The 42,294-nt window shown below is 63.3% G+C and carries 39 protein-coding genes and 2 pseudogenes; 24 read left to right on the top strand and 17 right to left on the bottom strand.

Annotated elements, in window-relative coordinates:
- Positions 1–329 (bottom strand): annotated as a pseudogene (locus XI09_RS16680) (DUF2147 domain-containing protein); the annotation flags it as partial.
- Positions 330–533: 204 nt separating this feature from the next.
- Positions 534–1,316 (bottom strand): transporter substrate-binding domain-containing protein, encoded by a 783-nt coding sequence (locus XI09_RS16675; protein ID WP_271567782.1) that lies wholly within the window; start codon positions 1,314–1,316, stop codon positions 534–536.
- A 114-nt stretch (positions 1,317–1,430) separates the two neighbouring features.
- On the opposite strand from XI09_RS16675, the pseudogene XI09_RS16670 reads away from it, so the two are divergent.
- A pseudogene (locus XI09_RS16670) lies at positions 1,431–1,933 on the top strand (DUF1993 domain-containing protein).
- An 8-nt stretch (positions 1,934–1,941) separates the two neighbouring features.
- On the opposite strand, the gene XI09_RS16665 reads toward XI09_RS16670, so the two are convergent.
- The 6 genes from XI09_RS16665 to XI09_RS16640 all read right to left on the bottom strand — a co-directional run bounded on the left by XI09_RS16665 (position 1,942) and on the right by XI09_RS16640 (position 8,131).
- A complete protein-coding gene (locus XI09_RS16665) occupies positions 1,942–2,409 on the bottom strand; it encodes a hypothetical protein (RefSeq protein WP_271567781.1) in 468 nt (155 codons plus the stop codon).
- Between the two features lie 253 nt (positions 2,410–2,662).
- Positions 2,663–3,652: a hydroxyacid dehydrogenase gene (locus XI09_RS16660; protein WP_271567780.1), complete on the bottom strand. Its 990-nt coding sequence runs from the start codon at positions 3,650–3,652 to the stop codon at positions 2,663–2,665.
- 34 nt (positions 3,653–3,686) lie between these two features.
- A complete protein-coding gene (locus tag XI09_RS16655) occupies positions 3,687–4,787 on the bottom strand; it encodes an ABC transporter ATP-binding protein (protein WP_092181765.1) in 1,101 nt (366 codons plus the stop codon).
- Between the two features lie 6 nt (positions 4,788–4,793).
- Positions 4,794–5,705 (bottom strand): carbohydrate ABC transporter permease, encoded by a 912-nt coding sequence (locus XI09_RS16650; RefSeq protein ID WP_092181768.1) that lies wholly within the window; start codon positions 5,703–5,705, stop codon positions 4,794–4,796.
- Positions 5,705–6,643 (bottom strand): carbohydrate ABC transporter permease, encoded by a 939-nt coding sequence (locus XI09_RS16645; RefSeq protein WP_271567779.1) that lies wholly within the window; start codon positions 6,641–6,643, stop codon positions 5,705–5,707. Before XI09_RS16645 ends, XI09_RS16650 begins: the two co-directional genes overlap by 1 nt.
- A 147-nt stretch (positions 6,644–6,790) precedes the next feature.
- Positions 6,791–8,131, bottom strand: a complete 1,341-nt coding sequence (locus XI09_RS16640; protein WP_271567778.1) for an ABC transporter substrate-binding protein — start codon at positions 8,129–8,131, stop codon at positions 6,791–6,793.
- A 516-nt stretch (positions 8,132–8,647) separates the two neighbouring features.
- On the opposite strand from XI09_RS16640, the gene XI09_RS16635 reads away from it, so the two are divergent.
- A complete protein-coding gene (locus XI09_RS16635) occupies positions 8,648–9,433 on the top strand; it encodes a Spy/CpxP family protein refolding chaperone (RefSeq protein WP_271567777.1) in 786 nt (261 codons plus the stop codon).
- A 111-nt stretch (positions 9,434–9,544) separates the two neighbouring features.
- Entirely contained in the window at positions 9,545–9,922 is a 378-nt protein-coding gene (locus XI09_RS16630; RefSeq protein WP_271567776.1) for a response regulator, read from the top strand.
- Positions 9,923–10,033: 111 nt separating this feature from the next.
- Here XI09_RS16630 and XI09_RS16625 read toward each other — a convergent pair whose 3' ends face one another.
- The 3 genes from XI09_RS16625 to glk all read right to left on the bottom strand — a co-directional run bounded on the left by XI09_RS16625 (position 10,034) and on the right by glk (position 11,670).
- The gene (locus XI09_RS16625) at positions 10,034–10,189 is read right to left on the bottom strand and encodes a hypothetical protein (RefSeq protein WP_177233960.1); all 156 of its coding nucleotides are present in this window, start codon (positions 10,187–10,189) and stop codon (positions 10,034–10,036) included.
- A 146-nt stretch (positions 10,190–10,335) separates the two neighbouring features.
- The gene (locus XI09_RS16620) at positions 10,336–10,539 is read right to left on the bottom strand and encodes a hypothetical protein (RefSeq protein ID WP_271567775.1); all 204 of its coding nucleotides are present in this window, start codon (positions 10,537–10,539) and stop codon (positions 10,336–10,338) included.
- A gap of 144 nt (positions 10,540–10,683) precedes the next feature.
- On the bottom strand, positions 10,684–11,670 hold the full coding sequence (gene glk, locus XI09_RS16615; RefSeq protein WP_271567784.1) for a glucokinase: 987 nt from the start codon (positions 11,668–11,670) through the stop codon (positions 10,684–10,686).
- Positions 11,671–11,940: 270 nt separating this feature from the next.
- Between glk and pncA the strand changes: the two genes are divergently transcribed.
- From pncA to XI09_RS16550, 13 genes are all read left to right on the top strand, one after another.
- Entirely contained in the window at positions 11,941–12,567 is a 627-nt protein-coding gene (pncA, locus tag XI09_RS16610; RefSeq protein WP_271567774.1) for a bifunctional nicotinamidase/pyrazinamidase, read from the top strand.
- Between the two features lie 16 nt (positions 12,568–12,583).
- Positions 12,584–13,699, top strand: coding sequence for an alpha/beta fold hydrolase (locus XI09_RS16605; protein ID WP_271567773.1), 1,116 nt, complete (start codon positions 12,584–12,586; stop codon positions 13,697–13,699).
- Between the two features lie 137 nt (positions 13,700–13,836).
- Positions 13,837–15,870: an NAD(+) synthase gene (locus tag XI09_RS16600; RefSeq protein WP_271567772.1), complete on the top strand. Its 2,034-nt coding sequence runs from the start codon at positions 13,837–13,839 to the stop codon at positions 15,868–15,870.
- Positions 15,871–15,908: 38 nt separating this feature from the next.
- The gene (locus XI09_RS16595; protein ID WP_271567771.1) at positions 15,909–16,292 is read left to right on the top strand and encodes a GrlR family regulatory protein; all 384 of its coding nucleotides are present in this window, start codon (positions 15,909–15,911) and stop codon (positions 16,290–16,292) included.
- Between the two features lie 148 nt (positions 16,293–16,440).
- Entirely contained in the window at positions 16,441–17,622 is a 1,182-nt protein-coding gene (locus XI09_RS16590; RefSeq protein ID WP_271567770.1) for a DUF1236 domain-containing protein, read from the top strand.
- Between the two features lie 463 nt (positions 17,623–18,085).
- The gene (locus tag XI09_RS16585) at positions 18,086–18,901 is read left to right on the top strand and encodes a sugar phosphate isomerase/epimerase family protein (protein WP_271567769.1); all 816 of its coding nucleotides are present in this window, start codon (positions 18,086–18,088) and stop codon (positions 18,899–18,901) included.
- 30 nt (positions 18,902–18,931) lie between these two features.
- Complete coding sequence (locus tag XI09_RS16580) at positions 18,932–20,569, top strand: ABC transporter substrate-binding protein (protein ID WP_271567768.1); 1,638 nt, start codon at positions 18,932–18,934, stop codon at positions 20,567–20,569.
- Between the two features lies 1 nt (position 20,570).
- Positions 20,571–21,554, top strand: coding sequence for an ABC transporter ATP-binding protein (locus XI09_RS16575; protein ID WP_271567767.1), 984 nt, complete (start codon positions 20,571–20,573; stop codon positions 21,552–21,554).
- On the top strand, positions 21,551–22,543 hold the full coding sequence (locus XI09_RS16570) for an ABC transporter ATP-binding protein (protein WP_271567766.1): 993 nt from the start codon (positions 21,551–21,553) through the stop codon (positions 22,541–22,543). Before XI09_RS16575 ends, XI09_RS16570 begins: the two co-directional genes overlap by 4 nt.
- Entirely contained in the window at positions 22,543–23,472 is a 930-nt protein-coding gene (locus XI09_RS16565) for an ABC transporter permease (protein WP_271567765.1), read from the top strand. The genes XI09_RS16570 and XI09_RS16565 overlap by 1 nt, the downstream gene beginning before the upstream one ends.
- The gene (locus tag XI09_RS16560; protein WP_271567764.1) at positions 23,469–24,329 is read left to right on the top strand and encodes an ABC transporter permease; all 861 of its coding nucleotides are present in this window, start codon (positions 23,469–23,471) and stop codon (positions 24,327–24,329) included. The genes XI09_RS16565 and XI09_RS16560 overlap by 4 nt, the downstream gene beginning before the upstream one ends.
- A 309-nt stretch (positions 24,330–24,638) precedes the next feature.
- The gene (gene ilvD, locus XI09_RS16555; protein WP_271567763.1) at positions 24,639–26,489 is read left to right on the top strand and encodes a dihydroxy-acid dehydratase; all 1,851 of its coding nucleotides are present in this window, start codon (positions 24,639–24,641) and stop codon (positions 26,487–26,489) included.
- Positions 26,490–26,709: 220 nt separating this feature from the next.
- Positions 26,710–27,033 carry a hypothetical protein gene (locus XI09_RS16550; protein WP_271567762.1) on the top strand — a complete coding sequence of 108 codons (324 nt, stop codon included), beginning with the start codon at positions 26,710–26,712 and terminating at the stop codon, positions 27,031–27,033.
- Between the two features lie 494 nt (positions 27,034–27,527).
- Here the strand turns inward: XI09_RS16550 and XI09_RS16545 are convergent, their stop codons facing one another.
- Both XI09_RS16545 and XI09_RS16540 read right to left on the bottom strand, forming a co-directional pair.
- The gene (locus XI09_RS16545; RefSeq protein WP_271567761.1) at positions 27,528–28,811 is read right to left on the bottom strand and encodes a tyrosine-type recombinase/integrase; all 1,284 of its coding nucleotides are present in this window, start codon (positions 28,809–28,811) and stop codon (positions 27,528–27,530) included.
- Positions 28,812–28,823: 12 nt separating this feature from the next.
- Positions 28,824–29,429: a hypothetical protein gene (locus XI09_RS16540; RefSeq protein WP_271567760.1), complete on the bottom strand. Its 606-nt coding sequence runs from the start codon at positions 29,427–29,429 to the stop codon at positions 28,824–28,826.
- Positions 29,430–29,538: 109 nt separating this feature from the next.
- Between XI09_RS16540 and XI09_RS16535 the strand changes: the two genes are divergently transcribed.
- Together XI09_RS16535 and XI09_RS16530 are read left to right on the top strand one after the other, a co-directional pair.
- Entirely contained in the window at positions 29,539–29,733 is a 195-nt protein-coding gene (locus tag XI09_RS16535) for a helix-turn-helix domain-containing protein (protein WP_247362011.1), read from the top strand.
- Positions 29,730–30,056 (top strand): hypothetical protein, encoded by a 327-nt coding sequence (locus XI09_RS16530; protein ID WP_271567759.1) that lies wholly within the window; start codon positions 29,730–29,732, stop codon positions 30,054–30,056. The genes XI09_RS16535 and XI09_RS16530 overlap by 4 nt, the downstream gene beginning before the upstream one ends.
- A gap of 334 nt (positions 30,057–30,390) precedes the next feature.
- Here XI09_RS16530 and XI09_RS16525 read toward each other — a convergent pair whose 3' ends face one another.
- Positions 30,391–30,552 (bottom strand): hypothetical protein, encoded by a 162-nt coding sequence (locus tag XI09_RS16525; protein WP_271567758.1) that lies wholly within the window; start codon positions 30,550–30,552, stop codon positions 30,391–30,393.
- A gap of 797 nt (positions 30,553–31,349) precedes the next feature.
- Here XI09_RS16525 and XI09_RS16520 point away from each other — a divergent pair.
- From XI09_RS16520 to XI09_RS16505, 4 genes are all read left to right on the top strand, one after another.
- Complete coding sequence (locus XI09_RS16520) at positions 31,350–32,339, top strand: HlyD family secretion protein (protein WP_271567757.1); 990 nt, start codon at positions 31,350–31,352, stop codon at positions 32,337–32,339.
- Positions 32,326–35,061, top strand: coding sequence for a ribosome-associated ATPase/putative transporter RbbA (rbbA, locus tag XI09_RS16515; RefSeq protein WP_271567756.1), 2,736 nt, complete (start codon positions 32,326–32,328; stop codon positions 35,059–35,061). Before XI09_RS16520 ends, rbbA begins: the two co-directional genes overlap by 14 nt.
- A 1-nt stretch (position 35,062) precedes the next feature.
- Positions 35,063–36,190: an ABC transporter permease gene (locus XI09_RS16510; RefSeq protein WP_271567755.1), complete on the top strand. Its 1,128-nt coding sequence runs from the start codon at positions 35,063–35,065 to the stop codon at positions 36,188–36,190.
- Positions 36,191–36,436: 246 nt separating this feature from the next.
- Positions 36,437–37,009, top strand: coding sequence for a hypothetical protein (locus XI09_RS16505; RefSeq protein ID WP_271567754.1), 573 nt, complete (start codon positions 36,437–36,439; stop codon positions 37,007–37,009).
- 125 nt (positions 37,010–37,134) lie between these two features.
- Here XI09_RS16505 and XI09_RS16500 read toward each other — a convergent pair.
- A protein-coding gene (locus XI09_RS16500) for an IS3 family transposase (RefSeq protein ID WP_271567753.1) occupies positions 37,135–38,288 on the bottom strand; the annotation gives its coding sequence in 2 pieces (ribosomal slippage) (positions 37,135–38,039 and positions 38,039–38,288; 1,155 coding nt in all).
- Between XI09_RS16500 and XI09_RS16495 the strand changes: the two genes are divergently transcribed.
- Both XI09_RS16495 and XI09_RS16490 read left to right on the top strand, forming a co-directional pair.
- On the top strand, positions 38,287–38,520 hold the full coding sequence (locus XI09_RS16495; protein WP_271567752.1) for a hypothetical protein: 234 nt from the start codon (positions 38,287–38,289) through the stop codon (positions 38,518–38,520). The two genes, XI09_RS16500 and XI09_RS16495, sit on opposite strands and share 2 nt — an antisense overlap.
- A gap of 923 nt (positions 38,521–39,443) precedes the next feature.
- Positions 39,444–39,728 (top strand): hypothetical protein, encoded by a 285-nt coding sequence (locus XI09_RS16490; protein ID WP_271567751.1) that lies wholly within the window; start codon positions 39,444–39,446, stop codon positions 39,726–39,728.
- Positions 39,729–40,654: 926 nt separating this feature from the next.
- Here XI09_RS16490 and XI09_RS16485 read toward each other — a convergent pair.
- Complete coding sequence (locus XI09_RS16485) at positions 40,655–40,867, bottom strand: hypothetical protein (protein WP_271567750.1); 213 nt, start codon at positions 40,865–40,867, stop codon at positions 40,655–40,657.
- A complete protein-coding gene (locus XI09_RS16480) occupies positions 40,864–41,460 on the bottom strand; it encodes an ATP-dependent DNA ligase (RefSeq protein WP_442869600.1) in 597 nt (198 codons plus the stop codon). Before XI09_RS16480 ends, XI09_RS16485 begins: the two co-directional genes overlap by 4 nt.
- Positions 41,461–42,294: the final 834 nt, after the last annotated feature.

Below are 42,294 nucleotides of genomic sequence, written 5' to 3'. Positions count from 1 at the left end.
GTCGGCGGTGAAGCCGGCGGGGGCGGCGGAGCGGGCGGCGGCGCTGCGGCTGCGGACGGCGCTGCAACGGGAGCAGGTGCCGGCACAGGAGCAGCCGGGGCTTGCGGATCGGCCTTGGCCTCTTGCGGCGCCTGCTGGCCCGGACTTGTCTCGTTCTTCTTGGCCTTCTTGGCCTTGCCCTGGCCCGTGTTGTCATAGACGCCGGGAATCGACACCGTGCCCCGGTCGGGATCGATGCGGATGGTGCGCCCGCCATATTCGAAAGTGTACTGCGCTTGCGCAGCGGTGCTCACCAACAGGAATGCGGCCGTGGCCAACAGCTTCCTCATTTCGCGTCTCCTGAACAGATGGTCCCCGGACCGACGCTTACGCCCCGGCTCGATCGCAAAAAGTGATCTAGATCACTTTCATCCGTATGAGTCGTGCTCCGGCAGGTTCGGGTTCAATGAACCCGGAACCCGTCCACAACTTGGCCGAAGCAGCGACAGGAGGACGCGGCCTGGAGCCCGTTCCGATGGAGCCGGAAAAACGCTCTAGTCGAACCAGGCGGCGTAGATCTTCCTGTAGCTGCCGTCCTCCATGGAAATGTGCAGCCACTGGTCGACGAAGGCCTTCAGCGCCATGTCGCGCTGGAGCCAATAGGCCTTCTCGGAGAAGTCGAACGGTTTTTCCGGATGCACTGCGCACAGCACGCCGGCATGCTGCTTCTGCTGGTAGCGCGTCTCGGAAGCGTCCGTCATCATCAGGTCGGCATTGCCCTTGGCGATCTCGTCGAAGATCACGGTGTTGTCGGGGAAGACGGTGATGTCGGCATCCTTGATGTTGGCACGCGCGAAGCGCTCGTTGGTGCCGCCGGGATTGACGATGACGCGGGTGCCCTTCTTGTCGATGTCAGGGAGCGTCTGGTACTTGCCGACGTCGGCGCAGCGCGCGATCGGGGTCTTGCCCTCGCGCATGATCGGTATCGAGAAGAAGCCCTTCTTCTGCCGGTCGAGCGTGACCGAGACGCCGCCCATCGCGATGTCGAACTGGTCGGCCTCGAAATCCTTCATCAGCTTCGGCCAGGCCGTCGGCACGAATTCGACCTTGACGCCGAGCGCCTTGCCGAGCGCCTCCGCCATGTCGACGTCGAAGCCGCTGAACTGCTGCGTGGCCTTGTCCAGATAGGTGAAGGGCTTGTAGTCGCCGGTCATGCCGACGCGCAGCGTGCCGCGCTTGACGATCTCGTCGAGGCGCGAGGGCGCCGCCTGCTGTGCATGGGCCGAAAGGTTCACCAGCAACGCCACAGCCAAAGCCGACAGGAATCGAACGGTCATCTCTTCTCCACCCAAGCCCGAGCTGTCATTGTGCAGCTCTTCGGACGTGGATTTAGACCAGATGCCAGTCGCTGGCGAGACGGAATTGGGAGGAATCTTAAAGTGACGATCTCGATGCACGAGGCCTCGGTCGGCCTCTTCGTTCCGTACTTGCGCAATCTGTCCGCGCTGCTGGACAAGGGCGTGGCCTACGCCGAGACCGCAAGTTCAACCCGGCGGTCCTGCTCGGCATGCGGTTGGCGCCGAATATGTACGATCTGGCGCAGCAGGTCGGCGAGGCCTGCCGTCATGCCACGGTCGCTCCGGCCTTGCTGGCGCAGCGCGAGCCGGTGACGCTGCCGGCGCTGGAGCACGACATGGCCGGGCTCCAGGCGCGCATCGCAACGTCAATTGAGTTCATCGAGGGCCTGCCGCGGGCCGAGATCGATGCGGCTGCGGAGCAGAATGTCTTCTTCAGGCTGAAGAACGGGACCGAGCTGCCCTTCACCGGGCGGACGCTGCTGCTGACGTTCAGCGTGCCGCAGTTCTTCTTTCACGTCACGACCGCCTACGACCTGTTGCGTCACGCAGGCGTTGAGCTCGTGAAGCGGGATTTTCTCGGCCCGCGCGAGCACTAGATCGCGCTTTAGGCTTCGCCCTTGCGCTCGAACTCGGCGAGCGAGCTGCGGCCGGCGATCTCGCTGCGCAGCAGCTCGAACCGCCGATGCGCCTCGTCCTCGTGCGTGTCGACGAAATGCACGGCGGCGTCGCTCGTCATGGGGCCGCTGATGACCGGCGCGGACTGCTCGCCGATGGTCTCGTGGACGTAGTACTGGCCGTCATCGCCGCGGTGGACCGTCCATTTGAGGCGGATCGCAACCATCGGCCCGGGACCGACCTTGCTGTAGCCGTCGGCATCGGTGTGCTCCGGCACCAGCGGCTGCTCCTCGACCACCGGATGCTCATCGGCAACCGGATGCTCGTCGACGACCGAATCCTCATCGGCAGCCGCCGTTTCCGTTTCGGCGTCGCGGACGACGAGAACGGGCTCGGGGTGCTCCAGGATGCTGGCGATGGTCGCCAGCGCGTGGTCGGTCGGGTCGATTTCTGACAAGGGTCCATCCTCCAGCTCGACGCGGCCGGCAAGTTTGTCCCACTGCCGCCGCGGCTCGGCTTATTACGCGGGTTTGATTGAGGCTGAGTTGGGGCTCGATCTGCACCAAAATGGGACGCATTCTGGCGTTCCGAAGGCGGGCGGACTAACGCATGATCCGGAAAAGTGCGCAGCGGTTTTCCGAAAAGCTCAAACAATAATCTAAAGCGCGATGACGATTCATCGCGCTTTAGCCGCCCGCCTTGCGGTCTGCTCAGCCCAGCACGTCCTGATTGATCACGTTCTGCCGGATGGGATCGCCGTCCAGAACGCTCAGGATGTTGCGCGCGGTCTGCTCGCTCATGCGGCTCACCGACTCGACCGTGACGCCGGCGACATGCGGCGCCATAATGACGTTGGGCAGCGCGAACAGCGCATTGCTGACCGGCGGCGGCTCCACCTCGAACACGTCGATGCCGGCGCCGGCGAGCTTTCCGGACGTGAGCGCGTCGTACAGCGCCGCTTCCTTCACGATGCCGCCGCGCGCGGTGTTGATGAGATAGGATCTCGGCTTCATCCGGCCGATCCGGGCTGCGTCGAACAGGCCGACCGTTTCCGGCGTCTTCGGACAATGGATGGTGACGAAGTCGGCATGGGGCAACGCAGCGTCGAGATCGGCGACGGGCTCACAGCCGGCGGCCTTGATCTCGGCGGCGGGCTTGTAGGGATCGTAGACTTGTACCTTCATTTCCATCGCCAGGCAGCGCTTGGCGGTGCGGCTCCCGATGCGGCCGAAGCCGATGATCAGCACGGTCTTGCCGTAGAGATCGAACGGCAGCATGCCGAGCCGGTCGGCCCATTTGCCGTCCCTGACGCAGGCGTGCATCTCCTGCGCGCGTTTTGCCAGTGTCAGCATCATGAACAGCGCCTGTTCGGCGACCGAGGGTGAGTTCGCGCTGCCGGCGACCATCAGCGGCACCTTGCGGCGGGAGAGGGCGGGGACGTCGACCGCGTCGTAGCCGACGCCGATGCGGGTCACGACCTTCATGTCCCCGGATGCCTCGAGCTCGGTCTCGCCGAACGCGGTGGCGCCGAGCGCCACGCCATGGACCGGGGCATGGCTCTTCAGCAGGGCCTCGAAATCCTTCGCCGAGATCAGGTTCGCAAATTCGACGAGCTCGATATCGTCTCGCTGGGTGAGGAGGGCGCGGGCCCCTTGCGACAAAGTTTGTGTAACGAAAATCTTCTTCTTGTTGGTCGCCATCGCTCCCCGCCTGCTCGCGTTTCTTAGGCCGGCGTCACAACACGACGCCGGAGTCTTCGTTTAGCAGGTGCATATTGTTGAGGTCCATCGCCAAACGCATGGGTGCCCCGTCCTTGGCGCCGGCATTGGGATCGACGCGGCCGCAGACCGGCGTGCCTTCGAGCCCGAAATAGACCAGGGTCTCCATCCCCATCGGCTCGGTGACGTCGAGCACGGTGTCGAAGGTCTCGACGCCCGGCCCCAGATGCGCATGCGCCTCGGTGAGGTGCTCGGGCCGGAGGCCGAGCAGCAGCTTGTCGGTGCGCGGCAGCGCGTTGTAGCGCGCGGCGCGGGCCGGCGGCAGCGCAAAGGCGATGCGATCGGTGAGGCGGATCTGGAGCGTGCCGCCGACGTCCTCCAGCCGGCACGGGATGAAGTTCATCGCCGGCGAGCCGATGAAGCCCGCGACGAAGCGCGTCGCCGGCTTGTGGTAGAGCTCGTTCGGCGTGCCGATCTGCTCGATGCGCCCCTTGTTCATCACCACCACGCGATCGGCCAGCGTCATCGCCTCGACCTGGTCGTGGGTGACGTAGACCGTGGTGGTGCGGACCTTCTGGTGCACCTTCTTGATCTCGATCCGCATCTGCACGCGCAGCTTGGCGTCGAGATTGGACAGCGGCTCGTCGAACAGGAAGACCTTTGGATTGCGCACGATGGCGCGCCCCATCGCGACGCGCTGGCGCTGGCCGCCGGAGAGCTGCTTCGGCTTGCGGTCGATCAGGTCGGTGATGTCGAGGAGCCGTGCGGCTTCCGTCACCCGCGCCTTGATCTCCGCCTTGGGATAGTGCTTCAGGCGCAGCCCGAACGACATGTTCTCGGCGACCGTCATGTGCGGGTACAGCGCGTAGTTCTGGAACACCATTGCGATGTCGCGGTCCTTCGGCGGCACGTCGTTGACGACGTCGCCGCCGATCATGATGTCGCCGTCGCTGATGTCCTCGAGGCCTGCGATCATGCGCAGCGTCGTCGACTTGCCGCAGCCCGAGGGCCCCACCAGCACGATGAACTCATGGTCGGCGATATCCAGGTCGATGCCGCGCACGGCTTCGACATCGTCGTAACGCTTGACCACCTTCCGCAATGCAACGTCAGCCATGAGACATCAACCCTTTGTCGCGCCGGCGGTCAGGCCGGCAATGTAGTAGTCCATCAGGAAGGCATAGATGATCAGCGGCGGCGCCGCGCCGAGCAATGCGCCCGTCATGATCTGCCCCCAGTTGAAGACATCGCCCTTGATCAGCGTGGTGGTGATGCCGACCGGCAGCACGAGCTGATCGATCGACGTCGTGAACACCAGGGGATAGAGGAACTGTGCCCAGGACACCGTGAAGGCGAAGATGGTCGCGGCGATCAGGCCGGGCAGGGCGACGGGGATGAAGATCCGCGTCAGGGTCTGGAGCCAGGAGGCGCCGTCGATGATCGCAGCCTCATCGAGCTCCTTCGGGATCGAGGCGAAATAGCCGATCATGATCCAGGTGCAGAACGGCACCGTCAGCGTCGGATAGACGAACAGCAGCACGTACCATCGGTTGAGTAGCGTGATTCCAGTGATGTCCTGGACGGCAGCGAGCATCTTGAACAGCGGAATGAACAGCAGGCTGTCGGGAATCAGGTAGGTGAGAAACACGCCGGTGGCGAGCGTCGTCGAGCCCCAGAACTTCATCCGCGCCAGCGCAAAGGCCGACGGGATGCTGATCAGCATGGTGATGATCACGACCACGATCGAGACCATCGACGAATTCCAGAAGAACCGCAGGAACTGGTTCGAGGTCAAAAGCTCGACATAGTTCGACAGCGTGGGGTGGAACACCCACCAGGGATTGGTCGCTGCCGATATCTCCGCGCTGCTCTTGAGCGACGTGATCAGCATGTAGAGCGGCGGCGTCAGCGAGAAGATCGCGAACAGCACGAGGAAGAAGTAGGACCAGCGCAGCGCCCAGGCGCGGTCGCGGCTCATGCTGCCATATTTGACCTTGCGCGTCGGTCCTGACTTGTCGATTGCGAGCGTGCTCATCAGGCTTCGTTCCCGCGTTTGGAGACATCGCGTAGGATGAAGATCGCCGCGACGGCGAGGATCGGGACCATGAACAGCGAGACGCTGGCGCCGAGCGGAATGTCGCTGCCCTCGATGCCGACCTTGAAGGCCCAGGTCGCAAAGATGTGGGTTCGATCCAGCGGACCGCCCGACGTCAGGATCCGGACGATATCGAAATTGGCGAAGGTGACGATGAGCGAGAACAGGGTGGTGATGGCGATGATGTTGCGCATCATCGGAAGGGTGATGAACCAGATCTTCTGCCACCAATTGGCACCGTCGATCGCGGCAGCCTCATAGAGCTGGTCCGGCACCGATTTCAGCGCCGCCAGGTACATGATCATGAAGAACGGCGCGCCGTACCAGACGTTGACGAGAATGACGGAAAAACGCGCCCACAAGGTATCGCCGAGCCAGTTGATGGGGCCGATGCCGAAGAAGGAGAGCGTGTAGTTGAAGGCGCTGTAGGACGGATCGAACAGCCACAGCCAGGCCAGCGTGCTCATCGCCGGCGGGATGACCCAGGGCACCAGCAGCATGCCGCGCCATTTGCGCTGGCCCTTGGCCGGAATGTTGTGCACGAAATGCGCGACGATGAAGCCCATCAGCGCCTTGAAGAACACGGCGGTGATCGCGAAGATGCAGGATTGCTTCACCACCATCCAGAACGTGTCGCGATTGAACAGGAAGGTGAAGTTGCCGAAGCCGACGAATTTCTGCATCGACTTGTTCAGGGAGGCGAGGTGGATGGAATAGACGGCGGGATAGAGCACGAGCAGCGTGATCAGCAGGATCAGCGGCAGCGTCAGGAAGAACGCCACCGTCGATTTGCGTCCCATGGCATTGCGGAGGCCGGTGCGTTTGCGGGCGCCCGCTGGACGAACCACGCGACCTTGCTCAACGACGACGTCAGCCATGACATAACTTCCTTGAAGACAGCTTCCTTGAAGGATGTTGAACGGGAAGCCGGCCCTGTCGGTCGGCTTCCCTGCGGCGGCAGATCCGGAACCAGGAGTGCCCGGCGGCTCACGCGCGAGGCGTGAACCGCCATCGCACACCCCCGGCTAACTCCGCATGAAGCCTTCGCACTCGCCCTCTGCCCAGGCGAGCGTGGTCTCCATCTTCTCGCCTTGCGAGAAACGCAGCGCCATCTTTGTCAGCGTCGCCTGGAAGTAGATCTGCTGCGCGACCTTTGGCGGTGCCGGCGAGGCTGCAATCGACAGCGTCTGATGGTTGTACGGGTTCGGATAGTGATAGAGCGTGCCTTTCGGCGGTCCTTCCTCCTGCCACGTCTTCAGCGTCGTCATGTTGGCATAGGCGGGCAGATCGTAACCGCCGCTTGCCGCGACGAACTTTTCGATCGACGACGGCTGTGACAGGTAGGTGAGGAGGCTCTTGGCGGCTTCCTTGTTCTTGCTGAAGCTCCAGAGACCCCAGAAGTAGGGAAGATAGGGCGCGTAGCGGCCCTTCGGCCCGGCGGGGAAGCCGTGGGTCCAGCATTGTTCGGCGATCTGAGGTGCGTCGCGCTTGGCGACGGCCCAGGCGCTCGGCGGGTTCAGGATCATCGCGCCGCGGCCCGAGATCAGCCATTTGTTGTTCGAGGCGTCATCCCAGGACGGCGCGTCCGGCGGCAGGAAGGCAATCAGCTTCTTGTAGTATTCGAGGGCCTGGCGAACCGCGTCGGTCTTCACCGTGACGTCGCCCTTGGCGTTGACGAGCTCCGCTCCGAACGACTGGAAGATTGCGCCCGCAGTGTCGACGCTGTCGGTGGTTTCGCCGAGCCCGATACCGAAGGGGAACCCGCCCTTCTGGCAGGCCTCGGCCGCCTTCAGGAACGTGTCCAGGGTCCAGTTGTCGGCTTTCGGCGGCCCGCCCACCGGATACATTTCCTGGACGTCGATGCCGGCGTGCTTCTTCATCAGATCGATACGGGAGCAGGGCCCCTTGATCTGGCTGCCCGGAGTCGCAGGTATGGCGAGCCATTTGCCGCCGGCCTGGCCGAGATATTTGACGGTCCCGTTGACGTCGCCGTTCTGCTTGATGAGCGGCTCCATGACGTCGTTGAGCGGCTCTAGATTTTCAGAATAGGCATGCGGCCACCAGGTCGGCATCTGCAGGATGTCGTGGCCGGATTTGGCCTGGGCTTCCGCAGCGACCGTGAGCTGGATCTTGTTGTTGTTGCTGGTGATGTAATCGATCGAGACTTCGACCTTCTCCTTCGCCGCCCACTCGTTGACGAGGGCGGTGGAGGCATTGTTGGCGCCGGGCACCCAGTGGTCCCAGAAGCCGATCGAGACTTTGCCGGCGGCGTAAGCGCCCCGGACATAGGGCGCCGTGATCAGCGCCGCGGAGGACATTGCAGTGGCAGCCACAAATTGACGTCGCGTCAGTGTCTTGCGTGACATCTCGTTTCCTCGCTTGGGTGTTTTATTGTTCTGGTGTTTCCTCTTAACTCTTCCGAGTCTTGATCTTGATTTTCTTGTTGGCGTTTCTTGTTGGAATTCTTGTCGAACGCTTCTCGTTGGTGCCGTCAGATTCGATCGCAAGTCACGCGAAGCGCGGCAAATTGGTAGCGCGATCAGATCATGATTGATCGCGTCTGTCGAGAAAGCCCGAATGGCGATCGTCTAGAACTAACGTTGTGCCCGAAAGCGCGGCAGCGCCTGCGGTGCCACGCGCCGGACGTGAACCGCGGCTGCTCCTTTTGCGACGCACACGTTACGCGAACCGGCCTGGAACGATCCGTGCGCAATTACGCCGCAGTTTCGAATAAGCCTGCATAACCGCTTCGCACGAAAGACTTTTCGGGCGTGGACAGCAATTGGCTGCGTCTGGACCTCGAAGCGGCGGAAACGATAGTGTTGCAACCGGCGGGTGGCTCCCACCCGGACAGGCCAATCAGTTCGACGATGGAGACGAGAATGATCAACCCGGCGCCGCCAGCGCGACTTTACCTGCGACGATGGCTCGCGCTGGGGTCCGTGCTCGCGCTGCTGCTCGGCGCAGCCGCAGTCGCGAACGCTCAAGGATTGGTCAAAGGCGTTCAGGAGGGGGCGGCGGCCGGGAACAAGGCGGCAGGTCCGGTCGGTGGCGTGCTCGGCGGTGCGATCGGCGGCGTGGTCGGCGTTTTCACCGGCGTGCTCGGCGTCGGCAACAATGGCAATCAGGCGCCGGCGGCCAAGGACCCCAACAAGGACGCCAGCAAGGACGCCAAGCAGCAGGGCGCGGGCAAGGACAAGGATGCCAAGGGCGCCAAGGCGGGCAAGGGCGCCAAGGCGAGCAAGGAAGCCAAGAATGCGCCGCAGGACAACAAGGACGTCACGGTCCTCACCCAGAGCGGCGCGCCGCAACAGAGCGCCGAGCAGATCGTCGCCAACAGCGATTCCTATATCGAGCGGATCAAGACCGAACTGAATCTCACCCCCGATCAGGAGAAGCACTGGTACGGATTCTCCAGCGCCATGCACTACCTGGGGCATAATGGTGCAGAGCGGCTCAACCTTCGGGTTGCGCGCGCCAAGCGGGATCCGCCCGACGACATCATCGAGCAGATGCGCAACGAGGCGCAGTTCCTGATCGACCGGGCCGCCGACCAGCGCAATGTCGCCGATGCCGCCGAACCGCTCTATTCGAGCCTCGACGACAAGCAGAAGCAGGTCTTCATCCAGGAGATGGTACGCCTCAGCCACGAGCGCGGATTGGATTGATCAAGTTGAATCGGATCGCCGGCGTCCGAATTAACGGCGCCCGCCACGAATTCGTGAATCCTCTCCGTAATTCGGGTATGATTAGCTTCGCAAGCTGACTGCGGGGTTGATATGGCGGACGGACTCTCCGTTTTCCTGGTCGAAGACGAGGCGTTGATCCGGATGATGATGGCCGACATGGTGGAGGAACTCGGCCACCATGTCGTCGCGGAAGCGGACAATGTCCGGGACGCGAGCGCCTTTGCGATGACCGCGCAATACGATCTCGCCATCCTCGACATCAACCTCATGGGGCTCTACGTCGATCCCGTCGCCGACCTGATCGAGCGCCGCGGCAAGCCGTTTCTGTTCGCCACCGGCTACGGGCCGGAACTGCTGCCGTCGTTGCTCCGCCGCAGGCCGATCCTGCGCAAGCCGATTTCGATCGATCGGCTCAAGGCGATGATCGATTCGATGTTCCCGGAAGCCACGGCGAAGGCGCCGCACTGAACGACGGCAAAGGCGCTGCACTGAGCGACGGCGAAGGCGCCGCGCTGAGCGCACCGACGAAAATGGCCGCCCGTCAGGGGCGGCCATTCGACGAAGGAATTCGTCGTGCTCTCAGATCAGGCCGGCGGTGAGGTCGATGCCGCGCGCCATCAGGCCGAACGAGGCGACGAGGCCCGTGCAGCAGAACAGCAAGATGGTCTTGAACGAAGAAGCGGCGAAACGCGTTTCGACGGCGGCCGGCATTGCGGCGAGCGAAATCATGCTCATGTTCATTCCCCCCTTTGTTGATCCCTGAATTGCATCAGGTGAGGGAACTCTTAGAGCAAAAAGTTTGACGCGAGATTGCGAGGGATCGTTAACGGAATCGCAACCGGCTCGCGGATTTGCGCCGTCGCGGCGCGGAATCGCAAGTCTCAGTTGCGGCCGTTCTTCAGCACCGTGGCGATGGTATGGGCGGTCATGGCGGCGCGATCCGAGGCGCGCTGGGCGGCCAGCCGGTCTCGCGCCTTTTCCTCGATCAAGAGCTCGATCAGCGCCAGCCGTTTGTCCTCATCATCCGCCTCGGTCAGCAGGCGGTGATAGCGGTGATAGTCGAAGCCCAGATCCTGCTTACGCATGTCACGCCCCCGCAACTACGCCACACACTCAAAGGGGATTGTTTCTCATCGGGTGCAAACGAGCAAGCACGATCCTGCGTGGAACCGTTCGTGCGCTGCAATCAGCTGTGAATTACCGGAGCCGCGCAGCCGGGCGCTCGCGCCTCAATCCACATTGTGCTCGGCGAACATCTTCAGGCCGACGAAGCTGGCATCGGGCTTCGTGACCAGCCGGGTCGGGATGTTGCGCAAATAGTCCTGGAAGCGTCCCTTGGCTTCGAAGCGTGCGCGGAAAGCTGAGGCTGCGAGGAAGTCCGGGAAGCGCGGCACGATCCCGCCGGCGATATAGACGCCGCCGCGGGCACCGAAGGTCACCGCGAGGTTGCCCGCGACCGAGCCCAGGATGGCGCAAAACATCTCCAGCGTCGCACGGCTGACCGGGCAGCTGCCGTCCAGGGCCGCCTTGGTGATGGCGGCCGCGTCGCGGTGCGGCACCTGGGCGCCGTCGATCTCCGCGAGTGCCTCGTAGAGGCTTTGCAAGCCCGAGCCCGATAGCGCGCCGCGTTCGATGGAGACATGGCCAAAACGCCGGCGCAGGCAGGCGATCACCCGTTCCTCGCGCTCGTTCTCTGCCGGCAGGGTCGCGTGGCCCGCCTCGGTGACGACGGCCAGCCGCGCCCCATGCCGTTCGACCAGACAAGAGACGCCAAAGCCGGTTCCGGGCCCGACCACCAGCAACGGTTCTCCGGGGAGGCCATCTTGTCCGCCAAGCGGGATCAGATCGGCGGGCCGCAAGGCGGGCAGGGACCAGGCGACCACTTCGAAATCGTTGAGCACATGAACGCTGTCGAAGCCGAGCGTCGGCCGGAGCTCGTTGCCGTCGATGACCCAGGGGCTGTTGGTCATGACACAGCGGTTGTTGGTGACGGGACCCGCGACGGCCAGCACGGCTCTTTGGGGCGGCTCGCCGCCGGCCCGGCGCGCCAGCACATCGACAATGGCTTCCTGGACGGTCGGGAAGTCGGCGACCTTCACATAGTCGATTGGTCCGGTCTGGTCGCCGTTGCTCGGTTCGCCTTGGCTCAGCGCAAAGCGCGCATTGGTGCCGCCGATATCGGCGAGAAGAATTTTTCCTGTCTTGCCGATATCCATGGTCCTTTGGTTGCCGCGGCCTTGCCGGCCTTCGGGAACCTTTGCCTCCACTCCTGATCCGATCCGCAGTTTGCGGACGGTTTGAGAATCCTCGCTTGATTGTGCCTAGTCAACACGGACGAGGCCAAACCGTTGCATCCTGGAGGCGATCCTGGCCGCCAGCGCGATACGGCCACACGCAGTCGGTGGTTGCGAAGCCGCGCCGGAAGATCGACATTGCAGGGAGCGTCCGGCGCTGGTCGCGCCGGGCAGGTGGAATGGGGCCTTGCGATGAAGATTTCCGACCGCGACGTGCTGCTGGTGATCGACGTGCAGAACGATTTCTGCACCGGTGGGGCGCTGGCCGTGCCCGGTGGCGAGAAAGTCGTGCCAGCCATCAACCGCATCGCCCAAAAATTCGCCAATGTGGTGCTGACCCAGGACTGGCATCCGGGCGACCACGTCTCCTTCGCGGCGAACCATGCGGGCAAGCAGCCGTTCCAGACCATCGAGCTGGACTACGGCACCCAGGTGCTCTGGCCGACGCATTGTGTGCAGGGCACGGCGGGCGCCGAATTCCATGGCGGGCTGGACGTCACCCGGGCGAGCCTGGTCGTGCGCAAGGGTTTTCGCCGCGGCATCGATTCCTATTCGGCCCTGTTCGAGAACGACCACAGGACGCCGACGGGCCTGCTCGGGTACTTGCGCGAGCGCGAGTTGAAGACCGTCTTCGTCGCGGGGCTCGCGCTCGACTTCTGCGTCCGCTTTTCGGCAGAGGACGCCCGCAAGGCCGGGTTCGAAGTCGTGGTGATCGAGGATGCCTGCCGTGGCATCGACCTCGACGGTTCCGTGGCGGCGGCCCATCGGAGCTTTGGCGAACTCGGCATTTCCGTGATCAGCTTCGAGGCATTCCTGTGAGAAGCGCGAGATAGCCATGGCGGAGAAGACGGGCAAACAGCTGGGCGGGCGGGATCAAATTCCTGGCGATCCGCTGCTGTGGCCGTTTGCGGCCGCCCGGCTCGCCATGGACGCCTGTTTCTGGTGGATGGAGCGCGGGCCGGCCGAGCCGGCCGACAGCAGCCTGCCATGGACGACGCCCAACGCGGTCGCGCTGGAGCTTGCGACCATGCGCCTGCGCGACTGCACGAAGCGCCGGTCCGGCCAGCCGGCGCTGGTCTGCGCACCCTACGCGCTGCATCGGGCCCTGATCGCCGACTTCGCACCCGGCCACAGCGTGGTGCAGTCGCTGCAAAATGGCGGCATCGACCGGGTCTATCTCACCGACTGGCGCTCGGCCACCCCGGACATGCGCTATCTCTCGATCGACAGCTATCTTGCCGATCTCAACGTTGCCATCGACGAGATCGGCGCGCCGGTTGATCTCGTCGGCCTGTGCCAAGGCGGCTGGCTGTCGCTGCTCTACGCGGCGCGCTTTCCGGCCAAGGTGCGGCGGCTGGTCCTGGTCGGCGCTCCGGTCGACCTGTCGATCGATTCCGCGCTATCCCGGCTCGCCCGCAACGCGCCGGAAATGGTCTACGACCAGCTCGTCGCGCGTGGCGGCGGCAATGTCAGTGGCGAGGAGATGCTGCGCTTCTGGTCCAGGACGCCAAGCCGCGAGGATATCGCAGCCGCCTTGCAGAAGGGGCTATCCGACGAGGAAGGCGCGGCGCTGCTCGCGCGCTTCGATCAGTGGAATGTGGAGACGCTCGATCTGCCGGGCGCTTATTATCTCGAGATCGTCAACCGGATTTTCCGCGAGAACCGGATTGCCGGCGGAAATTTCGTGGCACTCGGCCGCGCGATTGATCTGAAGGACGTCAAGGCGCCGATCTTCCTGCTGGCCGGGCTGGACGACGAAGTGGTGCCGGCGAGGCAGGCGCTCGCCACCGCCGGCCTTGTCGGCACGCCGCCAGCCTTCATTGCAGCGGCCTCCGAGCCGAGCAATCATCTCGGCCTGTTCATGGGCGCACGAACCCACGCGCATGCCTGGCCCCGGATCGCCGAGTGGCTGCGCAACGATCTGACCGGCGTCCTGGCCCGCAGCGCCTGAGCTCGCCGGCCAGAGCGAGGCGCAAATCCGTTATGCATGATGGCGGATGGCCTGCACGGGGCCAGATCGATGGGCTACATAGGGTGCGGAGCTGACGGCTGCGGCCGGCCGAAATGTGATCAAAGGTACTGCGCTCGATGACTTTCCACTCGATCTACGCCCATGGATTTGCGCGCGTGGCAGCCTGCGTGACCACCTCCCACGTCGCCGATCCCTCGGCCAATGCCAAGGCCATCCTGGCGGCGGCCAATGCCTGCCACGAACAGTCGGCGGCGGTTGCCGTGTTTCCCGAGCTGTGCCTGTCCGGCTATGCGATCGAAGATCTGGTGAAGCAGGACCCGCTGCTCGACGCGGTCGAGCGAGGGCTGGCCGCGATCGTCGCGGCCTCCTCGGCGCTGATGACCGTCCTGATCGTCGGTGCGCCGCTGCGCTTTGGCCATCGCATCTACAATTGCGCCGTCATCATCCATCGCGGCAATTTGCTCGGCGTGGTGCCCAAGAGCTACCTGCCGACCTACCGCGAATTCTACGAGGGACGCCATTTCGCCTCCGGCGCCGGCATCGCCGGTGAGGTGATCGCGATCGGCGATCTGCGCGCACCCTTCGGCGTCGATCTGCTGTTCGCCGCAGAGGACGTTCCGGGCCTGACCATCGGCGTCGAGATCTGCGAGGACATGTGGATCCCGGTGACCCCGGCCTCGGAGCTCGCGCTCGCAGGCGCCAGCGTGCTGATCAACCTCTCGGGCAGCCCGATCACGATCGGCCGGGCCCGCTCGCGCGCACTGCTGTGCCAGTCGACCTCGGCGCGCTGTCTCGCGGCCTACGTCTATTCCGCCGCCGGGGCAGGGGAATCGACCACCGATCTGGCCTGGGATGGCCAGACCTCGATCTACGAGAACGGCGTGCTGCTGGCCGAGGGCGAGCGGTTCCGCCAGGGTGGCCAGATCACGTTCGCCGACGTCGATCTCGACCTGCTCAGGCAGGAGCGCGCCTTGATGGGGACGTTCGACGACAACCGCCGGCAGCGTGAGGCGTTCTTCCGCAAGGTGACGTTCGCGCTGAAGCCGCCGGCCTCCGACATCGGCTTCCTGCGCAAGGTCGAGCGCTTTCCGTTCGTGCCGAGTGACGAGAGCCTGCTCGAGCAGGATTGCTACGAGGCCTATAACATCCAGGTCGCCGGCCTCGTGCAGCGCATGCGCGCGACCGGCGCCAAGCGCGTCGTCATCGGCGTCTCGGGCGGGCTCGATTCCACCCACGCGCTGATCGTCGCCGCGAAGGCCGTCGACCTGCTCGGCCTGCCGCGCGAGAACATCCTCGCCTACACCATGCCGGGCTTTGCCACCGGCAGCGAGAGCAAGAGCAATGCGCTGGCGCTGATGAAGGCGTTGCAGACAAATTGGCAGGAGCTCGACATCCGCACCACGGCGACCCAGATGTTGAAGGATATCGGCCATCCCTTCGGCAAGGGCGAGAAGGTCTACGACGTCACCTTCGAGAACGTGCAGGCGGGTCTGCGCACGGACTATCTGTTCCGCCTCGCCAACCATCACGGCGGCATCGTCATCGGAACCGGCGATCTCTCCGAGCTCGCGCTGGGCTGGTGCACCTATGGCGTCGGCGACCAGATGGCGCATTACAACGTCAATGCCGGCGTGCCGAAGACGCTGATCCAGCATCTGATCCGCTGGGTGATCGCCTCGCAGCAGTTCAGCGACGACGTCAACCGGACGCTTGCCTCGATCCTGTCGGCCGAAATCTCGCCCGAGCTGGTTCCGGTCAAGCCGGGCGAGAAACCGCAGAGCACCGAAGCTTCCGTCGGCCCCTACGAGCTCCAGGATTTCAACCTGTTCTACACGCTCCGCTTCGGCATGCGGCCGTCCAAGATCGCCTTCATGGCGCTCCAGGCGTGGAAGGATGTCGCCAAGGGCGAATGGCCGCCAGCGTTCCCGAACGATCGGCGCAAGGCCTACGATCTTCCCGAGATCCGCCGCTGGCTCGAAGTGTTCCTGCGCCGCTTCTTCGCCTTCAGCCAGTTCAAGCGCTCGGCCATGCCGAACGGCCCGAAGGTTTCGGCCGGCGGCTCGCTGTCGCCGCGCGGCGACTGGCGCGCGCCCTCGGATTCGAGCGCTGCGGCATGGCTCGAGGATCTCGAGCGGAACGTACCGAACTGAATGGCGCGGCGGATCGACATTGCCGGGGAGACGATCTGATGTCGGCCGGGGAAGGCTCAGAGGCGGGTGAAGAGGCCAGCGTCGTCAACGGCCTCTACATCTTCGACATCGAAATGCGGGACGGTAAGCGCGGGCAGGCGAGAGGCGTGGTCGTGCTCTGCGACGGACGCATCATGGGCGGCGACAGCTATTTCTACTACACCGGCAGCTACACGTTCCGGAACGGGAAGTGGCGTGGCGACATGACCGTCAATCAGCACACCGAAGCGGTCGGCCGGTCTCTCGTCTTCGGAGGCAGGGAGGTCACCTGCGGCTTTTCCGGCGACTATTTCCCCGGCGGCGCGGAAGTCGAGGGCATGGCGCTGGTCGGCAAGATCAGCGTGACGTTCACGGCACGGCTGACGCTGAAGGATGCGATGTGAGCGCGACCTGATCGGCTCACTGGTGAATGGCTTCGTTCCTGCTCAGGAACCTTCGCACCGACAGAACGTTCGCGTCTGTTGTTGTGATTTCCCGAGGAGAGGGACTATGCCAAAGCATTTGATGTTATCGACTGCAGCCATCGGACTCATGCTCGCATCCGGCTTCGCCTATGCTCAGGCGCCCGGTGAGCGCAGAGACGAGCCGAAACGTTCCGAGGAACCGGCGAAAGGCGCCGCGCCGCAGCGCGGTGGATCGGCCCAGGAACGCGTACAGGAACGCGTTCAGGACCGCGCGCAGGGCGCCCAGGAGAGACTGCAGGGAGCGGGCCGCGAGGAAAAAGGCGGCGCTGCCACGCACAATGAACCGAAGGTGAAGGATCAGGCGCAAGAATCTCGCGAGCCCGCACGCGATCGCAACCGCGAGGCCGAGAGTGCGAAACAGGGACGCGACAGCGGAAAGAGCAGCGCTGAGACGAAGCAGGACAAGTCCGCACCGCAGAAATCAACCGCCGAGTCCGAGAAATCCAAGACCGGCCCCGCTGGCCAGCAGAACGAGCGCACGGGCGCAACGGCCAATCAGAACGAGCGCAACCAGAACCAGCCTCCGCGCAATGCCGAGCAACAACCGCCGGCGCAACAGAACAACCGGCCGGCAACAGCGACGGACACGAGCCGGACGGCTCCGACCAACAATGCACAGACCGCTCCGGCCGCCACGGGCACGCAGACCAATCAAGCCAACCAGACAACCCAGACCAACACGCAGGTCAATCAGCAGGTCCAGGTGACCTCCGAGAAACAGGTGCGGATCTCTGAAACTGTGAGCCGCGCACGCCTGGCGCAGCCGGAGCGGAATCTGAACATCTCGATCCGGGTCGGCGAGACGATCCCTCCGCGCGTGCGTCTCTACCGGCTTCCGCCCGAGATCGTGTCGATCGAGCCCGGATATCGCGACTACGAATATTTCGCGACCGATGACGACGTCGTCATTGTAGAGCCGCGCACGCATCGCATCGTCAGCCAGGTGCCGCGCGATCCGTCGCGAGCCCGCGCGCAAATGAGCGGCAGTGCCTCGTCGAGCACGGCGGCCGCCGGCGGGAGCAACGTGAATTGCCGCATCATGCGGCGTGACGCCTCAGGCAACGTGGCCGAAGCAGAGCCGACGACCGTCGGCTCGACCGCGCGCACCGATTCCCTGAGCGTGACGGTTCAGATGCCCGGTGGCGGCTCGTCAGCCCCGATCGCCCTCGGCGTCCCGGCGGGCAACATCGTGGTCGCGACGCAAGGGCAGGACGACTGCACGGTGACGATCGAGCCGCAAACGCGCTAAGCGCTGGAATTGATGAGACGCGCTGAAACGACAACGCGCCGCCGGGCTGAATCAGCTCGGCGGCGCGTTTGCGTTCGATGTAGAAAGTTTCGAGGTCCGGAGTGCCTAGGAGTCCGGACCTCGTCACCTTGCCCCAGCCTTCAATCTCCCGCCCCATGTGGTCCCCCAACCCCGTGGTGCGCGATCAGAGGGTGATGCCCTTGGAAGTGGCCGCCGATCGATGTCCCGCGATGTACGTGAGATCGGAATAGGATTCCATTCCGGATCACTACGGACACGCGCGAGCTTCTTTCTGCGCGCGAAGCTGTGCGCGCCTAAGCCGACGGCATGGTGCACAAGATCGATGCTGGCGATGCGCAAGATGTCCACATCTCCTCGATGCTGCGGAACCTCGATTTCACGGGCCTGTCATTGAACTGGTCTAGCGCTGCTCCCGTCATCGCTGACGGCGAAGGAGCAAGCCATGTCGAAGCCGGTACTGGGCGCCGCATTGTCCATCAAATCGATCCCCGCGCATCGCGACTGGCTTCTGGAACGACAGCGCGATCTCGAAATCCAGGATTTTTTCCGCGCCGATCTCCTCGATAGCGACTGGCGCGCGACCGCCGGCGACATCAAGCAGATGCTTGCGGGCCACACCGGCCGTCTCGGCATCCACGGACCGTTCTGGGGCTTCAAGATCGACAGCCAGGATCCGATGATCCGACAGGCGGTGACCAAGCGTCTGCTCCAGGGGCTGGAGGCCGCCGAGTTCCTCGGTGCGACGCAGATGGTGATCCATTCGCCGTTCACGACGTGGGACCACAACAATCTCGATCTCTATCCGGACAATCGCGGTAATCTGGTCGAACGGGTCAGGGCGACGCTTGCCGAGGTGATCGCTCGCGCCGAGACGACCGGCTGCGAAATCGTCATCGAGAACATCGAGGACAAGGACCCGCGCGACCGCGTGCGCCTCGCCAAGGCGCTCGAGAGCGGCAAGGTCCGCGTCTCGCTCGACACCGGGCATGCCAATTACGCGCACATCTCCACCGGCGCGCCGCCGGTCGACTACTACGTCGAGACCGCCGGCGACATGCTGACGCATGTGCATCTCCAGGACACCGACGGCTTCGCCGACCGGCACTGGGCGCCGGGCGAAGGCAACATCCCGTGGGTCGCCGTGTTCCGCGCGCTGGGCCGGCTGACCTCGAACCCGCGGCTGATCCTCGAACTCCGCAACCACGACGACGTCCGCGCCGGCGCAGCCCATCTCGCCGCGCTTGGCCTCGCTGAATAACCGACCTCATCAAGGGCAGGGCTTATCGTCATGAGCAAACTCACTCGTCGCACCATCCTGAAATCCGGCACCGCGGCCGCGGGCACGCTGCTGCTGCCGCGCTTTGCCATCGCGCAAGGCGACAATCGTCCCTCGGTGACGATTGCCGTGCAGAAAGTGACCAACTCCAATGTGCTCGACGTGCTGCGCGAGCAGTCCAATGTCGGCGAGCGCGTGTTCTTCTCCTCGATCTGGGAGGGCCTGATTTCCAAGAACTGGCGCGGCAGCCTCGAGGCCGTGCCGGGCCTTGCGACCGAGTGGCGCCGCATCGACGACCAGACCGTCGAGGTGAAGCTGCGCCAGGGCGTGAAATTCCACAATGGCGACGAGCTGACGGCCGAGGACGTGGTCTTCAGCTTCAGCCGCGAGCGCATGTTCGGCGAGACGGAGGCCAAGAGCCGCTCCACCATCCAGGCCTTCGAGAAGATCCCGACGCCGCGTCCGGGCAAGGAGCTGCCGCCCGATGTGCCCGCGGTCGCGCGCCGCATCTGGCCGGACCTGGTGCGCGTCGACGCCGTCGACAAGTACACCGTGCGCTTCTACAACGCGACGCCTGACGTCACCATCGAAGGCAGGCTGTCGCGCTACGGCTCCGACATCGTGAACCGCCGCGCCTGGGACGAATCCGCAAGCTATCTCGACTGGGCGCGCAAGCCTGTTACCACCGGGCCCTACAAGGTCGTCGAGCTCAAGCCCGACGTCTCGCTGACGCTGGAAGCGCATGACGAATATTGGGGCGGCCGTCCGCCGCTCAAGCGCATCCGCTTCCTCGAAGTGCCTGAAGTCGCGAGCCGCATCAACGGGCTGCTCTCGGGCGAGTACCAGTTCGCCTGCGACATCCCGCCGGACCAGATCGCCGGCATCGAGAAGAACGCGGCGTTCGAAGTGCAGGGCGGCACCATCCTCAATCACCGCCTGACCGTGTTCGACAAGAACCACGCCCAGCTCGCCAATCCGCTGGTGCGGCGCGCCTTCACCCATGCGATCGACCGCCAGGCCATCGTCGATAGCCTGTGGGCCGGCCGCACCCGCGTGCCGAAGGGTCTTCAGTGGGAATTCTATGGCGACATGTTCAACGCCGACTGGAGCGTGCCGGCCTATGATCCGAAGCTGGCGCAGGAGCTGTTGAAGCAGGCCAATTACAAGGGCGATCCGATTCCCTATCGCCTGCTCAACAACTACTACACCAACCAGGTCGCGACCGCGCAGATCCTGGTCGAGATGTGGAAATCGGTCGGCCTCAACGTCCAGATCGAGACCAAGGAGAACTGGTCGCAGATCATGGAACGTGCCCCGACCCGCGCCGTGCGCGATTGGTCGAACTCGGCCGCCTTCAACGATCCGGTATCCTCGCTGGTCGCCCAGCACGGGCCGAACGGCCAGCAGCAGCAGATCGGCGAATGGACCAACACCGAGCTGAACACGCTCTCGGAGTTTTTGGAGACCTCGACCGACCGCGCGGCGCGCAAGAAGGCGTTCCGCCGCATGCTGGAGATCGCCGAGCGCGAGGACCCCGCCTACACGGTGCTGCACCAGAATGCGACCTTCACGGCCAAGCCGAAATCGATCAAGTGGAAGGCCTCGCCCGCCTTCGCGATGGATTTCCGCGCCGGCAATTTCGAGGTTTGAGGTGTCGCGGCTGGTCAGCATTGAAGGCCTGAGCGTCGCCTTCAACGGCGTGCCGGTGCTGCGTGGCGTCGATCTCGCCCTGGGCAAGGGCGAGGCCCTCGGCCTCGTCGGCGAATCCGGCTCCGGCAAGTCGGTGACGTGGCTTGGCGCGCTGGGCCTGCTGCCGCGGCATGCGCGGGTCTCGGGCTCGGTGCGGCTCGACGGACGTGAAATACTGGGCGCGCCCGCCGCCGAGCTCGATCAGGTCAGGGGCGGGCGGGTCGCCATGATCTTCCAGGATCCGGCGAGCGCGCTCAACCCGGTGCTGACGATCCGCAGGCAACTCTGCGAGGCGCTGGCGCTGCATCGCGATCTCTCCGGAGAAGCGGTGAAAGCCGAAGCGCGACGGCTGCTCGATCTCGTCGGCATTCCCGACGCGGCGCGGCGGCTGTCGGCCTATCCGCACGAATTCTCCGGCGGTCAGGTCCAGCGCATCATGATCGCGATGGCGCTCGCCGGAAATCCCGACCTGCTGATTGCGGACGAGCCGACCACCGCGCTCGACGCCACCATTCAGGCCCAGATCCTGGAGCTGCTCTCGTCGATCCGCCGCGAGATGAGCATGGCGATGGTCCTGATCAGCCACGACCTCGGCGTCGTCGCCGAGAACTGCGACCGCGTGGCGGTGATGTATGCCGGCCGCATCATCGAGGAGGCGCCGGCCAACCAGCTCTTCGCCGATCCCGTGCATCCCTATGCGCAGGGCCTGATCGGCGCACTGCCGCCGCTTGACGGACCGCGGCGGCGCCTCACTGCCATTCCCGGGACGGTGCCCGATCCCGCGAATATGCCTGATGGCTGCGCGTTCGCGCCGCGCTGTGCGTTGGCGGCTAAGCCGTGCGGCCTCGCCGCGCCGAGCCTGGCACCGATCGCGAACGACCGTGCGGTCGCATGCATCCGCGCCGAGGCCTCGCGCCGCGCGCTGCTCGGGATCGCCGCCGAATGAGCGCGCCGCTCGTCGAGGTGGCCGCGATCTCGCGCAGCTACAGCATGCGCTCCGGGATGTTTGGCCGCAGCACGGCCGTCCATGCCGTCGACGGCGTGTCGCTGGCCATCCCCAAGGGCGAAACGCTAGGCCTCGTCGGCGAGTCCGGCTCGGGCAAATCCACCACGGGTCGCATCGTGCTCGGCCTCGAGCCGCCCGATGGCGGCGAGGTGCGGTTCGACGGCAAGCCAATGGCCGCACCCGGGACGGCTGCCTGGCGTGCACAACGCGCGCGCATGCAGATGATCTTTCAGGACCCGCTGGGTGCGCTGGACCGGCGGCTGCCGGTCGCCGCCCAGATCCGCGAGCCGCTGGATATTCACGGGGTAGGCCAGCCGGCCGAGCGTGAGGAGCGGGTGCGCGAGTTGCTGCGTGCCGTCGAGCTGACACCCGCGCATGGCGCGCGCTATCCGGGCGCACTCTCCGGCGGACAACGCCAGCGCATCGTGCTGGCGCGGGCGCTGGCGACAAAACCTGATTTCCTCGTCTGCGACGAGCCGGTCAGCGCGCTCGACGTCTCGATTCAGGCGCAGGTGGTGAATTTGCTCGCCGATCTTCAGGCTCAGCTTGGTCTCACGCTGCTCTTTATCAGCCACGACCTGCGCGTTATCAGGCAGATCAGCAATATCGTCGCCGTAATGTATCTCGGCCGCATCGTCGAGATCGGCAGCGCCGACGATCTGTTCGCGCGGCCGGAGCATCCCTATACGCAGGCACTGGTCTCGGCCTCGCCGGCGCCGGGCCGCCGCAGCGCGGGCCGCATCGTGCTGGCGGGCGATCCGCCGAACCCGGCCGCGCGCCCTCGAGGCTGCGCCTTCCATCCGCGTTGCCCGCGTGCGATCGCGCGCTGTGCGAGCGAAGTGCCGGCTCTCTCGGCCGTCGGCGTCAACAGGCAGGTCGCGTGCCATCTGGTGACGGGTCCGCAGGTCGAAACACGGGACGCCGCGTGATGGGGCGTTATCTAGCCATCCGGATCGGACGTGCGGCCCTGACGATCGTCCTGGTCGTCACCTTCGCCTTCGTCGTGCTGCGGCTATCAGGCGATCCTGCGTTGATGATCCTGGGACCGGAAGCGCCACCGGAGGTCATCGCGGCCTTCCGCAAGGCCTGGGGCCTCGATGATCCCATCTGGTTCCAGTATCTCGATTACTTCAGCGCCATCGCCAAGGGCGAGCTCGGCCGCTCCATGCGCGACGGCCGCCCCGCGATCCAGCTCGTGCTGGAGCGGATCCCTGCAACATTGGCCCTGACGCTGCCGGCCTTCTTCTTCAAGGTCGCACTCGGCGTTCCCGCCGGCATCTACGCCGCGCTGCATCGCGGCTCTGCGATCGACCGCGCCGTGATGATGACGGCGGTCGCCGGCTTCACCGTGCCGAGCTTCGTGCTCGCGCTGATCCTGGTTCTGGTCTTCGCCGTGCAGCTGGGATGGCTGCCGTCGGGCGGACAGGACAGCTGGCGCCACGCGATCCTGCCGATCGCGACGCTGAGCCTCGGCGGTGCCGCGGTGCTGGCGCGCTTCACCCGCAGCGCGATGCTGGAGGTGCTGGGCCAGCCTTATATCCGTACGGCGTCCGCCAAGGGCGTGCCGTGGCGCAAGGTGGTGACCTCGCATGCGCTGCCGAATGCGGCGATCCCGACCGTCACTATTCTGGGCTTCATGGTGGGAACGCTGATCGCGGGCGCCGTCGTGGTCGAGAGCGTGTTTTCGTGGCCGGGGGTCGGGCGCCTGCTCGTCGTCGCCGTCGCCAACCGCGACCTCGCCGTCGTGCAATGCATCCTGCTGCTGGTCGCGCTGACCATGGTCACGTCCAACCTGATCGTCGACTTCCTCTACGGCTTCCTCGATCCGCGGCTGCGCGCCAAGGGAGCGCATGCATGACCGACGCGACGCTGAAGGACATCGCTCTCCGCCGCCGCATCGGCCTGCCGGCGATCCCGCTGTCTGTCGCGCTTGCGGTCAGCTGGATCGTCGCGATGCTGGTGATCGCGGCCCTCGCCGAGAAGATCGCGCCCTACGGCTTCACGCAGCTCGACCTGCGCAATCGTCTGGCGTCGCCCGGCAATGTCGCACACTGGCTCGGCACCGACGAGCTCGGCCGCGATGTGCTGTCGCGGCTGCTCGTCTCGATCCGCATCTCGCTGCTGATCGCGTTCGGCGCCACCGCGATCTCGGCGATCGTCGGCACCACGCTCGGCTTTCTCGCCGCGCATTTTCGCGGGTTCGTCGAGCAGCTCGTGCTGATGCTGTCGGACTTCCAGGCCAGCATGCCGTTCCTGATCATGGCGCTGGCCGTGCTCGCCTTCTTCGGCAATTCGCTGCCGCTGCTGATCGGCCTGATGGGATTTTTTGGCTGGGAGCGCTATGCCCGCATCGCGCGGGGACTGGCGATCTCCGCCAACGCGCAAGGCTATGCCGCCGCGGTCCGCCAGTTAGGGGCGACGCCGTCGCGGATCTACCTCCGGCATATCCTGCCCAACATCGCCTCGACCCTGATCGTGTCAACGACGCTGGTCTTCCCCGAGGTGATCCTGATGGAGTCGGGCCTGTCCTTCCTCGGCCTCGGCGTGCAGCCGCCGATGACCAGCCTCGGCAACATGGTCGGCTATGGCCGGGAATATTTGACCCGGGCGCCCTGGATCATGCTGGCGCCGGCGACCACCATCGTCGTCACCACGCTGGCAGTTTCCGTGATCGGCGACTGGCTGCGCGACCGGCTCGATCCGACCCTGCAATAGGGGAAGGCGAAGCCTGTAGCCCGGATGGAGCCAACGGGTCGGCGCAAAGCCGTCGCCCGATGACAGGCTCCGCGCAATCCGGGGCGAGTACGCACCGCGGCGAGACCCGTCCCGGATTACGCTTCGCTCCATCCGGGCTACGAAGAGGCCGCGTCGGGAGCAGGGGAGGCCTGCGATAAGCCTGATCCGGCCCACTTGGGCCCAAGTTCCCGTTGCACGGGCTGCCCCCGTGCGCTATCCGGCCGGAAAGGCCTGAGGCGGCTTCCGAATTTGCCCGCTCAGGCCCCCAAACCGAGGACGGAAACCGCCATGCCAGCCTATCGCTCCCGCACCACCACCCACGGCCGCAACATGGCGGGTGCCCGCGGCCTCTGGCGCGCGACGGGCATGAAGGACGGCGATTTCGGCAAGCCGATCATCGCGGTCGTCAACTCCTTCACCCAGTTCGTGCCCGGCCACGTCCACCTCAAGGACCTCGGCCAGCTCGTCGCCCGCGAGATCGAGCAGGCCGGCGGCGTGGCGAAAGAGTTCAACACCATCGCGGTCGATGACGGCATCGCCATGGGCCATGACGGCATGCTCTACAGCCTGCCGTCGCGCGAGCTGATCGCTGACAGCGTCGAGTACATGGCCAACGCCCATTGCGCCGACGGCCTCGTCTGCATCTCCAATTGCGACAAGATCACGCCCGGCATGCTGATGGCCGCGCTGCGGCTCAACATCCCCGCCGTGTTCATCTCGGGCGGGCCGATGGAAGCCGGCAAGGTCAAGCTCCAGGGCAAGACCAAGGCCGTCGACCTGATCGACGCCATGGTGGCCGCGGCCGACTCCAAGGTCAGCGACGAGGACGTCAAGGTGATCGAGCGCTCGGCGTGCCCGACCTGCGGCTCCTGCTCGGGCATGTTCACGGCCAATTCGATGAACTGCCTGACCGAAGCGCTCGGCCTGGCGCTGCCCGGCAACGGCACGGTGGTCGCGACCCACGCCGACCGCAAGCGGCTGTTCGTCGAGGCCGGCCATACCATCGTCGATCTCGTCCGCCGCTACTACGAGCAGGACGACGCCTCGGTGCTGCCGCGCAACGTCGCCAACTTCAAGGCGTTCGAAAACGCGATGACGCTCGACATCGCGATGGGCGGCTCGACCAACACGGTGCTGCATCTCTTGGCGGCGGCCCATGAAGGGCAGGTCGAATTCACCATGCGCGACATCGACCGCCTGTCGCGCCGCGTGCCCGTGCTCTGCAAGGTTGCCCCGTCCGTTGCCGACGTGCATGTCGAGGACGTGCACCGCGCCGGCGGCATCATGGGCATTCTGGGCGAGCTCGATCGCGCCGGCCTGATCGATACCTCGGTCTCGACCGTGCATGCGCCGACGATGGCCGACGCGCTGGAGCGCTGGGACATCAAGCGCACCAAGAGCGAGGCGGTGCGCACCTTCTATCGCGCTTCGCCCGGCGGCATCCCGACGCAAGTTGCCTTCAGCCAGGAGCGCCGCTACGACGAGCTCGATGCCGATCGCGAGAAGGGCGTCGTGCGCGACCTCGCGCACGCCTTCAGCAAGGACGGCGGTCTCGCCGTGCTCTACGGCAACCTCGCGCAGGACGGCTGCATCGTGAAGACCGCCGGCGTCGATGCCTCGATCCTGAAATTCTCCGGCCCCGCGCGCGTGTTCGAGAGCCAGGACGCGGCCGTCGACGGCATCCTGGGCGGCAAGGTCGTCGCCGGTGAGGTCGTGGTCATCATCTACGAAGGTCCGCGTGGCGGCCCCGGCATGCAGGAAATGCTGTATCCGACGAGCTATCTGAAATCGATGGGCCTCGGCAAAGCCTGCGCGCTCGTCACCGACGGACGCTTCTCGGGCGGCTCGTCCGGCCTGTCGATCGGACATTTGTCGCCGGAAGCCGCCGAAGGCGGCAACATCGGTCTGGTGCGGACCGGCGACCGCATCGCGATCGACATTCCGAACCGCAGCATCACCCTGGAGGTTTCCGACGAGGAGCTCGCCAGGCGCCGCGCGGCGGAAGAGGCGAAGGGTGACGCCGCCTGGCAGGCGACGGGCCGCAAGCGCAACGTCTCCACCGCGCTCCAGGCCTATGCTGCGCTCACCACCAGCGCCGCGCGCGGCGCGGTGCGCGAGGTGAAGCGCCGCTCGAACTGAGCGCTGCATCGTTCGCGCTTCGCGTGCATGGTCAACGAGTCCTGAACGGCCGGCGAAAGCCGGCCGTTCGCATTAAGGATGCCTCCACGAAGTTCGGCAGCTCGGGATTTTGCGGCGTATACTGCGGCGACCTTCGCAAATCATTTCGGGCAACTGGGGCACCACAATAATGTCTCGTACTCTTGCTGTCGTTTTCTCAACAGTCGTCGCCGCGATTTCCATGACGGGCGCAGCCGCCGCCGGCTGCTACAATTGCTACACGCCGCCGCCGTGCACGACCTGCTATCAGCAGCAATACGTCGCTCCGCAATACCACACCGTCGACGAGACCGTGATGGTGTCGCCGGGCTCCGTGGTCGCGCACCGCACGCCGGCGCAGTACCGCACCGTGATGGTGCCGCAGACCGTGATGGTCGCCCCGCCCAGCGTCCAGTACGAGCGCATCCCGCCGCAATACGCCACGCGCCAGCGCGTCGAGATGGTCTCGCCGGGCTATTCCTATTACGCCCCGGTGCAGATGGGCTGCGCGTCCTGCGGCTACTGAGCCAGCGCAACAATCAACGAACTTCGCGCGGCGCTCCCATGGGGCGCCGCGTTTTCTTTTGCGCGCCAGCAAACGAGGCCCGGACATGGAGACGACTCCAACCGGGCCTCGCAACCAGCGACGCCCTGGGAGATGTCGCCAGTGTCCGGGATTGCTGAGAAATCTAGGCTAGAGGAACAGGCTGACACGCGCCTGACAGATCGTATCCCGCGAAGGCTTTGAGGCAGGGCGCGAACTTCGCGTTGCCTTGCGCCGCCGACTGCGTTAAGCGACAGCCATTCCGGGTTTGGAAGGGTGGCCGAGTGGTTTAAGGCACCGGTCTTGAAATACGCAGCGGGCGGTCCCGACTGATATCGTTCAGTTTGATTGTACAGCATTTTCAACGCCTACTAATCCCAATTTGTTCTATTCAGCTCGCCTAGTCCTCTACCGTTCTGGCCCATTTGGGTCCACGTTTGGGTCCAACCATCGCCGTCAGGCCTATCCGCGTCAGTCTATTTCTTCAGGAATTCAGAGGCGAACGCTGTGATAGCCGCGGCGACCGACTTATTTGCCTTCTTGGATCTTTTCCGCTTTGCATAATTTCGGAGCAGAACCGCTGGATCGTCACCGATTCGTTGAGCAACGGTGTGAACTGGAATACCAGCGTCCAATAGCGCTGTAGAGTGTATGCCCCTGAGGTCGTGAAACCGCGTCTTGCCGAAGCTGGGCAGATCGGCCTCCCCAGCCTTCCTCCTCACTAAATCGGCGCGCCGGGCAAACTCCTTAGAGAAATTGCGAGGGTTGCGTGGCTTGGAGAAATCAAAGTCGTCGCCGGCCTTGGGCACGGTCGGGAATAGAAGAGCGGTCGTCGGCAATTTGATGAGCGACAGATCAACCGAGAGGCTATCGGGAATGCTTGCGACGATCCGCTGTTGATGCTCCTTTTCTTGGCCGAGCATGGCCATGGTCGCCGGGTCAAGTTCGATAGTGCGCAGGCCGCGCTTAGTCTTTGGCGGCTTAAGCCGAAGGCCAAATTTCCGTGTTTGCTCCCACGCACGCTCGATCCGCAGGGTCGCATTTCCCACGTCTAGATCAGTCCAGCGAAGGGCCAACAGCTCGTTACGGCGAGCTCCGGTAGCCGCAGCAAGCACTACTATGGGGTAAAGGCTGGACCCTTCAAACCCGGCAATTAGTCGCGCCAACTCGGTCTCATCCAAACCCTCACCAATATCGTCGGTGTCGAGCTCGTCATCATTGAAGGTTTGGCGCTCAGGATTTGGAATGCGCTCCACACGCGCCATCGGGTTGTTCGCGACGATACCCTTACGATATGCCGTCGCCAAACAGGCACCAAAGACTACGTGGACGTGATGCGCCGTCCGTGGCGCGATCTCACCCTTGCGCTCAATATCCGCATAAAGTTTGTCGATGTCAGGAGCGCGCAGTTTCTGTAGCTTCTTGTCAGCAAGAGCCGGCTTTACATGTGTCCTAAGCAACTGAGCGTATCGTTCTAACGTCCGCTGACTGACTTTCTTGCGACGGCGCCCCGGTGCCTCGGCCGCCAACCATTGGTCGATCCAACTCCCGACCGTGAGCCTAGACGGCTCAACGTGGTCGCCCGTATCACCATCATGGAGAAGGCGCCGCAACTCTTTACGAGCGTCCGTCAGCGGGCCGTGAAAGGTCACGGTGTAACGTCGGCCGTTCACACGATAACGAAGTCGAAAAGAATTCTCGCCGCGTTGATCGATAGAGCCGTCACCAAAAGATCTCTTGGTCCGTCTTTGAGCGGTCAATGATCAAACCTCCTACCGATCTTCTACCAAAAATCGTCGACTGTTCAGAGTCGCTTCAAATTCCTCGAACAGAGCGTTTGTCGGATAATCGCCAACTATGCGCTGCAGATTGTCGCAAATTTCCTGCACCGCCTGGCCGGGGAGGCGTGCCTCTACAGTCAGGCGATGAATGCCTCTCAAAACGGGTCGCTTCCCGAAAGCGCTTGGCTGAGGATACCTGCGTCCTCGTTCTGTGTAATGAATCGTCGCCTTAAGGTTTGCCCGAGCAACAACAATAGTTGAAATTTTTTTTGCTAAAGCTGCTGAGGACAAAATCAACTCGATCGCGCCAGCAAAATCCTTAGCACCGGTTAGGGGACAAATGTCGTGCTCAGCGATACCTCTCCCTAATGTTTTGGTCCTGTCTTCTGTCTCCGCAAGGCTATCGGTCGCTAGTGCCGCGAGGAGCAATTGCGTTACCGCTGCGGGCATAGCGCGAATGCCGCTGCCCGGCCCTCGGCCTGCGACCGCTTTCAGCACCTTCGACCGCACCAAGACGCGCTGGCGCTCGTAAAGTGCGTCCGGGGTCAGATCCAGATAATCCGCTAGAACCGGCAAATAGCTTTTTAAACTGATCATGACGGGAGCAGACTAAAAGGGATTAGAGGTGGTGTCCACCACTATTTTGTTGATGGATCGGTCTGAAGCGTGCAAAATGGTGTAGATCTACACTAATTTGGAGCCTTCAATGGAAAACGGGTCGAACGACGACAAAAGACTGGTCTACGAGGTGCCGGAAGCGGGCGCCTTGCTCGGATTGGGACGTAACGCCAGTTACGAGGCTGCAAAGCGCGGGGACATTCCCACGATCCGAATCGGGAAGTTGATTCGCGTCCCGAAAGCGGCATTCGATCAGATGCTGGCGCGGGTGGGCGCCAAATGAATAACCGGGAATCCTCCGACGACTACAATCTCGTCGTCGTAGTGCTCAATGAAAACTGGCGGATCATTGAATGCCAAGACCGAATCCAATGGATCCTTCAACACCGAGGATCGCCAAAAAAGTCGCGCAGGGACGATTGGCGTGGCAGGTCATACTGCCGGACTGCGGAGGTGCTGCGTCAGCGCGCGTACCAGCACGCGGGACGAATTGATGCGTCAGCCGTGGAGCAGATGCTGTCGCTTCCCGAACGCTTCCCTGAACCGCATGTCCAACTCGGCACGGCGGGCAAGGCCGCCGCACCGGCCGAGGAGAACATCGGTTAGGTGGGCGGAATATGGCCGAAATAGATCAGGCTCGGCAGAGAAGTTGGACGTCCCAAAAGCTCGAATGGCTCGACTGTGTCTCGGTGGACAGTCGGATAAAGCCGGGAACGTTTGAGGTGGCGTACTGCATCATTCAGCATGCAAACGCAGAAACGGGCGTAGCAATTTTGAGTGACAGGACGATTAGTGACAAGACGGGGATTTCGAGCGCAGAGGTCTACAGGCACCGACAGGCATTGAAAAAATTGGGCTGGATAGCCTGGACGCGATGGCGTGGTGGTCTGAAGGTCACTTTTCTTTTCGGACACGTAAATTCAATGTTGGACTTGCTAATTCACCGGCGTGAATTGCGAAAGGTTGAGCGCCTTGATGGCCCGCTCAAACGCAAAAATAAATCATCACCGGCGATGGATCTGCGAGCAACAAGGTAGTCGCCGGCGATGGATCCAGATTCATCGCCCGTGATGATGTGAGAAACATCGCCGGTGATGAACATACACTATCAATGAACACCTTCAACGATACACATTCAAAGTTCTAGCCTTCAGGAAGGTCTTACTGGTGGAAGAAGGAATTTGCGAGGGAGGTACATGGACCAGTCGACGTGCTGCTGTTTGTGGCCACCACGTCAAGCGCAACACTGCAATCAGTTATTCGTGGAGTCCGACTTTCTTCCGGATGAGGCTTGACCTGCCTCCGCAGCAAAAAGGGTGTTAAAGGGCTAGTCATGCCGCGTAGAAGCGATTTAGCCACCGTGAGCTGGTCACCTAGCCGGAGAGGCGGCTGCTCACCATACGCGACCTTATTTCAGCTTCCCGGTGTCGTTCAGGCGCAGATAGCGGCTGAGCAGTCATCTGTCGGGTTCCGCCGCTCGCGGAACCCCGCCTAGTGCCCCCACTGATTGATCCGACATTGGGCGCCATCCGTGAGGCTGGTCAACCGATCGTGCTGACCTGCACCGGCACGCTTGCGCAACTTGCGACAGAGTGGGTGCAGGGGAAATTTATCGCCGACCACGGCGCGTCCATCGATCTCTGCGTACCCTGCGCATTCTCGGCGGCACTCACGACATTACCGACGTCAGGCAAATCCAACCGATGCTGCCCGCTACCCATTCAAGAAAAAGTGAATTCAGCAGTGCAATTGTAGCGTGGGGCAGTTGCTCTCGCACATACGCGTTCGGTTACTGGAGGGTAGCCGGGAACTGTCGCCATTGAGCTAACTCAAGGCCGCTCCGAGCATCTGAGGATACTCAAAGCATTCGATCGGAGTATCGAAGATATGGCGTTCAACATGCGTGGCCCTGCTGTCTTTGCTGTCGCCGTCCTGGTTACACTCGCTGCGGGCGGATATCTCTACTGGACGCAAGTGATGGCGGTGCAAACCCCTGACGGGCTTGCGACCGCTAACGGCCGCATCGAAGTGACGCGCGTCGACATCGCCTCCAAATTGCCCGGGCGGGTGGCGCAAGTCCGCGTGAGGGAAGGAGATGCCGTCCAGAAGGGCGAACTGGTCGCGGCGCTCGATACCGCTGAGCTGCGCGCACAACTCGCCGGCGCCAAGGCTGCGGTTCAGCGCGCCGCGGCCGCCATTGCCCATGCCGAGGCCGACATTAACATCCGCAAGGCGGAACACGACCTCGCCGACGTCGAGATGCTGCGCGCTACTCGCCTCGAGCAGACGTCCGCCGGAACCAGGGCCGATCTTGAACGGCGCCGGGCGCAAAGCCTCGTCGCCGCCGCGCAGATCGAGGCTGCGCGTGCGGCCCTGATCGAAGCCAATGCCACCAGGGAGGCCGCCGACGCCCAGGTCGCGCAAATTGAGGCGATGCTCAACGATTCCGAGCTGCATTCCCCCGTGTCCGGCCGCGTCGAATACAAGCTGGTTCAGTCCGGCGAAGTGGTCGCAGCGGGTGGCCGCGTGGTCACCATCCTCGATCTGTCCGACGTCTACATGACCGTCTTCTTGCCGACCGGAGAGAGCGGCCGGATCGCACTCGGCTCACAAGCGCGCATCGTGCTCGACTCGGTTCCGAACGCAGTGTTCCCCGCTAGCGTCTCCTTCGTCGCGGCCGAGGCGCAGTTCACGCCGAAAACGGTCGAGACGCAGAACGAGCGGCAGAAGCTGATGTACCGCGTCAAGCTTGCCATTGATCCGAAGCTGCTTGACACCTATCGCGACTTCGTCAAGGCCGGCCTCAGCGGCAACGCCTATGTCCAGGTGAGGCCGAACGCGACGTGGCCCGCCTGGCTTGCCGTGCGGCTGCCCGATGTCGCCGGCTGAGTCTCTCGCGATTGAGGTCAGCGAGGTCGCCTACCGCTACGGCAAGGTAACCGCGTTGGCCGATATCGGCCTGTCCATCCGCGCCGGCAGCGCAACCGCGTTGGTCGGACCGGATGGTGTCGGCAAATCGACACTGCTGGCGCTGATCGCCGGCGTGCGCCGCCTACAGACCGGTAGCATCCGGACGCTGGGCGGCGACATCTCCGCGCGCGCACACCGCGACGACGTCATGGCGCGCATCGCCTACATGCCGCAGGGCCTCGGGCGCAATCTCTATCCGAGTCTCTCGGTCGCCGAGAACATTGATTACTTTGGCCGCCTGTTCGGCCAGTCGGCGGCCGAGCGTGCGGCGCGCATCCATCAACTGCTGAAAGCGACTGGCCTTGCTCGGTTTCCCGACAGGCCGGCCGGCAAGCTCTCAGGCGGCATGAAGCAAAAGCTGTCGTTGTGCTGCACGCTGATCCACGATCCCGATCTCCTCATCCTCGACGAACCGACGACCGGTGTTGATCCGTTGTCGCGGCGACAATTCTGGCGGTTGATCGACGACATTCGCGCCCAGCGTCCGCAGCTCACGGTGCTGGTCTCCACCGCCTATATGGAGGAAGCCGAGCGCTTCGACCACGTCGTCGCTATCGACGCCGGCCGCGTGCTGGCGCAGGGCGCACCCGCCGAGCTCCTGAGGATGACCGGAACCCAGCATTTCGAGCAAGCCTATATCGCGCTGCATGGCGGCAGCGTCGCGGCTGAGGTGGTGCCCCGCGCACATTTGCCGCCGAGCGCAAACGGCAAGCCGGCCATCGTTGCGGAGGGGCTGACCCGCCGGTTCGGCGATTTCGTTGCCGTCGATCATGTCAGTTTCAGCATCCGGCGCGGCGAGATCTTCGGCTTCCTCGGCTCGAACGGCTGCGGCAAGACCACGACTATGAAGATGCTCACCGGCCTGCTGGACATCAGCGACGGGCGCGCCGAACTACTCGGGCGTCCCGTTGAGGCGGGTGACCTCGCCTCGCGCCTGCGCGTCGGCTACATGTCTCAGGGCTTCTCGCTCTACGAAGAGCTGACGGTCCGCGAAAATCTCGAGCTGCATGCACGTCTCTATCGGATTCCCGAAGCGGAGGTGAAGCTGGTCGCCGACCGGGCTCTCGAGCATTTCGGCCTGGTCGAGGCGGCGAGCAGCAAACCCCCGAGTCTGCCGCTCGGCATGCGTCAGCGGCTGCAGCTCGCCGTCGCCTGTCTGCACCGCCCCGAGGTGATGATCCTCGATGAGCCGACCTCCGGGGTAGATCCGGCCGCGCGCGACATGTTCTGGCGCCTACTCGGGGAACTGTCGCGGCGCGACGGCGTCACCATTTTCGTGTCGACGCATTTCATGAACGAGGCCGAGCGTTGCGACCGCATCTCGCTGATGCATGCCGGCAAGGTGCTTGCGGTCGGCACGCCGCAGGAGCTGCGGCAGGCCAAGGGCACTGCTAGTCTGGAAGACGCCTTTATCGCCTATCTCGAGGAAGCAGATCCCGGCGGGACGGTCGAAGAGGCGCGTACCGTCTGGACGACGTCGGCAGTTGCACGCCCGTTATCGCCCGCCGGCCTACATGCATCGCTGCGGCGCATGTGGGCGTTTGGTTACCGCGAGATGCGCGAAATGATGCGCGACTGGGTGCGGCTGGGCTTCGCGCTGCTCGGCCCGCTGCTGCTGCTCCTCACCTTCGGCTACGGCATCACCTTCGACGTCGAGAATCTGTCCTTTGCCGTGCTCGACCGTGACCATAGCGCCGACAGCCGGCAACTGGTCGAGAATTTTGCAGCGTCCCGCTACTTCCAGCAGAGGATCCCCTTGCAGAGCGAGGCGGAGGTCGATCGCCGACTGCGCGCGGGAGACCTGCGCCTAGTGATCGACATCCCGCCGGGCTTCGGCCGCGACATCGTCGCCGGCCGCCGGCCCGAGGTCGCCTTCTTCCTCGACGGTGCCGCGCCCTTCCGTGCAGAGACGACGCGCAACTACGTGGACGGCATCGTGCTCTCCTATGCGGAGGATTTAGCCCATCGAACCCGTGGTGTGGTGCCGGATCTCCTGGCGGCCAAGCTCGAGCCGCGCTTTCGCTACAACCAAGATTTTCGCAGCGTATTCGCGCTGACGCCCGGGCTGATCATGATCTTTATGGTGCTGTTCCCGTCGATGCTAGCCGCCCTCGGCGTCGTGCGTGAGCGCGAGCTCGGATCGATCACCAATCTCTACGCCTCGCCAGCAACGGTGGCGGAGTTCCTGCTCGGCAAGCAGATACCCTACATTCTCTTCAGCTGCGCAAGCTTCGTCAGCCTGCTGGCGCTGGCCAGCCTCGCTTTCGGCGTCATCGTCAAGGGCTCGCTTGTCGCGCTTGCGCTTGGCGGCGTGGCCTACATCTTCGCCAGCACTGCGTTAGGCATTCTCGTGTCCGTCTTCGTGCGCAGCCAAATCGCCGCAATCATCATCACCGCCATCATCAGCACCGTCCCGGCGATCAACTTTTCCGGCTATCTCTATCCGGCCGCCGCCCTGCAGGGCAGTGGCCGCTTCATCGGCATGAGCTTTCCGGCGCTCTGGTTTCAGAACGTCTCGCTGGGCACCATCACCAAGGCGCGCGGCTTCGCCGAACTCTATCCCAACCATCTCATCCTGCTCGCCTTCGGCCTTACTTATCTTGTGGCGGCGAGCCTGTTGCTGCGCAAACAGGAGGGTTGACGTGACCCGCTGGCTCACCAACGTGTTCCACCTCGGCGTCAAGGAGCTCGCAAGCCTTGCCAGCGACGTCATGCTGGCATCTTTTGTTGTCTATTCGTTCTCCTTCAGCGTCTACAACGAGGCGACTGGGATTACGACCGACGTCAACAACGCGCCCATTGCTATTGTTGATTCCGATCGTTCGGTGCTGTCGATCCGCATTGCGGACGCGCTGCTGCAGCCTTATTTCCGTACGCCCGTCGCGATCGACCGCTCGGCCGTCGACCGGCTGATGGACGAAGGCCGATATGCCTTCGTGCTCGACATCCCGGCGCGGTTCCAGGCTGATGTGCTTAGCGGGCGCGCTCCGGCGGTGCAGCTCGACATCGACGCCACCGCCATGACCCAAGCGGCAGTCGGTGGTGGCTACGTGTCCGCGATTTTACAGCAGGAAACGACGAACTACCTGCATTCTCGCGGCATCGAGCGCGAGCTGCCGGTGCGCAGCGTCGAGCGCACCTTCTTCAATCCAAACCTCGAAGGTTTTTGGCACATGGCCATTAACGCACTGGTCGAGAACTTAACAATGCTGACCATTCTACTGGTCGGCGCCGCGGTCATTCGTGAGCGCGAGCGGGGCACCATCGAGCACCTTCTGGTCATGCCCGTCCGCGCGCACGAGATCGCCGCCGGGAAGATCTGGGCCAACGCGCTGGTGGTGGCGACCTTCGGCACGCTGTCGCTGCTCATCGTGATCCAGGGCATATTGCAAGTGCCGATCGCGGGCTCGATCCCGCTATTCGTCGCCGGCATGATGATCTATCTCTTCGCCATCGCCTCGCTCGGCATCCTGCTAGCGACCATTGCCAACACCATGCCGCAGTTCGCACTGCTCGCTATTCCGGTGTTCCTCATCCTCAACATGCTGTCGGGCGGGGCCTCGCCACTCGAAGCCATGCCGGGGCCGCTCCAGGTTGCCCTTCAGATCTCACCCGCCGTGCATTTCGTGCAATTCACGCAGTCGGTGTTGTGCAGGGGCGCCGAAATCGATCTGGTCTGGCGGCATCTCGTCGCGATTGTTGTGCTTGGCGTAATCTTCCTCGGGGTCGCACTTGCTCGTTTCCGCCGGATGCTCGCCCGGGTGCAATAGTTCCGCAACGTTCAGGGCTACCGTAGATTTTAGCCGTGGCTATCAAGCCAGTGAGCGCGCCGGCGAGAGCTCGACGAGAGCAGGGGCGCCGGAGTCTGATCGGCGCCATGGGGCGACATAAGCTTGCCAATCGCGGGCTTGGAGCTTCGGTCCCGGTCGGCAATTGTTCTAATGAGCTCCGCAGGTTTCTCACATTTGATAATTTTATGATAAGCTAGGACAAGGCAGTAACTTAGAAGCAGTCCGATGCCAGCCCTGCACAAACCCAGCCACGAGATGGTGGCCCAAGCACTTGCAAACGGCAAAACTCAAGCTGATGCGTATCGCGCGGGTGGTTACACTTTCCAGCCGGCGAACGCTCATCGTTTGTGCACCAGTCGCGCAGTCACGCAGCGTGTCCAAGAAATAGTCGCAGACCGCGTTGCTCGAGAATCGAGGATTCGAGAGCTTGCTATCGAGAAGGCCGCTCTGAGCGACAGTTGGATCATCATTCGGCTTCGACACACCATCGACATGGCGATACGTGGCCTGCCGGTCTACGACAAGCATGGGCGGCAGCTTACCAATTTGGATGGGTCGCCAATTTTTCGGCCGGATTTAGCGCAGGCGAACAGCGGTTTGCGATTGGCTGCACAGATACAAGGTATGCTGGTCAAACGTCATGAAATCGGGGAGCCGGGACAGTTCACGCGGATGACGGATCAGGAACTGGAGTTTTCTTTGATTGAAGCTTGGAAGGCGTTAGGATTTTCTGAGAAGGTCATTCAGGACGCGCTAACAGCGAAGGTAGTTACGAAAGACCAGCATGACAGCCGTTGATCCTACTGAGGCTAACATAATGAAGACTGAGCCGTTGGAAGTCGTCGATGCTTCGAGTCTCTTGGATGCCGATTGGGCTGAGATTAATAGATGGCTGAGCTGCTGCCGGTTTGATGGACACCTGGTTAAGCTAATCCCACCTTGCGCTCGAACTCAACCGGGCTGAGATAGCCGATGGTCGAGTGCCTGCGGGTCGTGTTGTAGAATCGTTCGATGTAGTCGAACACATCGGCGCGTGCCTCGTCTCTGGTTCTATAAATCTTGTTGGCCGTACGCTCGGTCTTGAGCGAGGAGAAGAAGCTCTCCATCGCCGCGTTGTCCCAGACGTTGCCGGAACGGCTCATGCTGCAAACGATGCCGTGGTCGGCCATAAGGCGCTGGAACTGCTCGCTGGCGTACTGGCTGCCCTGGTCGGAGTGATGCAGCAGCGCATCCGGCTTGCCGCGTCGCCAGACGGCCATCAACAATGCGTCCGTGACGAGCTGTGCCGTCATGGCGGCGCTCATCGACCAGCCCACCACCCGGCGTGAGAACAGGTCGATTACCGCTGCGACATAGAGCCAGCCTTCGGCCGTCCAGAGATAGGTGAAGTCGGCGATCCATTTCTGGTTGGGACGCTCGGCGGCGAACTGCCGGTCAAGGAGATTCGTCGGTACGGTCTCAAGCTGTCGATCGCCGTCATCCTTCGGCAAGCGCCGACGTCGCGGCCGCGCCCGCAAGCCTTGCAGGCGCATCAGCCGCTCGATTTGGTGGAGGCCACAGTCCGCCCCATCGGCGAGCAGGTCACGCCACACCCGGCATGCGCCATAGGTGCGGTCGCTGGCGACGAAGCTGGCCTTGACCTTGCCGCCGAGCTCCTCGTCGCTGCGGGATCTGGCGCTGGGCGAGCGGTTCAGCCAGGCATGGAAGCCCGACCGCGACACTCCCAGCGCATCGCATAGCCATGCCACCGGCCAGATCGTCCGGTGCTTCGCGACGAAGGCAAACTTCATGTCGCTTCCTTCGCGAAGTAGGCTGCGGCCCTTTTTAGGATATCCCGCTCGGCCTTCAGCTTGGCAACCTCGCGGCGCAGCCGCTCGATTTCTTGCTGCTCGGGCTTCATCTGCCCATGGCCGGGAAAGGCCTGCACCGGGTCAGAGCCAAACTCCTTCACCCATTTGCGCAGTACGTTCTCATGAACCCCCAGGTCCCGGCCGGCTTGCGCCACCGACACCCCGCGCTCCCTGACAAGCTTGACCGCTTCGATCTTGAACTCTCGGCTGAACTTCCGTCTCTGCATGACCAACCTCCGGCTTGATAAAACACCCAATCTCGGTGTCCATCAAACCGGCAGCAGCTCAGTGTTCCTGAAGGTGGCTCGCGAGGCAGCCGAGGCAAGCGGGGATGTGCCGAAAGCGCCGCGGTGGGATACGCTGGACTGGCGACGCTTTCCCCGCGAGGAGAGGGGAACGGGCGACCATGTGCTTTCGGAAGCCAAAGCGACGCGCCTCACGGCCTGTGGGAAGAACTAGATAGCTGTCCGGGCACAAGCGGGGGGCGAGACGCGAATGAGCCGAAAGGGTCACTTCTTGGGGGCGCTCTCATTGGTCCAAGGGATCCGAAGTGGTTCAAGAACGGATCGATGCGAACGCCGCCCTTACTAGCGGCCCTGAGCCACCGCGCTCGCCGGCGGAAATGCCTGCCTTGCAGGCGTTCAAGGATGAGTGGGAGGCGGGCAGCAGGCTAATTCAAAAGGGCGAGATCGCGCCACCCAAGAAGCGGGCACGCCTAAGCTCGCCAGACCGAAGTTATCGTGTCTTCCGAACCGCCATCGGTCAGGCGCAAAGACGTGGTCCACCCCGAAAGGTGGCGGTTCGATTCGTTTCGAAAAGACGACCGAACTCGAACTGAGCGGGGGCCTAAGCTGGCGTGATTAATGGCAGGACGGGTTAACGGGTCGAGGTTAAATGGTCAGCCCAAGCTGCTGGTGACTAGAAGTTCGTGGACTGCTGTTGAGAGTTCGGACATCGGATATGCAAACCGGTGCCACATCGTGTGAAGCTCTCTCCGTGCGCGCAATTTTGCGGCCGGACCGCCCCCCGGACCCAAGAATGGACCCATTCTAATACAGATGGGCGATGGCTGGTCGCAGGATGACGACAAAGCCCACATAAGGTGGCATTCCGATTGCGCTGCTGGTTCATAGGATTGGACAAGTAAAATTCGCCTCTACGTGACCTCTCTGAGCTTCCGTTTGCCGTCGAGAATAATGATCCCGACCCCGTGCCCTAGACTTGGCATTGCTGTGGACCGTCTCGATGCCAATGTTCAATGCGCCATAAGACGCTCGACAAGGTCTCGATCGTGCAACGCTTCACTTTCCGTGTAAGTTCGAAGGCGGGTCTCCTCACGGAGCTATTTGATCTCGCCGCGAAGCAAGGTGGGAGAGGGGGCAATGAGCAACACCATTCGATTTCCTCAGCCCGACGCTGCGATGGCCGAACGTGACCAGAAGGACGCCGTCGCCTACCATCAGATGGAGGGCGACCTGCGCGATTTGGCGAATATGGGTCGCATCACTGCGCAGCTCGGAAGCAATACGGATGGTGAGCCTCGGCTCTGTGAGAAGCGAAATTTAGCTCTCTTCGCCGTGTACCATCTCCATGCGATGCCTCTTGAATTCGAGAAGAAGTACGACGATGGCGACTTCCACACAGGAAGCGCGACCGGCAGCGGCTGACGACACACCGCCGTCGGTTGTGCCGCTAGTCCCTAAAAGATACGCCGCCGGGCTCGAAATACACTGTCCCGGCGGCGCCCTGTACCAAACTGGGTCCAGCAATCCCAGCCACCTCGATGTGAGCAACGCCCGTGCCACAGAGATGTGACGATCCCACCGGTTTGTGCTGGCAGGCTTCTCTGTTGCGGCACCGCGCGGCAATCGGTTTAATCTCCCGGCAAGGGAGAGATGAAATGCAAAAAGTGCTTGCCGCAGTGACACTGGTTGCAGCCCTCGCGCTTGCCGGGTGCGGACGAGATCCCGGACCTAAGGGAGAGCCAGGACCGCAAGGCCCCGCCGGCCCGCAGGGCGCACAGGGTATCCAGGGAGTTCCTGGTCCACAGGGACCTGCCGGAGCTCAAGGGCCACAGGGCCCGCAGGGGCCAAAAGGCGACAAGGGTGAGAAGGGCGATCCGGCGGCGGTCAACATCCGGGCGGTGCAGGCCGACGGCGCGGTCAATTGCGATGGCAGCGAAACTCTTGTCTCAGTTTTCTGTCCCGGTGGCGGCAGTGCGGATGGCGGAAAATGTGGCACTCCACCGACGATAGGTCTGTGCCTGAAAAAGTGACGTTGGGGTGAGCCCGCCGGTTCACGCTGGCGGGCCTAGTACTCCCGGCGCTCTGATCCGCAACTGGATCGGCAGCCGGGAGCCTTGGGGGGCTGGAAAGCAAGCTGTGCCACGCTCGCTCTTAAGCTGCAATCCGTGAGACGTCGAACTCCGGTAGTTGTCCGGACTCCATTTCGGAACGGGGTGTTCTACTGAAGGAACACCGGCGAGATTTAAGTATCAGCCAATTTCAAGTTGCCCGGGATATGGCCGCAGTGGGGCTGGAACCACGCTGCGGCTTTTCCCATTCGGCTTAGTTAACCACTTGCCCGTTGGTACTTACTGCGACCTCTCTAGCTTGTCCTGCTCAGCCCGTGCGAGGGTCTTCGCCTGTTCCTCAGCCGCGGTGCTATCGACCACCTCAGGGCGCATTCGGCGGCCGGGCACGTCATCCCAGTAGAAATATTTGGACGGCCGCCCGTCCGGGAAGCGCACTTCGTAGCTGCCGCAGTCGGGCACGATCGAGTGTCGGATGATACGGACGCGCTTCACGCGAAGCCTTCCATTACCCGCGCTATAGAAGGATGACTGCGGTTCTTCACTTTGATCCAGTGCTTTTGCCGGCCGCCGCGGTAAGGCCGATCCCGGTGCTTGGAGACCAACCCCTCTAGGCCCATGCGGCAGGCCGCACGGAATAGGTCGGGTCCGATCTCGCCGCGCTCGAAGGGCGCGACCGTAATGCCGTCAGGGCGCCGCGCGAGAAGTCGCTCGAGGTTCGCTTTGCGCATGTGCAAGGGCAAAGAGCGGAGATCGTCGCTACCCATGGCAAGAATATCGAAAGCGTAGAGCTGGACTTCGTCGTCGTGCTTCCGGGAGTGGAGCGCGTTGAAATCGGAAATGCCGTCGACGCCGAGAATCACAGCTTCGCCGTCAATTACGAAATGCTTCTGACGGTTCTTCAGTGCGGCCTCGGCGATCCATGGATAGCGCTTGGTCCAGTCGCTGCCGTTACGCGACAGCAGGCGCACGCGATCGTTCTCCCGGATGACCAGCATCCGATAGCCGTCGGCCTTGATCTCATGAAACCAGTCCGGCCCTGATGGGACCTGCTTGCCGGGGGGTGCCAGGCAAAGCTCGTACGCCATACGCATAACCCGAAGATAGGCATTCACTGAAAATTTTACGAATCGGGGAACGCGATCAAGCTTGAACGGGTTTTGAATCCGCTCCGACTAGGCCTCCCCAGTCCGGTCGGGGCACATTTGGTAGAGCAGCATGGCGGCCTCAGTTCCATACCGGCTGGGGCCGCTTCATTTGTCAGGCTATGCTGAGTTTAAGGGCCAATACTGAGGGCTAATATTGCTCCCTACTTGAATACCGGCGACGAAACTGCCCTGATCGTTCAAACGGCCGCAGGCTTCCGCGTTTGAAGCGGTGCCTGCGGCCTGCGCTGCGACCGTTCCGCACGATCGGTGCAGCGATCTCCTATTGCTTGGGCTCTTCGGCAGGTGCTGCTGGCGCTGTGGGTTCAGCGTCGGGTGTGCCGCCCCTGAGCTCTGATGGTGCCGCACAGTCGCCGGCCCAAAGCTTGGTCCCCTTGACTGTTCCCACGAGTTTACAACCCATCGGGGCCGCCGGCTGTTTGTGCGGCTTGCTGGTAGCCTTGGGCACCGCGGTCGCCTTCGGCACTGCTGTTTGAGCGAAGGCTGAGGCCGAAAAGCCTATGACGGCGGCGGCGACTATCGAGGGAGTCCTCATCTTCATTTTCCCTTCGCCCTTCAGCCCAATGTCTTCCCGGCGCCGAGGCATAGGCCAGCTAGCCGAAAAGGATCAAGACGCCGCCTACGGCCAAAAGACAATGGCCAAGCCCCAGCATTTGTAGCAGGTCGGTCAATTTGCGGATTCCGATGATCTCGCCCGGGTGTACCGATTTGATCTCGCCCAGGATTCCGAGATGATCTCGCCCACCATTCCGATTT

Origin of the sequence: Bradyrhizobium sp. CCBAU 11386 (assembly GCF_028128955.1) — a bacterium.
Lineage (GTDB): Bacteria > Pseudomonadota > Alphaproteobacteria > Rhizobiales > Xanthobacteraceae > Bradyrhizobium.
Note: the sequence above shows the minus strand (reverse complement) of the source record. Positions and strands in the feature narration are given on the sequence as shown.

Excerpts from the sequence above, each read along its gene's own strand:
- XI09_RS16675 (WP_271567782.1), bottom strand. The coding sequence starts at position 1,316 with ATGACCGTTCGATTCCTGTCGGCTTTGGCTGTGGCGTTGCTGGTGAAC.
- XI09_RS16660 (WP_271567780.1), bottom strand. The coding sequence starts at position 3,652 with ATGGCGACCAACAAGAAGAAGATTTTCGTTACACAAACTTTGTCGCAA.
- XI09_RS16655 (WP_092181765.1), bottom strand. The coding sequence starts at position 4,787 with ATGGCTGACGTTGCATTGCGGAAGGTGGTCAAGCGTTACGACGATGTC.
- XI09_RS16650 (WP_092181768.1), bottom strand. The coding sequence starts at position 5,705 with ATGAGCACGCTCGCAATCGACAAGTCAGGACCGACGCGCAAGGTCAAA.
- XI09_RS16645 (WP_271567779.1), bottom strand. The coding sequence starts at position 6,643 with ATGGCTGACGTCGTCGTTGAGCAAGGTCGCGTGGTTCGTCCAGCGGGC.
- XI09_RS16640 (WP_271567778.1), bottom strand. The coding sequence starts at position 8,131 with ATGTCACGCAAGACACTGACGCGACGTCAATTTGTGGCTGCCACTGCA.
- XI09_RS16635 (WP_271567777.1), top strand. The coding sequence starts at position 8,648 with ATGATCAACCCGGCGCCGCCAGCGCGACTTTACCTGCGACGATGGCTC.
- XI09_RS16630 (WP_271567776.1), top strand. The coding sequence starts at position 9,545 with ATGGCGGACGGACTCTCCGTTTTCCTGGTCGAAGACGAGGCGTTGATC.
- XI09_RS16625 (WP_177233960.1), bottom strand. The coding sequence starts at position 10,189 with ATGAGCATGATTTCGCTCGCCGCAATGCCGGCCGCCGTCGAAACGCGT.
- XI09_RS16620 (WP_271567775.1), bottom strand. The coding sequence starts at position 10,539 with ATGCGTAAGCAGGATCTGGGCTTCGACTATCACCGCTATCACCGCCTG.
- glk (WP_271567784.1), bottom strand. The coding sequence starts at position 11,670 with ATGGATATCGGCAAGACAGGAAAAATTCTTCTCGCCGATATCGGCGGC.
- pncA (WP_271567774.1), top strand. The coding sequence starts at position 11,941 with ATGAAGATTTCCGACCGCGACGTGCTGCTGGTGATCGACGTGCAGAAC.
- XI09_RS16605 (WP_271567773.1), top strand. The coding sequence starts at position 12,584 with ATGGCGGAGAAGACGGGCAAACAGCTGGGCGGGCGGGATCAAATTCCT.
- XI09_RS16600 (WP_271567772.1), top strand. The coding sequence starts at position 13,837 with ATGACTTTCCACTCGATCTACGCCCATGGATTTGCGCGCGTGGCAGCC.
- XI09_RS16595 (WP_271567771.1), top strand. The coding sequence starts at position 15,909 with ATGTCGGCCGGGGAAGGCTCAGAGGCGGGTGAAGAGGCCAGCGTCGTC.
- XI09_RS16590 (WP_271567770.1), top strand. The coding sequence starts at position 16,441 with ATGCTCGCATCCGGCTTCGCCTATGCTCAGGCGCCCGGTGAGCGCAGA.
- XI09_RS16585 (WP_271567769.1), top strand. The coding sequence starts at position 18,086 with ATGTCGAAGCCGGTACTGGGCGCCGCATTGTCCATCAAATCGATCCCC.
- XI09_RS16580 (WP_271567768.1), top strand. The coding sequence starts at position 18,932 with ATGAGCAAACTCACTCGTCGCACCATCCTGAAATCCGGCACCGCGGCC.
- XI09_RS16570 (WP_271567766.1), top strand. The coding sequence starts at position 21,551 with ATGAGCGCGCCGCTCGTCGAGGTGGCCGCGATCTCGCGCAGCTACAGC.
- XI09_RS16565 (WP_271567765.1), top strand. The coding sequence starts at position 22,543 with ATGGGGCGTTATCTAGCCATCCGGATCGGACGTGCGGCCCTGACGATC.
- XI09_RS16560 (WP_271567764.1), top strand. The coding sequence starts at position 23,469 with ATGACCGACGCGACGCTGAAGGACATCGCTCTCCGCCGCCGCATCGGC.
- ilvD (WP_271567763.1), top strand. The coding sequence starts at position 24,639 with ATGCCAGCCTATCGCTCCCGCACCACCACCCACGGCCGCAACATGGCG.
- XI09_RS16550 (WP_271567762.1), top strand. The coding sequence starts at position 26,710 with ATGACGGGCGCAGCCGCCGCCGGCTGCTACAATTGCTACACGCCGCCG.
- XI09_RS16540 (WP_271567760.1), bottom strand. The coding sequence starts at position 29,429 with ATGATCAGTTTAAAAAGCTATTTGCCGGTTCTAGCGGATTATCTGGAT.
- XI09_RS16535 (WP_247362011.1), top strand. The coding sequence starts at position 29,539 with ATGGAAAACGGGTCGAACGACGACAAAAGACTGGTCTACGAGGTGCCG.
- XI09_RS16530 (WP_271567759.1), top strand. The coding sequence starts at position 29,730 with ATGAATAACCGGGAATCCTCCGACGACTACAATCTCGTCGTCGTAGTG.
- XI09_RS16525 (WP_271567758.1), bottom strand. The coding sequence starts at position 30,552 with ATGTTCATCACCGGCGATGTTTCTCACATCATCACGGGCGATGAATCT.
- XI09_RS16520 (WP_271567757.1), top strand. The coding sequence starts at position 31,350 with ATGCGTGGCCCTGCTGTCTTTGCTGTCGCCGTCCTGGTTACACTCGCT.
- rbbA (WP_271567756.1), top strand. The coding sequence starts at position 32,326 with ATGTCGCCGGCTGAGTCTCTCGCGATTGAGGTCAGCGAGGTCGCCTAC.
- XI09_RS16505 (WP_271567754.1), top strand. The coding sequence starts at position 36,437 with ATGCCAGCCCTGCACAAACCCAGCCACGAGATGGTGGCCCAAGCACTT.
- XI09_RS16495 (WP_271567752.1), top strand. The coding sequence starts at position 38,287 with ATGACCAACCTCCGGCTTGATAAAACACCCAATCTCGGTGTCCATCAA.
- XI09_RS16490 (WP_271567751.1), top strand. The coding sequence starts at position 39,444 with ATGAGCAACACCATTCGATTTCCTCAGCCCGACGCTGCGATGGCCGAA.
- XI09_RS16480 (WP_442869600.1), bottom strand. The coding sequence starts at position 41,460 with ATGGCGTACGAGCTTTGCCTGGCACCCCCCGGCAAGCAGGTCCCATCA.